Source organism: Rhizobium sp. 01T444, assembly GCF_056398305.1.
This window is the reverse complement of record NZ_JBFTPD010000007.1, coordinates 1-56,093: the sequence shown is the minus strand read 5'-3', so window position 1 is coordinate 56,093 and position 56,093 is coordinate 1. Positions and strand designations below refer to the sequence as shown.

Sequence of the window (56,093 nt, the reverse complement as noted above, 5' to 3'; positions counted from 1 at the left end):
CGGGCTATCGGTCGACCAGGAGCCCATCATGCCCTGTACCGAACCGTCGCCGAAGGGTTGCACGAAGGCGAGGTAATCGGTGACCTTTTCCTGCCGGAGATCCTCAAAGATCGGAAATTCGCTCGGGCCGTCAGGCATGATGCGGCGGCGGATATGCTGCAGATTGTTGTCGAGAAGATGGAAATAAGGGCTCTGCAGGAAACGGTCCGGCTTCTGGCCGGCCGGCATGCGGAAGCCCTCGATGGTCACGCCGCTGGAGCGCTTCCAGGTAAAGCTCAGCGCGTCGTAAAGCGGATGCAGCATCGAGAAGGTCAGGTGCACGCGCGCGAGTGGCAGGCCGGCGGCCGCAAGCCGCTCGCAGAAACCGCGCACGATGTTTTCAAGGTCGTCACCGGCCAGCGAAGAATTCGTCAGCCATTCAGCAACACGGTCCAACAAAATGGAGGATACGCTGGATTCGATCGTGCTCATTCTTGGTATTATCCTCATGGCGCACGTCCATCCCGAAAGGCAAAAACAACCCGGACCTGCCCATTCAGAATGAGCAGATCACAAAGAAATCAGGATGTACGAGCGGTATTATCGTGTCAACGATTGCCGATGACCGGCTATGACACCCGCCGGCTTCCGACCTCCTGGAAACGGGCGAGCAATCTTTGCAAAGTGGTTCATTATCATTTGCCAAAATAGGCACGCTGAAAGTGCGAAACAATGGGATTCTGATTTTTTTTGTGCGTCCCGGTTGCCGGGATGGCGGTCCCGAGTCATTTCGGCCACACCCTGTTGAAGAATCCAAGGCGCGGCACGACCAGACACTGCGAGCGGGCTGGGTTTAATTTGCCGCGATCATGCATTAGATCAGCGTTTGGATTCACTTTTTGCAAAAGGCATGGCCTTGGACGCACGCTCTTCCACCTTCGAGACGCTCTCAAAGAAGATTGAGGCCCGCACGGCGCGCGCCGGCATCATCGGTCTTGGTTATGTCGGCCTGCCGCTGGGGATCGCTGTGGCGCGCAGCGGCTTTGCCGTGACCGGCTTCGATATCGATCCGAAGAAGATCGTCGCGCTGGATGCCCGCCGCTCCTATATCGATGCGGTGACGAGCGAGGCGCTGACGGCCGAGATCGATGCGGGGCGGTTCTCCTCGACGACCGATTTCGCCAGCCTTTCGGATTGCGACGTGATCGTCATCTGCGTGCCGACGCCGCTCACCAAACACCGCGATCCCGATCTTTCCTTCGTGGAGGCGACGTCGCGGTCGATCGCCGCCCATCTGCGGCCGGGCCAGCTCATCGTACTGGAATCGACAACCTATCCCGGCACGACCGATGACATCGTGAAGGTCATTCTCGAAGGGACCGGCCTGAAATCCGGCTCCGACTTCTTCGTCGGTTTCTCGCCGGAGCGCGAAGACCCCGGCAATCAGCATTACCACACCGCGACGATCCCGAAGGTCGTTGCAGGCGACGGCACGCAGGCCCTGTCGCTGATGAAATCTTTCTACGGTGCCGTCGTCTCGACCGTCGTTCCGGTCTCCTCCAATGCAACGGCGGAAGCGGTCAAGCTCACCGAAAACATCTTCCGCTCGGTCAATATCGCACTCGTCAATGAGCTGAAGACCGTCTATGCGGCAATGGGCATCGATGTCTGGGAAGTCATCGATGCTGCCAAGACCAAGCCGTTCGGCTATATGCCTTTCTATCCCGGTCCTGGTCTCGGTGGTCACTGCATTCCGATCGACCCTTTCTACCTAACCTGGAAGTCGCGTGAATACGAGTTGCCGACACGCTTCATCGAGCTTGCCGGCGAAATCAATTCGGCGATGCCGCGCTATGTCGTCGGCAAGCTGGCCGAGGCGCTGGATATTCGTGCCGGCAAGGCGCTCAGCCGCTCACGCGTCCTCGTGCTTGGCCTCGCCTACAAGAAAAACGTTGCCGATATCAGGGAAAGCCCGTCGCTGCGCCTGATTGAAATCATCGAGGAGCGCGGCGGCAAGGCGGACTATCATGATCCCTTCGTCGCGGAGATTCCGTCGACCCGTGAATATCAGGCGCTGAAGGGCCGGAACTCCATCGACCTGACGCCGGAAGCCATTGCGGGATACGACGCGGTTCTCATCGCGACCGATCACGACGTGATCGACTATGCGGCTCTTTCGAAGAGCGCCAAACTGATTGTCGATACCCGAAACGTCTTCAGCCGGCTCGGCCTTGCAGCCGATCACGTCATCAAGGCGTAACGAGCACATCGGAAAGCTGCTTGCCGGTGATCTGGCTGGCGGCGACGGCGTAACCGCCGGCAGCGCCATCGATGAAATGCATGTGGTCGCGCGACAGCGGCGTCGGTACGAAGCAGGTCATCAGTGCCGATGATTGGCGGTGCAAGCCGTAACGCGCCACGCCCTTTTCCCGTGCCTGCTTCAATAGCATCTCGATGCGGGCGAAGTGGGCGGCGTCGACGTCGATGGTCATCTTCAACCCGTCGTCGAATTTGCGGAAATCCGAATTGCCCGAGACGTCCTTCTTGTAGCGGCGCGCGTTGAAATGGGCGAAGGTGATGCCGAATTTGTGCAGGAAAACGATCAGGCCGATCTGCAGGAAAATGAGGAACTTTTGCCGCAGGCGTTTGCCCTCCGGCGCCGTAGCATTCACCTCGCGATTGATGCCCTTCATCGAGAAGCCAAGCTCCGGCCCGTCTTCCGGCACGGGATGCCCGCTGCGGTTCTGTTCGGCTGTGATCGAAACGATACCGGCGACAAGGGCCTGAAATTCCAGGCCGGGACCATCCTCGCCGGGTACGGCGATGATCGAGACGATCTCGCCGTTGCGGGCCTCGATCGGGCTCCAGCGACAGGAGAGGCCGCTCAGATCCGGCCGAGTGCCGGGTCCAGCCTTTTCGACGCCGTACCGGCCCATCTTCATGTTCTTCTCGGCCCAGATCGTGCCACCGCCGGAAAACATCGCATAGGTGACGTAAGCACTTGCCGAATAGCGGGCAACGCGCACATCGAGACCTTCCGCGCGGATATCGGCGATCGGCACGATGGCGATACGAAGATCGAGGTCAAGATCCTCCTTCACCCAGACCTGCGTTGCGGCAAGTGCCACGCGCGCTTCCTTCTCAAGCGAAGCGGGCAAGGCGATCAGCGCGCCGTCACCGGCAAAGACGAAGGGATAGTCGCCTTTGCCGACGGCATTCAGCACTGCGGAAATGACGCTGGCGCCGGCCATGTTGACGTCCTTGTAGCGGCCGCCGGAAATCGCTTTCGTCGAGCCGACGATATCGGCCATCGCCAGCACCCACCCTTCGGGCAGCGGCTGGTAATTGCTCTCATCGGTCACGCCTTCGAAGTCGCTGAAGACCGGCACGTTGGCGAAGAATGCGTCGTTGGACATCTCGTTCATGAGGCCGAGTTTATCACAGACCCGTGTTGCCGCTGCAATGGCAATTTGCGTTTCCGGCAATCGACTTACACTGCATCGATATGGTAGCACCACTGACATATTTTATGACGGACAGGACAAGATGAGCCGCCTCGACAGCTTCATTCGCCGATTGACGGCTCAACGCGATATTCTCAATGCCATCATCGATCTGGTGGAAGAGGTGGAGGGGCCGGTGCTCGAATTCGGACTCGGCAACGGCCGCACCTACGACCATCTGCGCGAGCATTTTCCCGATCGCCGCATCATTGCCTTCGATTGGGAAATACGCTCCTATTCCGCCTCCACGCCGCCGGCCGAAAATATGGTGACGGGCAATATCCGCGATACCGGCCAGGCGTTCCTCGGGATCAATGCCGCGCTCGCCCATGCCGATATCGGCACCGGCCATGACGAGATCGATGCCGTGACGCTGACCTGGCTGCCGCAATTGATGGCTGGCGTGCTTACCCATCACGGCATCGCCGTCAGCGGCCTGCCGCTGGAACATCCCGAGCTTTTGCCCCTGCCTCTGCCCGGCGGCATCAAGGAAGGGCGCTATTTTCTCTACCGCCGGAAATTATGAGGCGCAGGAATAGGATGTAGCTGAAAGCGCGGCAAATTTTGCCTCGAAGTCGGCCGCGATTTTGTCCAGCGTCACGCTGCCCAATCGCCGCAGGAGCAGGGCCTGTGCCTCCTTCATCGCATCCTCGATAGCGGCATTCACGGCCTGTTCCACAAGGCATTTCGGTTGATCGTCGGCTGGGCCGATGGCGAAAAGATGCGGCTCGCCTATGGCGTGGTAGACATCGAGCAGGGTGATTTCCGACAACGGACGCACCAGCGTCCAACCCCCGCCATGCCCCTTTTCGGAACGGACATAGCCCTGTTCGCGAAGGCCGGCCATGGTGCGGCGGACGACGACGGGATTGGTGTTCAGCATCTTTGCAATCATTTCGGAGGTCGCCGAACGCTCGTGCCGATCCATGTGGATCAGCACGTGCAGCATGCGTGAAAGGCGGCTGTCATTGCGCATAAGATTCTATTCCCGTCGGTCGAATGGGTCATTATCGCAAGCAGATCGTAACAAGACAAGTAACATGATGCTTGACCGCGCTGTTTCATGTAACTTATGTTGCTTCGTGATTGGGCCAGCGTCAAAGGAGGGTTTCATGTCATTCGAGGTCATCGTCATCGGCGGAAATTTCGCCGGCTTGTCCGCGGCCATGCAGCTTGCCCGGGCGCGCCGTCGCGTTCTGCTTGTCGATGCAGGCGCGCCGCGCAATCGGTTTTCGCAGGCGTCACATGGCTTCCTGGGCCAGGACGGCCAGACGCCGACAGCGATCATGCGGGAGGGAAAACGGCAGCTTTCGCTTTATCCGACCGTCACCATTCGCGACGGGGAGGTTGTTCAGGCGCGTGCCGATGGCGACGAATTCGTCATCGGCATCACGGGTGGTGACGAAGAAAGGGCAGCGCGCATCGTCCTGGCAACCGGCATAAGCGACACGCTGCCTGAAATCCCCGGGCTGCGGGACCGATGGGGGCGCTCCGTGCTGCACTGCCCCTATTGCCACGGTTATGAGGTGAGCGGTGGTAAGCTCGGCGTTCTCGCAAACCATCCGCATTCGGCACATGCGGCCATGCTAATTCCCGACTGGGGAGAGACAACCTATTTCACCCAAGCGCTGTTCGAGCCGGATGAAGGGCAACTCGCAGGGCTGACCGCTCGCGGTGTACGGATCGAGCGCAGCCCTGTCGTGGAATTATTGGGCGACACTCCCAGGCTTGAGGCCGTTCGCCTCGGCGATGGCCGGGTCGTGCCGCTGGACGCTGTGTTCGTCGCTCCGAAAACGGCAATGGCAAGCCCGGTTGCCGAACAACTCGGCTGTGTTTTCGATGACGGTCCGTTCGGCCCGCTCATCCGGACCGGCGATAACAAGGAAACCTCCGTCAAGGGTGTCTTTGCAGCCGGCGATGCGGCAAGCGCCATGCATAACGCCACGCTCGCTTCCGCCTCAGGCGTCCTCGCCGGTGTGCATTGCCATCAATCGCTGGCGATACAGCCCACCCGATAGCTCTGCTTCGGTCTAAGGCAGGAACAGCACGTCATACTGATCGAATCCGCCCGGCAGATCACGGACTTTCATCTCCTTCTCGCCGTCCTCGAAGACCACGAGGCAATCCTCGTAGAAGCCTGCGAGCGTGCGAATGAAGGCCTTTGTGCCCTCCTGGCCGTAAAAGAGCGGCGTGAATTCCATATAGAGAGGCGCGCGGCGGGCAAGCAACGGCAGCATCGAGCGGCAGACAACCGGCTCGTAACCCTCGATATCCATCCAGACGAGTCCGATGGCAGTCTGGTCGATGCCGAGCTCGTCGAGGATGCCGGTCACGGACCGCACCGGAACACTGATCTTCCGGTCGCTGGCGCTCTGGCGGATGGCGCTGCTCTTGCCGTGATTGGCGCTGTTCAAAAAAAAGTCGATCTCGCCTTCACCTTCGCCCGCGGCGCAGTTGACGAGGCGCACCGTGTCGATAAGACCGTTCTGGCGGATATTTTGTTCCAGAAGGCGGAAATTGCGCGGATCTGGCTCGACGCTGATGATCCCGGCAAATGCGCGGGCGAGCGCAAAATAGACTGTCTGTGTGCCGATATTGCCGCCGATCTCCAGCAGCATGCTGCCCGTCTTCAGAAGGCCGCGCTGGCGCAGGATCACGAGCAGCCGGTCGACTGCCTCGCGCTCGAAATGGCCCTTCCGGAAGACCTTGCGGCCGATATAGTCGGTGGGTGAAAAACTCATCAGATGATCGCCGGCATCGATCGTCATGGAGGTGACACGTGGCCCGATATTCTCGATCAGCAGCCGGCGGCCGGTGCGGGTGTCAAAGAAACGCGTGGCCAGCGCATTGCGCGCCTTACGCAAACGGCGCTTCCAATATTTGCCAGTAAGCCATGCATGGCCGGACATTATTGTCTTTCCTTGAGCGGTTCGGCGGCTTTCTCTCTCGGAATGACGTAGACTTTCAAGGGGAGCGCCCGGCCACGCACATTGATTTCGCAGCTTTCGACCGTTTCCAGATCAATGCCGGCGCCTATCGCGACCGGCTCGGAAATGACGATCGCAGCGTTAAGCTCCTTGGCCGCCGTCTCCAGGCGGCTTGCGACATTGACTGTATCGCCGACGGCCGTCAGGCTGCGTACCCGCCCATAGCCCATCGTGCCGACGACTGCCGGGCCGGTGTGGATGCCGATAACGATCTGCAGCGGCAAAGGCAGTTCGTCGGAAAGTTCGGCGGCAAGCTTTTCCACCTCGGCAACAATCGCGGTCGCGGCAGCTACCGCCTGCCGGCAGGCTTCCTCAGGCGTGGTGTTGAGGCCGAAGAGTGCCATGGCGCCGTCGCCGATGAATTTGTCGAGCCGCCCGCCGGCCTGTTCCACCGCCTTGCCGACGATCCCGAAATAGCGGTTGAGCAGGAAGACGACGTCGAAGGGCAGGCGGGTTTCGGTCAGCGTCGTGAAATGGCGCATGTCGCAGAAGAGCACGGCGATCTCGCGTTCGCGACCGGGGCTGGTTTCCTGGCTGTTGGCGGGAAGGGCAGCCTCTGTCTGCGGCACAAGCAGCGGCGCGACGGTCAAGTCCCTATCCGGGCGGAGCTGACAGGCGAGGCGTACGTCGGGTGCCGCATTGATGCGCTTCAGAGTCGTCTGTTCCAGCTTGTCGGGCGGCGGCAGGGTCCAATAATCGCCGAGGATCTGCACGCGGCAGGTGGAACACTGACCCTTGCCGCCGCAGACCGAATAATGTGGCAGGCCGCCAAGCCTGCTTGCCTCCAGCACTGTGAAGCCGCGTGGCACGCGCACGGTCTCGCCGCCGGGATAGTGAACTGCGACCTGGTTCGCCCGCTCTTTCAGTCTGCGGCGCGCTCGTGCCAGGATGACGAGGGCAAGCGCTGCGGAGAAGCTGCCGTAGAGCCCGGCGCGGATCGTCGCGATTTTCTCGCGCGCCTCAGGATCGTTGTAATAGCGGGTATTAATCGTTTCCAGGTAATGTCCGGATTCGGCCTCGATATAAGAGGGATCGGACAGCGTGCGGCCCATCTCGACGAAACCGAGCAGCGCCAGCACGGGCAGGAGGATGGCGATGGCCAGAAGTAGCGATGAGGAATTGTCGTACCAGGGCCGATAGCGCAGCCAGAAATGTATGCCGATACAGCCGTGGATCCAGACGGCAAGCAGGGCGAAAGTCTGGCGTACGCCGTCCTTCGGCGAGTTGATCCAGAGCGTGCGAACGATCGTCTCATAATTATCGGTATAGCTGTAGAGCGCATGGACGATGCGTGTGCCGATGACATGGTCGATGAGCAGCAGAGGAATCAGAAGGCCGAGAACGATCTGTGCCATTTCGTTCTTCGGCATGACGAGGCTGCGACGCATATAGAGCCCACGCAGCACGAGCGTCATGTGGACGAGGACCGAGCCGTAGAAGAGCAGTGTGCCCAGCGGATTGCGCCAGATCACCAGAAACAGCCGGCGCGCATCGTCGGCTGCCGTCAGCGAAACAAGCCCCAACGCATGGTTTGACATATGCAGGATGATGAAGACGAACATCACAAGGCCGGAACCGAGCCTGGCCTTCCTGATCGTGCGCTCCGAAAAAATCCCTGTGGCCCAGACCGTCGTCATCAATTCCTGTTCTTGAAGCTCAAATCGCAAATGCACTAGAGAAGACGAAAAAGGGCGGAATTATCGTCTCGTCTAATCACGATCGCTTCGGTATGTCTGCCTGTATCGTTCAAGGATAGTGACAATAGCGGAAATTTTCGCTTACGGCGCGAGCGCCGATTGGAAACACACTGTCATACGCGGAGTGTCGCGATGCGGATTGCCTTCTACGCGCCGATGAAGTCGCCGCACCATCCGGTGCCCTCAGGTGACCGGTTGATGGCGCGGCTGTTGATCCGGGCGCTGGAAATGGCCGGGCATTCGGTCGAGGTTGTGTCCGAATTCCGCATCCATGCTGGCACGCCGGAAGCGGCGGCCGAAGCGCTGGCGAGGGCCAAAGAGGAGCTTGAGCGGCTTCGACGCAAATGGCGGGAGGAGCCGAAGCCGGAGCTCTGGTTCTGCTATCATCCCTACTACAAGTCCCCCGATCTCTTCGGACCCGCGATCGCGGCGGAATTCACGGTTCCCTACGTTACGGCGGAAGCCTCCTATTCGCGCAAGCGCGACGGAATGGGGTGGGCCTTGCTTCAGAAATCGGTGGGCGAGGCGATCCGCTGTGCGGCGGTCAATATCGCCTTTACCGAACGCGACCGGAAAGGATTGGAAGACGTCTTTCCCGAAGCGCGTATTGCCCGAATAAAGCCGTTCATCGACACAGCGTTTTTCGAGACGGTAACGCCTGCTCCCGATCCGCAACGCTTGGTGAGCGTGGCCATGATGCGGGCCGGTGACAAGATGGAGAGCTACAAGATGCTCGCTGCGGCACTGCGCATGATCGAGGATCGGCCCTGGACGCTCGGCATCATTGGCGACGGTCCGTTAAGGGCTGAGGTGGAGGCGCTGTTTGCGGGTTTTGCCCCCAGTCGTATCGACTGGCTCGGCCAGAGGGAGCCGGAAGAGATAGCCGAACTGCTTTCGAAGAGTGGCATCTATGTGTGGCCAGGCTGCGGCGAAGCCTATGGACTTGCCTATCTCGAAGCGCAGGCGGCGGGTCTTCCTGTCGTGGCGCAGAAGACCGCCGGCGTGCCTGCCGTGGTGGAGGCCGATATGACCGGGCTACTGACGCCTGATGGCGATATGCAAGCCTATGCGCGAGCCATTGCCGTACTGCTGGATGACCGGGCGCGCCGTGACGTCATGGCATCCGCCGCCCGCCGCTTCGTCCTCGACGAGCGTTCGCTTGCTGGCGCGTCGAAAGAACTGGATTTGATCCTACGCAATCATGCAGGAGCAGCATATGATCGATAGCAGTATCCTCGAGCCGTTGTATCGGGAGCTGGAGCGCTGGCGCGACGCCGGCCGCGTGGCAAGGCTCTGGCTGCGGGATGACGATGCAATCGAGCCGACGGCGGCGCTGGAGCGACTGCTCGCCGAGACGAAAAACTACGGCATCCCGATTACGCTTGCGATCATTCCGGCCCTTACCGGCGCACCGCTCGCTCAGCGGCTTGCGGACGAGGCGCATGTCAGTGTCGCGGTTCACGGCTGGGCGCATCACAATTATGCCGGACCTGACGACAAGAAACAGGAACTCGGTGGATCACGGCTGGAAGAGACCATTCTCGGCGAGCTCTATGAAGGCTTCCTGAAGTTGAAGGATCTCTACCCGACACGCTTTCTGACGATGCTGGTTCCGCCCTGGAACAGAATCGACAAGGGTCTCATTCCTAAGCTGTCGGCGCTCGGCTTCGAATCCCTTTCGACCTACGGACGCGTCAAGGGCGAAAGCCCGCTTGCCGTCGTCAACTCTCATGTCGACCTTATGGACTGGCACGGCACCCGTGGCGGGCGGCCGATGGCAGACCTGATCGGCGCACTGGTCGCCGAGCTGCAGGACAGGTTCGAGGGCAGCAGCGAGCCGATCGGCGTGCTCGGGCATCATCTGGTGCATGATGCGGCCGCCTGGGATTTCCTTGCCGAACTCTTTGAGGCGACCGCAGGCCACCCCGCTGTGGAATGGGTTTCAGCAGGCACGTTGGTGAAGGATCAGATGTCGACGACCTGATTGTCGCGGGCGGCAAAGGCACCGGCAAAGGCGGCCTGCGCCTCGCTTTCCATGACGGCAAGCTGTTCATCGGTGCGCGACGGCGCATGATGGAACAAGGCGAAGCGCTTTGCGCCTGCCATCTTCGCAAGTTCAGTGCCGTGCTGCCACGTAGAGTGGCCGAAACCCTTGAAGCGCTGCATCTCGTCTTCGTTATAGGTGCAGTCGTAGACGACGAGATCGGCGTCCTTCATCATCTCAAGCGCCACCGGATCATGCGTGCCCGGAATGTGCTCGATGTCGTAGATCAGCGCCACGATGCGGCCCTTCCAGTGGATGCGATAACCGATCGCACCGCCCGGATGGTTCAGCATGTATGTCTGCATTTCGACGCCTTCATGCGGGGTCAGCGTCTGGCCCGCATGGAAATCGCGGAAATTCATCGTCGCCTGACAGATATCGGTCTTTACCGGAAACCAGGGCGGGCTGATGAACTGCTCGACCATCTCGCGCGTGCTCATCTTGCCGTCCAGATGGCCGGACCAGATGTTGACGTTGATCGACGGGTAGTAGATCGCCTTGAAAAAGGGCAGGCCGATGATGTGGTCGTAATGGCAGTGACTGAAGAAGAGGTCGACATCATGGACCTCATCCGCAAGAAGCGAAAGGCCAGCCTCGCGCAGTCCCGAGCCTGCGTCGAAGATCATCCGGTGCTCGCCGCAGCGAATTTCTATGCAGGAGGTGTTGCCTCCATATCGGTCGAATTCCGGGCCTGACACGGGAATGCTTCCCCGAACGCCCCAAAATTTTACCTGAAACAGATCGTTACTCATTTTCCTTCAAACCAGCTTTCCCGCTTCGTCATCGTAGTCACCATCGATCCCGATGCGAAGCTGCAGAATTCCACGGGTTTGCCTATATCCCCTCGCACTCTTCTAACGGCTAGCCGAAGAAGAAGTAGATTTTCCTAAGCAATCGGCTTTTGGCTCAGAATGCAAGCCGGTATGGTTCGTTTTCTGTAAACGTTCCGGCGTATGCGAGGTCGCGACATTTCCCGCGGGATCATGCGACTTAAATGGTTGCGCGCGACCGAAAATGCAAATCCCCTGCTTTTGGCGGTGCTGAAGCCGCGGAACGGCCTGAAAAATGCGTCGAAGTTGGACAGCGGCAAAGCGCGGCGGCGTGAAGGCTGCGTGTCTTAGTAGTGGACCCCGGCACGAGACGCCAACGTCCGCTTCTGCAGAAGATATTGTCATAAAACTGAAATAGATCTGTCGCAGAGCTGTCATCCGGAGTGCCTAAATGTCGCCATACTTTCTTTAAAGCGACATTTGGTCTGCCCATGAACGCCCCCTCAATTCGATCGTCCTCTGCCGTTGCCGCGGCGGGCCTGGAATTGAGCTACGGGCGAACGCAGATCCTCAAAGGCATTGATTTTTCTCTGGAAAAGGGCAAGACGCTGGCGTTGCTCGGCCCTTCGGGCTGCGGCAAAACCACGCTTCTTAGGCTGGTTGCAGGCCTGCTTGCGCCGACCAAGGGGGCTGTTTCGATTGCCGGTACCATCGTTGCCGATGATACGACCGGCGCCTTCGTTCCCCCGGAGAGGCGCGGGCTCGGCATGGTCTTCCAGGACTATGCGCTCTGGCCGCATCTAACGGTCGGCGGCAATGTCTCCTTTCCGCTTGAAATGCGCGGCGTCGGCAAGGCGGAGCGCCATACCCGGACGATGCGCGCCCTTGAGCGCGTCGGCCTTTCGGCCTATGCCGACCGGCGGCCAAGCGATCTCTCCGGCGGCCAGCAGCAGCGCGTGGCGATTGCGCGCGCCATCGTCGCCGAGCCGCAGCTTATCCTTTTCGATGAACCGCTTTCCAACCTCGACCGCGAACTGCGCGAAAACATGGTGGGCGAGCTCGCCGAGCTCATCTCCACACTCTGCCTGACGGCGATCTATGTGACGCACGACCATAGCGAGGCGCTGACGCTGGCTGATGAGGTCGCGGTCATGCGCTCCGGCCTTATCGAGCAGCTTGCCTCGCCTGACGACCTGATCGAGCGGCCGGCCACACCCGAGGTTGCCGACTTCCTGCGGCTTGGCTGCCTCGCCGATATCGCGCGGCGCGGACGCGCCTGGTACTTCAAGGACAGCGACATCGTGCTGACCGAAGCCGAAGGAGTTGCCGGCGACGGCGCTCGCGTGCTGATCCCGGTCGCCTGCATCTCGGCCGGTGAAGCCTCTCCCGATCGACTAGCCGCCACCGTGCTGCGTTCGCAGTTCCGCGGCGATGGGCATCTGGCAAGCGTTTCGCTCTCCGGTCTGCCCGGCTTGGAATTGCAGGTTCTGAGCCGCGCCAAGCTGCGTGCCGGCGAGACGGTCGGCCTTTCGATCGACTCAGCGCAAATCCGTTGGTTTCAGCAGAAAATACACCAATCCATAGAGGAGAAACTGGAACATGTTTAAGTCATTGAAGAGCATCACTTTTGGCGTCGTCGTCGCCGCCCTGATGGCCGGTGTCGCCCATGCCGACGTCACCGTTTATACCGCCGGCCCGCAGAGCCTCATCGACAAGCTGTCGGCCGGCTTCACCAAGCAGACAGGCGTCAAGGTCAATGTTTTCCAGGCAACGACCGGCAAGGTCATGGCCCGTATCGAAGCCGAAGCCGCAAACCCCGTTGTCGACGTCGTCATCTCGGCTTCCTGGGATACGGCCAACGACTTTGCCAAGCGCGGCTGGCTCGTCAACTATTCGAGCCCGAACGCAGCCAAGGTTCCGGATTTCCTGAAGTCCGAGGGCGCCGTTGCACAGGGCATCTCGGCTCTCGGCATCGTCTGGAACTCCAAGAGCGGCACGCCGAAGCCGTCCGAATGGGCCGACCTGACGAAGCCGGAATACAAGGACCTCGTCAATATTCCGGATCCGGCGCAGTCCGGTTCATCCTTCGAACTGACCGCTGCTCTCGGCGGCCAGGACGACTGGAAGCTCTTCAAGGCTCTGCAGGCAAACGGCGCCATCATCGCCGGCGCAAATGCTGACGCCCTGAACCCGGTTCTGCAGGGTGCCAAGGCCGTCGTATTCGGCGCTGTCGACTACATTGCTCTCGCTGCCCAGAAGAAGGGCGAGAGCATCGAAGTCGTGTTCCCGAAGTCCGGTACCGTCATCGCGCCGCGCCCGGCCATGATCATGAAGTCGTCCAAGAACCAGGAAGACGCCAAGAAGTTCATCGACTACATGCTCTCTGACGAAGGTCAGGCCCTGGTTGCCGGCGAAATGCTGATGCCGTCGCGCACCGACGTTGCCGCCAGCCGTCCGCTGATCAGCGACCTGACGCTTCTGAAATACGACACGGCTGCTGTTTACGGCAAGCGTAAGGAAACGCTGAAGACCTTCGCCGATCTCTACGGCGCCAAGTAAGGTCCAGACAATGCGAGGAAACGGCATCGGCGGCACGGCTCCGGCCGCCTGGCTGGCAACGGCAGGTCTCATTGTCGTCGTTGCCGTTCCCTTCATCGCAGTGGTACTGCAGGGCATCTTCCCCGAACTCGGACAGGGCTCGTTTGCAAGCCCTTTCTCCTCGCTCTATGCGACGCTCGCCGACAGTTCGCTCATCCGCATGGGCGGCAACACCATCCTGCTCGGCGCTTGCGTGGTGTTTGCTTCGGCGCTCGTCGCTGTGCCGCTCGGCGTCTTCCGGGCCCTCTACAGAATTCCCTTTGCGCCTGTCTGGGACGTGCTGCTGCTCGTGCCCTTCATGATCCCGCCTTATATCGCCACGCTCGGCTGGATCATGACCCTGCAGCCGCGCGGTTATCTGCAGCAGCTTGCCGGTTTCAATCTGGCACCCTTCCTGTTTTCGATCTTCGGCATGACGCTGGTCATGGCCTTCAACACCTTCCCGGTCGTCTATTTCGCGGTGTCGCGCACGGTCGAGGCCGTCGGCGCACGTTATGCCGATGTCGGCCGCGTCTTCGGCGCGTCGCCGGCACGCGCCTTCTGGCGTATCACGTTGCCACTGTCTGCGCCTGGCCTCACGGCGAGCCTCATGCTGGTCTTTGCCGCTGCGATCGAGGAATATGGCACGCCTGCAGCGCTCGGTCGCCGCGCCGGTTTCCAGGTGCTGGTCACCGGCATCGACCTTCGTGTCACCGACTGGCCGATCGATCTGCCGGGTGCAGCGATCCTGTCGCTGGTGCTGGTCGCCATGTCGCTCGTCACCTTCCTCTTGCAGCGCTGGATTCTGGCACGGCGCTCCTACCAGACGGTCGGCGGCAAACCGACGGCAAAGGACAAGCGCCCGCTTGGCACGCTGAAGCTACCCGTCATGATTGCCTTTAGCGTCGTGGCGTTTCTCGCGACCGGCGTACCGCTGCTGGCAATCCTTGCGACCGCGCTAGCGCGAACGATCTCCGGCGGCCTTGCTCTCGACAATGTCAGCCTCGACAATTTCATGGCGGTCTTCGGTAATAGCGCTGGCGCCGTGACGGCGCTGATCAACAGTTTCTCGCTGGGTATCGGCACGGCGCTGATCACGGGACTGATCGGCGTTACGGCCGCCTATACTGTCGTTAAGACGAAAATCTCCGGCGGAATGGCCATCGATGTCATGACAATCCTGCCAAATGCGCTGCCAGGTATCGTCGTAGCCGTTGGTCTCATCCTCGCCTGGAACATGCCGGGCCTGCCGTTTACGCCCTACAATACCGGCCTCATCCTGCTGCTTGCCTATTGCTGCATCCTGCTGCCGCAGCCGGTGCGCTACACGACGGCGGCCTTCCAGCAGATCGGCGACAATCTGGAGGCGGCTGCCCGCGTCTGTGGCGCGAGCGGCATCACGGCCTTCCGGCGTATCCTTCTGCCGCTCGTCTTTCCAAGCCTTGCCTCTTCGATGCTGCTGGTCTTTGCGCTGGCCTCGCGCGAACTCGTTGCCTCGGTCGTCGTCGCACCTGTCGGCATGCAGACGATCGCGACCTTCATCTGGCGGCAGTTCGAACAGGGTTCGATCGGCCTCGGCATGGCCATGGCTTTCATCGCCATCTGTATCACGACGTTGTTGCCGCTGATCTTCATGGGGCTGATGCGACGTGACAATATGGTTGTCGATTGAGGCGTGCTCAAAATTGAGATGTTCTTGTTTCTCGCGGAAATTGCTGAGATAATTTCCTTGGGCAACCTTTGGAGTGAACATGGCTCCAGTCACGGAGATCCTTATAGGCCTCGCGGTCGTTTCCATCCTGATCGTCGCATTTGCCGTATTCTCGTCTTGGAACCCTATCTGGTGGGCGCGCCTTCGTTTTCCACGGCGTTCTGTTCGTAGCCAAGCCGAGGGCGGACTCGAAATGAGTTTTGATTTCGCTGATGGAGATGATGGCGGTGGCGACGGAGGAGGCGATTAAGCTCAGAGCGACGTCGTAATCCCACCGTCGACCATCAGCATATGACCATTGACGAAGGACGACGCGTCCGATGCCAGGAAGACAGCCGCACCCACCAACTCCTTGACATCGCCCCAGCGGCCGGCCGGCGTGCGGGCCTCAAGCCATGCGGAAAATTTCGGATCATCGACAAGCGCCTGGTTGAGCGGCGTCTTGAAATAACCGGGTGCAATGGCATTGACCTGCAAACCGTGTTTTGCCCAGTCCGTTGCCATACCACGGGTGAGATTGCGCACAGCGCCCTTAGTCGCCGTATAGGGCGCGATATTTGGGCGGGCGAGTTCAGCCTGTACCGAGGCGATGTTGATGATCTTGCCGCGGCCGCGGCCGATCATCGCCCGCGCGACCGGCTGACTGACATAGAAGATGCTGGAAACGTTGGTGCGGAAAAGTTCGTCCCACTTTTCGACCGGGAAGTCCTCCAGCGGCGTGCGAAACTGCATGCCGGCATTGTTGACGAGAATATCGATCGGGCCGATTTCCGCTTCGATATAGTCGATCGCCGAACGGCAGGCCTCGGCATCGGTTACATCGAAGGCAGCGCTGACGGCATGGCCTTTGTTTTCACGGATCGCTTTGGCTGCCGCTTCCGCTTTCTGGGCATTGCGCCCGTTGATGATGACTGAGGCCCCGTGCTCGGCAAGCCCGAGCGCCAGCGCATGGCCGATGCCCTGGCTGGAGCCTGTCACGAGCGCTCGGCGGCCGGAAAGATCGAAGAGGGGAAAGGTCACGGGATCACTCCTGAAATCACCATCCCTGCATAGCCGGTTTTACCGACTGAGTGCAAAGGTGATCAGTTCGTCCCTAGACGCTTGATATTACCAACGAGTTCCGTGGCGAGCCGCAATGACGCGGCAGTCGCCATGACCATCTGCGGCAGCACCAGCCATTCGAGCGTCCAGGCGGCGCCCGATCGCTCCTGTTCATGGACGAGCGAGTGGTGGATCGCTGAAAGCTGCGTGGCGTTGAACCGGGCAAGCGCGACCAATGTTTCGGCGGCGACCGGATTCTGCTTGTGGGCCATGGCCGAGGATGTGCCGCCGCCCGCAAGCTCGATCTCGCCTCCGGCTTCGGCGAGCAGCGCCACGTCCTGTCCGAATTTGCCAAGGCTGCCCGAAATCAATGAGTAGAGATTGGCGAGATCGGCAAGGCGGCTCCGCCGGCTCTGCCACTGCGGCTCGTCGGTCAGCCCCAGTTCCAGTGCCAGCGAGGCGCGCACGGCGGATGCCTCGGGTCCGAGTTTTTCGAGCGTGCCGGCAGCACCGCCGAACTGAACGGGGAAGGTCTGCTCCGTCAGCCGGTCTCGATAGGTCTCCAACGGCAGCCGCCAGGCGGCTATGCGATCGGCAGCGGTGATAGGGATCGCGGCCTGCATGCGCGTATGGCCCATCAGGCGGTTGTTGCCGAGTTGGCGCTCGAGTGCGGCAAGTCCCGTGACTACCGAATGCAGGCGTGCGCCAAAGAGGAAGCTCACAGATTTCAGCCGCAGCATGAGGCTGGTGTCGATGACATCTTGGCTGGTCGCCCCAAAATGGACGTGCTTTGCAACCTCTTCCCCTGCTGCTTCCCGAAGCTGCCGAACCAGATCGGGAATGACGACGCCATCTCGGGCGGTCGCGGCTTTTAGGCTTTCCATGTCGGGGGTGAAACCTGCACAGGTCTGGCCAATCTCCCGTGCGGCTTCAGCCGGAATGACGCCGTGTGTGGCCTCGGCACGAGCAAGCGCTGCCTCGAAAGACAGCATTGACCGGATATCCGCCTCGGCGGAAAAATACGGGGCTATTTCACTGTCGCTGAGCAGGCCGGAGAGGAAGGGATGATCGAAAGGGGAAGTGGTCATTCGGAGTCTCGTTTCATAACCGCCCGTCTGGCCTGTCGCGCCATCAAGCTCAGGACAAGTTAGGGCAGCACGAGGCTACTTGCCCGGCACATTGTGGACAAGTAGCGTCAGCGTGCGGGTCAGATGTCGAGAAACACCGTTTCCTTCGGCCCCTGAAGATAGATGTCGAAGGTCAGGTTCGCACCGTCGCGGGTGGCGATCAGCGTGGGCACACGATCACGGTGCTCGATGCGCGCCAGGATCGGATCGGCGGCGTTGGCTTCCCGCTCTTCCGGGAAATACATCCGTGTGTGCAGGCCGATATTGATGCCGCGGGCAACGATCCAGAAGGTGATGTGCGGCGCCATCTTGCGCCCGTCCTTGAACGGCACCTTGCCGGGCTTGATGGTCTCAAAGCTGTAGACACCGTCTTCTGCGCGGGTGGGGCAGCGGCCCCAGCCGGTGAAGTTCGGATCGGCTGTGCCGCGCATTTCCGAGGGACTGTTATAGAGGCCGGCACTGTCGGCCTGCCAGATCTCGATCACAGCGTCGCGCACCAGCGCGCCGGCGCCGTCGAAGATGTGGCCACTGATGGTGATGCGCTCGCCGAGCGTCTTGTCATTGACCATCTGAATACCGAGGTCGGTATCATAGACGCCGGCGATGTCGCAGAAATTCGGCGTCAGGCCGATATGCACATAGGGGCCGGCGGTCTGGGATGGGGTTTCCTTGAGGTAGCCGAGTTCCTGCATGTCAGTTCCCCTCCGGCTTGTTTTCGAACATGGTCGAGCGACGACCGCGCAACACGATATCGAACTTATAGGCGCGGCTGTCCATCGGGATCGTATTGCCCCAATCGAGCGGCGCGATAAGCTGCTCGATCGCCGCCTTGTCCGGGATAGAGCCGACGATCGGACATTTCCAGATCATCGGATCGCCCTCAAAATACATCTGCGTGATCAGGCGCTGCGAGAAACCGTGGCCGAAGATCGAAAAGTGGATATGGGCCGGGCGCCAGTCGTTGACGCCGTTCGGCCAGGGATAGGCGCCGGGCCGCACGGTGCGGAAGAAATACCGGCCTTCCTCATCGGTGATGAAGCGGCCGCAGCCGCCGAAATTCGGGTCGATGGCGGCGAGATAGGTTTCCTTCTTGTGGCGGTAGCGACCGCCGGCATTGGCCTGCCAGAATTCCACGAGAACGCCAGCCTGCGGCCGGCCGCGCTCGTCGAGCACCCGGCCGTGCACGATGATGCGCTCGCCGATGGCGCTCTCGCCGGGCCGGGCGAAATTATGGATCAAGTCGTTATCCATCTCGCCAATCATCGAATGGCCGAAGACCGGGCCGGTGATTTCCGAGATCGTTCCGTCGAGCGATAGCAGCGCGCGCTGGGGCGAGCGCAGGAGCGAGGTCTTGTAGCCTGGCGCATAGGCCGGCGGGTGCCAGGCGCGGTCACGAGCGAAAAAGGCCCCGGTTTCTGGCTTGCGGTTCGGTAAGTCGGACATTCTCTCCCCCTCAGGCCGCCTTGCCAGCGTCCATCTGCTCGAAAACCTGCTTTGCGATCTTGATCGCATGATTGGCCGCCGGCACACCGGCATAGATTGCCACATGCAGCAGCGCCTCGCGAATATCCTCCCGCGAGGCGCCGGTATTGGCGGTGGCGCGCACATGCATTGCCACCTCGTCATCCTGACCGAGCGCGGCAAGCAGGGCGATTGTGATCATCGAGCGCTCGCGTTTCGTCAGCTCCGGCCGGGACCAGACATGGCCCCAGGCAGCCTCGGTGATCAGCTCCTGGAACGGCCTGTCGAATTCGGTTGAGGCCGCCTGCGCGCGGTCAACATGAGCATCGCCGAGAACGGAGCGGCGGGTTACCATGCCCTGGTGATAGCGTTCGGACGCGGTGTCGCTCATGGGCTCTTTTCTCCAATGGATGAGAGGAAGGCGCGGATGATCGCCGTCAGGGCTTCCGGCTGCTCTACAGGCGGAATATGGGCGCAATCCTTGATGACTTCATAGCGCGCGTCAGGGATCAGTTTTGCCGTTGAGAGCACCAGATCCGGCGGCGTCGAGCCGTCCTGATCACCGACCACGCAGATGGTCGGCACTTTGATCTTGCGCGCGGCTTCGGTGAAATCGGCGTCGCGGATCGCCGCGCAGGTGGCGACATAACCTTCTACCGGCTGGCGGATCAGCATGTTGCAGTAGCCGGCATAGGCGATGTTTTCCGGTCGGCGGAAGGCTGGTGTGAACCAGCGCTCCATCACCACGTCGACAATGCTGGCGATGCCATTCTTCTCGACGGCGGCGATGCGGTTGTTCCAGCTTTCGACCGTGCCAATCTTGTGGGCTGTGTCGCAGAGAATCAGCGCCTTCACCAGATCCGGACGGCGCTGGTAGAGCGATTGGGCGATAAGGCCCCCGACCGAGAGACCACAGATGACCGCATCCTTGACCGAGAGAAGGTCGAGCAGGCCGGCAAGGTCGGTGGCATGATCCTCCATGGCGTAGGGCACCTGTCCGACATCGGAGAGGCCGTGGCCGCGTATGTCATAGAGAATGATGGCGAAGTCGCCGGCAAGACGGACGATCACATCCCGCCAGATTCGGAAATCCGTGCCGAGCGAATTGGCAAAGACGATAACCGGCCTGTCAGCTGGAGCCCCGATGAGCTGGTAGTGGATCGTTACATCGTTGATACTGGCAAACTGCACTTTAAATCTCCTCCACACCCAATTTGGTGAGTTGATCCGGTTAAGTAAAATGATATTTTCCAGCTTTCCAATAACTCACGGGTTATGAAGGCGATGATCGATAGCCGCATCAAGTTTCGCCATCTGCAGGCCTTTGTCGAGGTGGCGCGGCAGAAAAGCGTGATGAAGGCGGCCGAGCTTTTGCATGTCAGCCAGCCGGCGGTAACCAAGACGATCCGTGAGCTGGAACAGGCGCTCGGTGTCGGCGTCTTCGAGCGTGATGGGCGTGGCATCCGGATCACACGCTACGGCGAGGTCTTCCTGCGCCATGCGGGTGCTGCGCTGACGGCGCTGCGGCAGGGGCTTGATTCCGTCTCGCAGGAGCAGTTCGGCGATGCTCCGCCGATCCGTATCGGCGCGCTGCCAACGGTCTCGACGCGCATCATGCCACGGGCGATGGACCTGTTTCTGAAGGAAAATACCTGGAGCCGGGTGAAGATCGTAACCGGCGATAATGCCGTGCTTTTGGAGCAACTGCGCATAGGCGATCTCGACCTCGTCGTCGGGCGTCTGGCGGGAGCGGAAAGGATGGCCGGCTTTTCCTTCGAGCATCTTTATTCCGAACAGGTCGTCTTTGCCGTGCGCGCCGGCCATCCGCTGCTTGCCTCCGGCAAATCGCTCTTCGCTGATCTCGGCCGCTATACGCTTCTGATGCCGACCCGCGGTTCGATTATCCGGCCGGTGGTTGAGAATTTTCTGATTGCCAATGGCGTCGCCAGTCTGCCAAGCCAGATCGAAACGGTTTCCGATGCCTTTGGCCGCGCTTTCGTACGCGACAGCGACGCGATCTGGATTATTTCCAATGGTGTAGTCGCACGCGATATTGCCGATGGCGTGCTGGCCGCCCTGCCGGTCGATACCAGCGAGACGAAGGGGCCGGTCGGACTGACGGTGCGTACGGATTCCATTCCTTCGCTGCCGCTGTCGATCCTCACGCAGACGATCCGCGAGGCGGCGCTGGAAGTTTCTGGCCAGCCCGCACCTGCGCACTAACCTTCAAGACAGCAGCCACCTTTGTTCGTAGACTTGTTGCCCCTGGCTATCCAAGGAGGCGGCAGTAATGAAAACAGGCTTCATCGGTCTCGGCGTGATGGGCACGCCGATGGCGCTTAATCTCGCGCGGGCAGGCCGCGACCTCATCGTCTGGAACCGTTCGCCGGAAAGTGTGGAAAGGTTGCGGGCGGCCGGCGCCGAGGTGGCTGCCGATGTGGATGCGGTGTTCGGCAAGGCCAGCACCGTTATCCTGATGCTGGCGACAGAGGTGGTGATTGACACGGTTCTCGGGCGTGGCACGCCTGATTTTGCCGCACGCGTCGCGGGGCATGTCATCATCCATATGGGAACGACGGCGCCGGCCTATTCGAAAGCGCTAGAAGCGGATATCCGCGCAGCCGGCGGCCGGTATGTCGAGGCGCCCGTTTCGGGTTCGCGCCGGCCGGCGGAGGAGGGCGAGCTTGTGGCCATGCTTGCCGGAGGGGCTGACGTGATCGAGGAGGTCCGTTCGCTGCTGACGCCCATGTGCCGCGAGATGGTCGTCTGCGGCGCAGTGCCGAATGCGCTGTTGATGAAGCTCGCCGTCAACATCTTTCTCATCACGTCGGTCACGGGCTTGGCGGAGGCGGCTCATTTTGCCGGCAGGCAGGGGCTGGATATGGGGATTTTCAGGGCCGTCGTCGATGCCGGCCAGATGGCGAGCGGAATATCACGCATCAAGAGTGGCAAGCTGGTGGAGCGGGATTTCTCAGTGCAGGCGGCGATCTTTGACGTGTTGAGGAACAACAGGCTGGTCGCCGAAGCGGCGCGGCAGGCGGGCATCGCCTCGCCGCTGCTCGATGCCTGCCATACGCTCTATGCCGAAACCGAAAGCCTGGGTTTCGGGCGCGAGGATATGGCGGCCGTCATTCGCGCCCTTGAAGCGCGAACCGAGGAAATCAGCCTGCCTTTCGGGGATTGACGCCACACCGCTCTGGCATTTGGCGTCATGCTGACGCAATCTTGCCTGTGCAGAGAGCAGCTTTTGAAGTTGGACGGTTAAATGCGCGTCTTGCTGGCGGAAGATGAACCGGAAATGGCCGCCGTGCTCGTGGCGGCGCTCCGCAACAACAATATCATCACGGACCACGTTTCTACCATCGAGGCGGCCGAGGAGGCCGTGCGGCTGAACAGCTATGATGCCCTGCTGCTTGACCGCAGCCTGCCTGACGGCGACGGGCTGGAGCTGATCGCCGACGCGCGCCGTATCCAGCCGGCTGTCCCGGTTATCATGCTGACGGCGCGCGGCGATCTGAAGGACCGGATAGAAGGCCTCGATCTCGGTGCCGACGACTATCTCGCCAAACCCTTTGCGGTCGAGGAGTTGATGGCGCGTTTGCGGGCCATTCTGCGCCGTCCGGGTAATATCGAGATCGAGAGCTTGTGCCTTGGCCGGCTGCATTTCAACCTGCGCAACCGCGAGGCGCGTGTCGGCGAGATGGCGCTCGAACTGCCTCGCCGCGAATTGCTGGTGCTGGAAGCGCTGATGCGTCGGGCCGGCCGCACGGTTGAGCGCTCCAGCCTCGAGGAAGCGGTCTACGGCATGGACGACGAGATCCAGTCCAATGCCCTCGACGCGCATGTTTCGCGCGTGCGCCGCAAGCTCGATGCGGCGTGCGCGGGGGTCGAGATCCATACGATCCGCGGCGTCGGTTATCTGATCCGGCAGGCCCGGCCATGAAGAAGATGAAGTTCTATTCGCTGAAATGGAGGCTGATCCGCCGGCTGGTGGCGCTGCAGGCAGCGACCCTGGTGCTGATTGCGATCGCCTTTGCCTTCGTCTTCTGGATTTCGGGCATGAGTGGCATCTTCGCACCCGATGAACATGCAATCGATGCGGTCACGGAATCGATTGCCTGGCATGCCGACGGTTCGATGCGTATCACCAACACCGACGATCTGGGCTATCAGCGCGACAAGGCGGCCGACTTCTGGTTTCTGGTGCGCGATCAGCAGGGACGCATGGTCAGCGAAGGCAATGTGCCGGCGCAATATCTCGCCATCGCCGCGTCGGGTACCGATATCGCCGAAGCCCGTTTCAATGGGGACGAGGACAATCCCGCGACGATTGCCGCGCGCCTGCAGAAAATAAAGACGGATCACGGCGATCTGCTCGTCATCGTCGGCCGACAGGGCAGCCTTTCGGCCGGCAAACTTCTGGTCGTCTTCATGGCAATCGCTTCAGGTATCGTGCTGCCGGTCATTTTGCTGACGGGCCTGATCACACTGGCGGTCACACCCTTCGTGGCGCGCGGTATCCACCGCGGATTGAGCGAAGTGGCACAGGCAGCACAGGGCATTGACGGGACGACACGCGGCTACCGGCTGCCGCTCGAGAACGTGCCGGAGGAAGTCGCGCCGCTGGTGATCGCCATGAACGAGACGCTGCAGCGTCTCGACGACGACCACAACAAGCAGCGCCGCTTCATGTTGGCCGCTGCCCATGAGCTGCGCACGCCGATCGCCATCTTGCAAAACCGGCTGGAAACCATGCCGCCGACGGAGGCGACCAACCGGCTGCTGGAAGATGTCGCCCGTCTTTCGACGCTAGCCCAGCAGCTGCTCGACCTGCAGCGGCTTAATCAGGAGCCGGTACTGGATTGCTCCATCGACCTTGCGACCGTTGCGCGGCGGCAGGCCGCCGAGCTTGCACCGCTGATCATTGCCGCCGGCTATCAGGCGAATTTCGAGTTGCGTTCGATGCCGGAGCGCATCCTCGGCGATGAGACGGCGCTGGAACGGGCGATTGCCAATCTGGTGCAGAACGCCATCCAGCATGGCGGCAGGAGCGGTACGATCACGATTGCGGTCGAGCGCCCTGCACAGATTTCCGTCAGCGATGAAGGCCCTGGTATCGCGCCTGAGGACCAGGAGCGGATCTTCGAGCCCTTCCAGCGTGCGAACGGTCGCAGCCAGGGCATCGGGCTTGGCCTCCATCTCGTGCGCGAGATCGTCAAGCTGCACCACGGGCGCGTATGGGTGTCGAATGCGGAGAGCGGTGGGGCAAGCTTCAACATGAGCTTCGAGCCGACGGTCCAGACCGCATGAATCTTTCCGATGGCGCGGGTGCACGTCATGTTCGCATCATTTGAAAGGGGAATACCGTAGACGGACATTCGATGCTGGAGACCCGCATGCAACAGCCGCCGCTGGCCGCCTTCTTTAGCGCGCTTCTCGCCGAGCCCAGGAAAATCGGCGCGATCGTGCCCTCGGGAGGGCGGCTGGCGCGGCTGATGACCAGCGAAATTGAGCCTTCCGCAGGCAAGGTGCTGGAGCTCGGTCCCGGCACAGGGGTTTTCACGGAGGCGCTTCTGAAACGCGGCCTGCCGGCGCGAGACCTCACGCTGGTAGAACTCGAAACCCGCTTCATCGCTCCGCTGCAACAACGGTTTCCTGACGTAACGATACTCCAGCGCGATGCGCGCGAGCTTGCCGCCTGCAAGGCGGAGCTTGGACCGCAGGCGGCAATCGTCAGCGGATTGCCCTTTCGCAATATGCCCTCGGAAATCATCCGCGCCATTGTCGGCGGCAGCTTTGGCCTGCTGGAACATGGCGGCGCATTCTACCAGTTCACCTACGGCCATGCCTGCTCTGTACCGGCAGACGTGCTCGATGACTTCGGGCTGCGGGCAGAGAGGCTCGGCCGGGTGCGCCTGAATATCCCGCCCGCCAGCGTCTTTCGCATTTCGCGCCGGCCGGAGTGACGATATGACCTTGCCGAACTTCGTGACCTTTATCCTTGCAACAGGCCTCTGCGGCGTGATGCTTGTCGCGATGCTGGAAAAACTGGTTCCGGTCGTCCCGTCCGTCGGCATCTACCTGTTCTTCGGGCTGACGGCAGGCTCGGAATTTTCGGCTGTGATCCCGCTGGTCATCATCTCCGCCTTCGGTTCGATGGCCGGGTCGCTTTGCTGGTACTATCTGGCGCGCTTCTCCGGTGCCTCTCCGGGCCTTCGGTCGTTGTCGGCATGGCTTGGGCGCTTCACGGTAGCACGCAGAGCCTCGGGCTGGTACGCGGAAAGCATGACGCGCATGGCGCTGGTGCAGCTCGTGCCGGCCGCACGGGTCTATTCGGGCCTTGCTTCGTCGGTGGTCTCGATCGATGCCATCCGTTTTGCGGTTGCCACATTCATCGGCTGTCTCATCTGGAACGGCGCGCTGATTTCGGCCGGCTGGATGGTCCGGCATTTCTAAAGCGTTGCGCGACATGCGTTAGCGCAGCACGGTACGCAGCGCGGCCTGGGTTTCCTTCAGGAGCGGCAGGTAGCGGGCGACCATCTCAGCCGCCGGCACATGGGCGGCCGGCGCGCCGATATTGATGGCGGCGACCGTCTGGCCGCGATCGTTCTCGACAGGCACGGCGATGGAGCAGAGGCCGAGCTCCAGCTCCTGATCGATGAGGGCATAACCCTCGGCGCGGACCTTCCGGAATTCGGCCATCAATTCCCCGGGATCGGTCTTCGTGTTCGGGGTGTTCGCTTTCAGCTCGCTCCTGGAAAGCACAGCCCGGGCTTCGGCCTCCGGTAGGGCTGCAAGCAAGACACGACCCATCGAAGCACAATAGGCGGGAAGGCGGCTGCCAGGAGTGAGGTTGATCGACATGACACGGCGCTGCGAGGCGCGGGCGACATAGACGATGTCAGTGCCGTCGAGCACTGATGCGGATGCGCTCTGACCGGCTTTCTCGGAGAGCGCGTCAAGATGTGGCTGGATGAGCAACGGCAGCGGGGTTGCCTCCAGATAGGCATGCCCGAGCCGCAGGATCTTCGGCGTCAGAGTGAAGAACTTGCCGTCGTAATCGGCGTAACCCAGCTCGGCGAGCGTCAGTAGCGAGCGACGCACCGTGGCGCGGTCGAGGCCGGTGAGCTTCGCCGCGTCGGTGATTGATAGCCGACGATGCATTTCGCCGAAAGCTTCGATCACCTTGAGACCGCGGGCGAAGCCGCTGACGAAATCACTTTCCCGCATGGATTTGTCTGATTTCCTCGTGATGGGTCAGAAGTTAAGGCTTGCCGGATCTTTGGCCGGATCGAAGATGATACGAGCTTTCGATCCCTGGCTGCCTTCGCCGGTGGCGATCGGTCAGCGCGCTGGAAGCCATTTCTTCGCAACCCGGCAGGCAACCGTATATGCGGGGTCGAAGACGTTGCCGATGTCGTAACGGATCACCTGGCCGAGCAGATGGCTGGCCGCCACCGTGGTCAGGCCGTAGTCTATAACAAGCAGGTTCAACATTTCGGTCGTCGCATGCTGCAGAGCCTGGTCGAGCGGCCTCGCATTGCCGATGGTGATGACGTCATCAGCAGTTTCAGCCCTCGGCCAGGACATTGGCCTTCCCTTTTCAACTGTCAGCCGGACAGTGACTTCGAACGTCGTCTCTACACCGGTGCCGACGATTTCGCCGTCACCCTGGACCGCATGGCCGTCGCCAAGAAAGAACAATGCGCCGGGCGCGAAGACGGGGAACCAGATCGTCGCGCCTGGACCGAGCACGCGATAATCCATATTTCCGCCATACGCACCGCTCGTCGCCGTTGAGATCGCCTGACCAAAGCTCGGCGCCACGCCGAAACATCCGATCATCGGTGACAATGGCAGGACCAGATTTTCGATGCCGGCAACAGGTTCCTTCAGTTTCACAGTCATCGCTTGCCGGTCGATATCCCACAGCGTCTTTTCAGATCTTGGAAGGTCGCGAACGGCCTCGGGATCAATGACATTTGCCGCCAACACGCTGCGCGTGAACCCAGTATCCCTCGTGGGGTTCATGTCCAGGATTTCGACCTTGAGGGCATCTCCGGGTTCGGCACCCTCGACGAAGACCGGCCCGTTCATGGGATTTGGACCGTGTGCCTGCAGGACGTCATTCTCGTCATAACCCCAAGCGTCAAGTGTGCGGGTTACGACTGTGTCGCCGCTCGCGATCTTCAAAGCCGGAGGCATGGTTCCAATAACGTTGTAAAAGGCAGTTGCGACGAAATGGTGGGTCGTCATTCTATGTGTTCCGCTCGGGTGTTGGGAATGGGTGCGCAGGGTGATGTGCTGGTTCGACGAACTTACGCGTCTGTTGGGCAACCGTCGACGTGAAATATTCGGGCTTCCATGGGTGTGTGGTGAAATATGGCGCCGAGACTCCAAGATGCGAGGCAGCAGGAGATTTTGATCTTTTCGTTGCAGGCCATCGTGAGGCTGACGACCTGATAAGGAGTGCGTGAATTGAGTTCTATGCCCGGCCCGCCGCGCAGTTTGTTCCAACGGGCGGTCTTCATTTGCCTTGGCCTGCTGATGGTCGGTCTTGGAATTATCGGTGCCATTCTTCCGCTCATGCCGACGACGATCTTCCTGATCCTGGCTGCGTGGTTTTTCAGCCGGTCATCCCCACGCCTGGAGGCCTATCTGATGCGCAGTCGATTTGGCGGCTCGCTGCGCGACTGGCGTGAAAATGGCGCAATTTCCAGGAAATCCAAGATTCTAGCCTTGATGGGGATGTCGGCCGGATATGCGATATTCTTCGTTACCTCGAAGCCATCGGTTTCTATTGCAATCATCGTCGGTGCATTGATCCTGGCTTGTGCCACCTACGTCGCTTCGCGGCCAAGTTCCAGCCGATGTAGCGAGCCGGATGAAAGCGGCGGCTAATCTACGTTTACGACAAGAGCCACTTTACAACGAACCTAAACTCAAATTATACGGCGCGCTCGCTATTGCTCCCATACCCCAACATTCCCATCTGAGCACCATGCCAAAAACTCATAAGCACAAGTTCCTGCGGGAACAATACCGACGCATGCTTGCGTCTGACCACCATATCGATCCACGCTGGCGCGACAGTTTCGACGCGTTCCTGACGGATATTGATCATCTGGCGCCGAACACCGGAAGCCGTCGAATTATTGGTCGCAGGAACCTCAAGCTCGGTTTCGTACCCGGAAATGTCGAATGGCATTGGGAGAGCACGACACTGCCGGCATCGCGGGAAAACAGAGGACGCTAGGCCCAACGGACGCATGACACGGCTGAATGCAATCCCGCCAAATCGAGCCTCCACGCGGCTTTGGCCGTGTCTTATCCCTTTTTGAGCGTTTTCTCTTCTGCCGATCTTGCCTCGCCTGCTTGCCAACAATCTGACGTCATTGAGAACCGGCTTACTGTCATTGCCAGGATGACCGCCTATCCATTACCAAGCGCCGCCTCTCACACCGAACAACTCTGATATTGGTTGGCGGCTTAGGTTGCAGCTACCAACATCTTTAACGCGAAATCCGTTGACGGAAGCAGTAAATATAAGCATAGTTTGAGTGTTAACTCATACGGAGATGTGGATTTTGCGTATATGATCTCTGTATCTGGGGCTGTGACGCCCGGAGCGTGAATCAAAGAAGTAACGGTCTTTGGTTTGTACTTGACTTAACGCGCTATTGTTTGCCGAAGTGATCAGAGTGTTCAGCGGTGCCCTTTAGGGCGCCTATCGTCGGCCAATGGAACGGAGGGGGCAATGCCAACAGCTCCAACAACGCTTAGACGTGAGCGGCCGGATTCTCTCTTGGGTCTGGTCTATGAGGCGCTTCAAGAAGGTGACGCCGATACCCCTCGTGCTCATTGGCGTCCTTTCGGGGCAGCCGGTCGCCGTGGACCGCGCGTCGACCCTGAACTGTTGAGCAACTGCAAATTTGACGTCTTCTCGCTTGCGCAAGCGCCTGTGATGACCCGAATGCTCGAAACGAACCTGGGACACACTGCTCTCCAGCAAGCAGGCGACGATCCCATACGGGGTCTTCAAACCATTAAGCAATTGGGTTGCGAAGCGATCGCGGAATGTCTGCGCGTGAGCGGCCAGGTGAGTCCAGACGAGAGAACCCTCATCTCAACGCTGCCCGGAGATTCCGCTCCGGTCGTGATGGTGCTAACCGACCGGGATATTGGCAATCGGGGTCGGCTAGCTTCAGATTTACTGGACCTTCCACTCACACTTCTTTTCGAGGTGATCTCATCACCATTCGCCTCCAGGTCCAGGCGAGCGACGGTCGCCGGTACGCCAGAATTTCGGCTGCTCCAGGCTTTAAGCGGCTCTGTCAGCTTGCTTCCCGAACTTTTCGCGATTGGCAGGCCGGAAATCGTATATTTGCCCAATCCGCCGATGGAAGAGATCTGCGCCCTTTCGCCGGCCGTTAGTGTAGGGCGCGGAAATCAGGTTTCAACGATCGGGATCGTATGTAGGGATCGTGCCGGTAATCTTGGTGTAACAGCTTGCTATCATGGTACCGGCCCTACTGGTACAACTGTGATGATCGATCAAAGACCTTACAGTGTTCAAGGCGACGACAAGGTCCAGGATCTTGTTTTCATTCCCGTCGATGATGTCTTTCAACCCATTGCGCCGAGGGCACGAAACGGCTTGCGGCTCCCACAGGACTTGGTACCCGCTCCGAATGAGCCAGTGTCCTTCGATGGATTTACAAATCCAAACTCGCAGACCTGGGTCCAGTCGAGCGATCCGTGGCTCTTCAATCTTGATCCCGCTGTTCAACTACGGATTCAGACAACCAAAGACACCGATCTCGGCGACAGCGGTAGTGCGTTGATTGATAGGAATGACAAGCTGATCGGCTTTGCCTTCCGGATGTCGAAGCATGGGTACCGACCGGAATTCACCGAGTGGATCTGGGCTCCCAACGCACTTGCGGCACTTGATCTCACCCTTGTTTGATGGAGGTTCGGTAATGGGGTGGTTAGGCAACTTTATCGAACAAATAGCGGGTCAGAAGCCGTCGGACTGGGCGTTTGTTGACAGTTTGAGTGCTCCGAACGATGCCGCACAGGTGGTGCCGGACGAAAGCTACATTGAACTATATGTTGACTCAATTCATCTCGGTCGCGTTCGGAAATTCGCGACGACTTTCGATGGAATCGTTTATGCGTTCGCCGAGACGGCTCGGGAAGGTACTGCGCCAACGAAGTTTTCCGCTGTAACGAAGCCGACCGAGATTACCAACATCGGCCAAAGCAGCCTCAACAACGTAATCACATTCGATAAACGTTTGTTCAAGGTGATACCATGGCGAGGAGATCCGTTTCAATTGCAGCTTGGCCTCTTTGCGGTCAAGACTGGAAACATAGCGGGGAAGATCGCTGATTACGTCGTGCGGCTTTCAAATACGGTCAGTCCGGGCATCACGGCTGCCGTTAATCCGTTTCTCCCTTTAGTGACGGAGGGTCTCGACCTTATTGCAGGACAGAAAGACGACGTAGAGCTCGAGCTGGCAATCGACACCTCCTTGAAGGGAGCGTTTGCGAAGCGCTATGCGGTGATCCGTAAACCATCGGCGGAAATCATACCAAGCCAGCTGACAATGAACGAGTCTGGAAAACTTCTCTATAAAGGCGCTGCTCTCGATGCCAGCTACTGCGTCTTCTCCGTCAGATCGCGACGTGACAATCCGGATTGGGGAGAGATCGATAGTCTCCGCGCGGCTTTCGAGGAGCTTAAGAAGGTTATTGTCGCGGGACAGACCAAGCCCGCGGAGGAGGCCCAGGCGTTCTTCAATCGCGTTGTATCGGTTTGCCCGGATCTGATAGATCTGGACAAAGCGCGATTAAAAAGGAAGGCAGACGAAATGATGTCTTCGGCATTCTCTGGTGGGAAGATATCCATGGATGCGCAATTCTCGAAGGGTGTTGAGGCGATGTCTCTGAGTGATTTAAAGCTCTATGATACTTAGTGCCTGCAATCTGCCGTTTGCCAAATGCATCGAACCCTGACCGGCCTTCGCCGCCGACGGCGAAAAATGACCGGCAAACGGTAAACGTCTGCGACTCTTTCGGATAATCAAAGATTTCGATCAGAGAGCGCTGGGCGCGGCTATCAGTCTGCGGAGTCGACATCCCCTAAGTTCTTGGATGCCGATTTTCCTTTGATGTCGAGTGTCGCGCGCAAGTTATTCGTTTATTAATGGGCAAGCTAATTTGAGCGCAGCGTCCGAGTTACAGCGCATGCAACCTAAAAAATACAATAAAAACAATAATATAATGGAAAATAAGTCCTCGGCCACCAAATCTACCGGCTCCAAAGGGACAAAACTAGGGCGATAGAGACTCATCAAACGGCCACGATCATCACGCGTAACAGATCTGCGCGATATACGAACAAATGTCAAATATCGCACAAAATTCTTGCTGCCGGGATGGCTCTCGCTTTATGTCTGTCGTCAGGGAGGCACGAGGAGGCCTCATCCGGCAAGGAGAGATCCCGCATGGACAAGACAATCGGGAGCGCGGCTGACGCCGTCTCCAAAATCGGCGATGGCGCCACCGTCATGATTGGTGGCTTTGGAGGTTCGGGTGCGCCGATCGAGCTCATTCACGCCCTGATCGATAAGGGCCCGAAGAACCTCACGGTCATCAACAACAATGCCGGCAATGGCCGCATCGGTATCGCCGCCATGATCGATGCCGGCATGGTCAGGAAGATGATTTGCTCCTTCCCGCGCTCGTCCGACCCGCGTGCCTTCACCGACAAGTATCTTGCAGGCGAAATCGAGCTGGAGCTCGTGCCGCAGGGAACGCTCGCCGAGCGGATCCGCGCCGGCGGAGCCGGCATTCCTGCTTTCTTTACGCCGACCGGCTATGGGACCGATCTTGCAGAAGGCAAGGTCATCGCCGAGTTCGACGGCCGCCACTATGTGCAGGAACGTTGGCTGAAGGCCGATTTTGCGATCGTCAAGGCGCATGTCGGCGATACCCATGGCAACCTCACCTACAACAAGGCCGGCCGCAACTTTAACCCGCTGATGTGCATGGCGGCTGCCAAGACGATCGCGCAGGTCTCGAGCATCGTGCCGGCCGGCGGCATCGATCCTGAGCATGTCGTCACACCCGGCATCTTCGTCGACCGCCTCGTTGAGATCGCCAATCCGCAACAGGAAGAAGAGCTTATTCGAACCGGGGTGGCCTACGTATGACCGTCGACATTAGAGAAGAGATCAAGCTCTCCAACGCCCAAATCGCCTGGCGGGCGGCGCAGGACATCGCCGACGGCGCCTATGTGAACCTCGGCATCGGCTTTCCGGAAATGGTTGCCCGCTATCAGCCGCCGGGCCGGCAGGCGATCTTCCATACGGAAAACGGCATCCTCAACTTCGGCGAGGCGCCACCGTCAGGCGAAGAGGATTGGGACCTTATTAATGCCGGCAAGAAGGCAGTGACGCTGAAGCCGGGTGCAGCCTTCTTCCATCACGCCGATAGCTTTGCCATGGTACGCGGCGGCCATCTCGATGTCGCGATCCTCGGCGCTTATCAGGTCGCTCAAAACGGCGATCTCGCCAATTGGCGCGTCGGCGCCAAGGGTGTGCCGGCCGTCGGCGGCGCCATGGATCTGGTCCATGGTGCCAAGCAGGTCTGCGTCATCACCGAGCATGTCACCAAGAATGGCGAGCCGAAGCTGGTCGACAAATGCACCTTCCCGCTGACGGGGGTGGCTTGCATCACCCGCATCTATACGAGCCATGCCGTCATCGACATCAAGGACGGACGTTTCGTGCTGCGCGAGAAACTTGCCGCGATGTCGGTCGAGGAACTGCAGGCCATGACCGGTGCGCCGCTCCATATCGAGGGGCGGGTTGCCGATCTCGTTGTTCCCGAACTCTGAGGACAAGTCCATGACCGAAGCCTTTATCTGCGATTATATCCGCACGCCCATTGGCCGTTATGGCGGCTCGCTCTCCTCCGTGCGCGCCGATGATCTCGGCGCCATTCCGCTGAAGGCGCTGATGGCGAAGAACGCTTCCGTCGACTGGGAAGCGGTCGATGACGTCGTCTTCGGCTGCGCCAATCAGGCGGGCGAGGACAACCGTAATGTCGCCCGCATGTCGCTGCTTCTCGCCGGCCTTCCGGTTTCTGTGCCGGGCACAACGATCAACCGGCTCTGCGGCTCGGGCATGGATGCGGTCATCACCGCGGCGCGCGCCATCCGATCAGGCGAGGCCGAAATGATGATTGCCGGCGGCGCGGAAAGCATGTCGCGAGCCCCCTTCGTGATGCCGAAGGCCGATACGGCCTTTTCGCGTGCGGCGGAAATCCACGATACGACGATCGGCTGGCGTTTCGTCAACCCACTGATGAAGAAGCAGTATGGCGTCGATTCCATGCCGGAGACCGGCGAAAATGTTGCCGAGGATTACAAAGTGAGCCGCGAGGATCAGGACGCCTTTGCCGTACGCTCACAGGCCAAGGCTGCGGCTTCCCAGGCAAGCGGCAGGCTGGCCAAGGAAATCACCTCGGTGACCATCCCGCAGCGCAAGGGCGATCCGATCATCGTCGAGAAGGATGAACATCCGCGCGCAACCAGCATGGAAGCGCTCGCCAAGTTGCCGACGCCTTTCCGTCAGGGCGGTACGGTAACGGCCGGCAATGCCTCCGGCGTCAATGACGGAGCGGCTGCCCTCATCATCGCTTCGGAAGCTGCGGCCAGGAAATATGGCCTGACGCCGATTGCCCGTATTCTCGGAGGTGCGGCCGGGGCTGTCCCGCCGCGCGTCATGGGCATCGGCCCCGTCCCGGCTTCGCGAAAGCTGATGACGCGGCTTGGCATGAGGCAGGAACAGTTTGATGTGATCGAGCTCAACGAAGCCTTTGCCAGCCAGGGGCTTGCCGTTCTACGCGAGCTCGGCATTGCCGATGACGATCAGCGCGTAAACCGCAATGGCGGTGCGATTGCGCTCGGCCATCCGCTCGGCATGTCGGGTGCCCGCATCACCGGCACCGCGGCACTGGAGCTTGGTGAAACCGGCGGTCGTTATTCGCTGTCGACCATGTGCATCGGGGTCGGCCAAGGCATCGCCGTGGCGCTCGAACGGGTCTGAGAGCGGCCTATTCGGGGATCGACTGCATCATGATTTCGCTGCGCAGGGCCGGTGCGTCGGCGCCGAAAAAGGTCTTGAGCAGCTTTGGGAAATCGTTCGAGGTGTAGAGGCCCGTCAACGTGCGGTCGACGAGAAGCCGGAAGTCGGAATCGTCGCGCCGCATCGCGATGCCATAAGGCTCGTGGGTGAAAAGGCGGCTGCCGAGCTCGAGTTTGGAAGGGTTGCCCGCCCGGTCGGCAAGGCCGATGAGAAGGGACCGGTCGGCAAAATAGGCATCGATCTTGTGCTCCTCAAGCGCCTTCAAACCGTCCTCATGCGTCGGGAAATCGACGATGCGGGTCTGCGGCACGTCGGGACCAATGGCGTCGCGCAGCGTTGCACCGGTCGTCGTGCCGGCGCGCACGCCGATCGAGCTCTGAGCGGGCGACTTCAGGTCGACAGCGCTGACGGGGCGCTTGTCGAGAAAGAGAATCTGCAGGTAATCGGGTGAATCCTTGCGCAGGAGCGCACTGGCACCCGTCAGGAAGATAGGCTGGGAGAAGTCGACGTTTTCGCGTCGTGCAAGATTGATCGTGGTCGCACCGCAGAGCAGATCGATCTTGCCGTCCTTCACCGCGCCGAAACCATCAGACAGCGTCGTCTCGATATAGTTCTTCTTGAGGCCGGAAACGTTAAGGCCGATCTCATCGGCGATGCGGCGGCAGAGATCGATCGCATAGCCGGCAGGGCTGCCGTCCGCCTTCTTGAAGGAGAAGGGCTTCTCGTCGGCGATATAGCCGAGACGGATGATCTTGCTCTGCCTGATCGTGTCGAGTGTCTGGGCATCTGCAGGCCCGTATGCAGAAGGACCGAGGGCAAGGCCCAGAAAAAGCAGCCATCTCACGCGCTTGAACATGTCTTCCCCTCAAAGAGCCGCAACCCTCACCGCGGACCGAAGGCTGAGACTATGGCCTGCCGGTCATTTGTCAACGGAAGCACCCGTTGCCGCAGGCTTGCCCATCTCGCTCTTTCGTGCATTGCCCTTCCACGATCTCGCCTGCTAAGACTGGCACATATCGTTTCATCACCTATGTCCTTGGTTTTTCGGGAGGCTATCGTCGCCATGGCAGATCTTGCTCAATTGCTTGCATCCATCAGAATTCCAGACCTCGCCGGCAAGGCCGTGCTGATCACCGGCGCCTCGACAGGCATCGGCGCTGCCGTCGCCCGCGCTCTGGCCGCCCAGGGCGTCAAGGTCGGCGTGCACTACAATGCCAGCCGTGAACCGGCCGAAAAGCTTGCCGAGGAGATCAGGGCAGCTGGGGGTACGGTGCATCTGGTGCATGGCGACGTCTCGCGGGAAGGTGAGACGGAGCGTGTCGTCGAAGAGACGGCCAAGACCTTCGGCCATCTCGACGGCCTGATCAACAATGCCGGCGGCATGCTCGGCCGCAAGCCGACTTCGGAATATACCGATGAGCATTATGAGAAGGTCATGAACCTCAATGCCCGCTCGGTGCTGGCGGCAACGCGCGCTGCCCATCCCTGGCTGAAGAAGCAGGGCGGTTTCATCATCAACACGACCTCGATTGCGGCGCGCAATGGCGGCGGCAATGGTGCAATTCTCTATGCGGCTTCGAAGGGTTTCGTCTCGACGATTACTCACGGCCACGCCAAGGAATTTGTCGCCGACAAGATCCGTGTCAATGCGGTCGCGCCGGGCGTCATCGCCACGCCCTTCCACGAGCGCTATACGAATGACGAGCAGATGGAACTGCAACGCAAGTCAATCCCGATGGGCTTCGTTGGCACGTCGGAAGATTGCGTCGGCGCTTATCTCTTCCTCGCCTCGCCGACCTTGTCAGGTTACATCACCGGCCAGATCATCGAGGTCAATGGCGGCCAGCTGATGCCCTGATCTGGGCCAAAACGACGCAAACTGAGGGAACTTTCGCACTGCAATGACGTTTCCCGCTTGGCCATTCAGCAAACGGGGGCGTCATGAGCTTTTCCTTTTCCGAACTCGACTTCCTGAAACCGGAGCTGGGGGCGGAATATATCGGTTCAGGCACGCATTTTGCGGTTTTCTCCGCACACGCAGAACAGGTGGAGCTCTGCCTGTTCTCTCCCGATGGCAAGAAAGAGATTGCCCGGTTGCCGCTGCCGAAGCGCGAGGGTGATATCTGGTCGGGCTACATTGCCGGCGTCGGCCCTGGCACGGTCTATGGCTACCGCGCGCACGGTCCTTACGACCCGAAGAACGGCCATCGCTTCAATGCCAACAAGCTGCTGCTCGATCCCTATGCCAAGCAGGTGCTCGGTGATCTCAAATGGGACGACGCGCTCTATGGTTATACGATCGGCAAGGACGATCTTTCCTTCGACGAGCGCGATAGCGCGCCTTACATGGTCAAGGGTGTCGTTCAGGATCCGGATTTCGACTGGGCCGGTGAGGAAGCGATCCGGCGGCCATGGCCGGAAACAATCATCTATGAGGCGCATGTCCGGGGACTGACGATGCTGCATCCGAAAGTGCCGGACAGATTGCGTGGCACCTTTCTCGGCATGTGCAGCGATCCGATCATCGATCATCTCGTGAAGCTCGGCATTTCCGCGATCGAGCTGCTGCCGATCCAGTTCTTCCCGAACGACCGCTATCTCGAAGAGAAGAAGCTCACGAATTACTGGGGCTACCAGACGCTCGGTTTCTTCGCACCGCAGGCACGCTATCTCTCGGGTGACAAGATCATTGAGATCAAGACCATGGTGAGGAAGTTCCATGCCGCCGGCATCGAAGTCATCATGGATGTCGTCTATAACCACACGGCCGAGGGCAGCGAGAAGGGGCCGACGATGTCTTTCCGCGGTCTCGACAACGCAAGCTACTACATCCTCTCGCCCGACGATCCGCGCCATACTTTCGATACGACAGGCACCGGCAATACGCTGAACGTTGCTCATCCGATGGTCATGCGCATGGTGCTGGACAGTCTGCGTTACTGGGTCGGCGCCATGCATATCGATGGTTTCCGCTTCGATCTTGCCAGCACGCTCGGCCGCCAGGATATGGAATTCGACCGGCAGGGCCTGTTCTTCGGCGCGATCCGCCAGGATCCGATCCTTGCCGGGGTCAAGCTGATCGCCGAACCTTGGGATGTCGGAGCCGGCGGCTATCAGGTCGGCGGCTTCCCGCATCCTTTCCGCGAGTGGAACGATAAGTTCCGTGACGATGTACGCCGCTTCTGGAAGGGAGACGGCGGAATGGTGTCGGAGATCTCGCAGCGCATCACCGGCTCGGCGGTGCAGTTCAATCACTCGGCTCGCGGGGCGACGTCATCAATTAATCTGCTGTCGGCGCATGACGGCTTCACGCTGATGGATACGGTTTCCTTCGACGACAAGCACAATGAGGCAAATGGTGAGGACAACAGGGACGGTCATTCAGACAATCATTCGGACAATATGGGTGTCGAGGGGGTGACCGATGACGAGGACATCAACAGGCTGCGAGTACGCCGGCGCCGTAACATGATGGCGACCTTGATGCTCTCCCAGGGCGTGCCGATGATCCTTGCCGGCGATGAGGTCGGCAACAGTCAGGGTGGCAACAACAATGCCTATTGTCAGGACAATGAGATTGGCTGGACGAAATGGGACGGCCTCGATGATCCGTTCCTTTCTTTCTGCCGCAAGGTCGTCGCGTTCCGCAAGGCGCATCCGGTGCTGAGGCAGGAGCGCTTTCTGACAGGCGACAGTACCGAGGACGGGCGGATCGAAATCGCCTGGTACAAGCCGGACGCCAGTTTCATGGATGACGGCGCCTGGAACGACGACGGACTTCAAGTGCTCGGCGTCTATCTCTCGACGAGTGCGCATTCCCCCGATACCGAGGAGATGGATGATCTCTATCTGGTCTTCAACGCCGGCGGTGATTGCGAGGTGCATTTGCCCGAGGTCAACGGGCTGAAGCACTGGGCGCGTGTACTCGATACCGGCGCTGAGGAGGATGCTTTCAAGCTCCATGAGCAGGAAGGTCCCGTCATGGTTTATGCCCAAAGCATTGCAGTCTTTGCGCCGAAGGGGCAGACCCGGCCGCCAAAGGATGCAAGCAAGGCCGAACGGCGCAGGTGGTTCCACTTCGGTCGGCGGAGCAGGTGACGGATCAGTAGCAAGCAATGAATGCCGACGTCATCACTGAGCTTGGTCTGATTTATGTCAGCGATACCGAACCGGGTATCCGCAGACGACGAAAAGGCAAGGGCTTCAGCTATACGCTGCCGGATGGGAAAACGCTGGCCGACGAGATCCAGCGGGCCCGTATCCATGCGCTCGGACTGCCGCCGGCCTATGAAAATGTGTGGATTTGCATTGACGAGAACGGTCATCTGCAGGCCACCGGCTTCGATGTCCGTGGCCGCAAACAATACCGCTATCACAAGGATTGGCAGGCCTTCCGCAGCACCGGCAAATTCCATCAACTCATCGAGTTCGGCAATGCACTGCCAAAGATCCGGCGAACGGTGCTGCGCCATCTCAATACCGGCGCAGAGGACATCAACGGTGTGCTTGCAGCGCTGACGATATTGCTCGACGAAGCGCATCTGCGCGTCGGCAACCAGGCCTATGTGAAGGAGAACGATACCTATGGTGCAACAACATTGCTGAAGCGCCATCTGAAGATCGTTGACGGTCGCATCGAATTGAAATTCCGCGCCAAGGGCGGCAAGCGCGTGCAGCGCAGTCTCAAGCATCCACGCCTGCAGAAGATGTTGGAAGAGATCGCCGATCTGCCGGGCAGGCAGCTCTTCGTCTGGAAAGACGAGACAGGTGCGCTGAAACCGATCGATTCCGGCCGGCTGAATGCCTATCTCGCTGACATCTCGGGCATTGCCATTTCCGCCAAGACCTTCCGCACATGGGCAGGTTCGCTTGCCGCTTTCGGCGCGGCGCGCAACGCCATATCGGAAGGACGACGGCCGACCGTCAAGGAGATGTCGGAAGCTGCGGCCGACGTCCTGCATAATACGCCGGCGATCTCGCGCTCCAGCTACATCCACCCGGCAATCATTGCGCTTTCAGCCAAGGATGAGACGCTGGAGGAGGGCTGTAGCGAACCCCTGCGGGGGCTTCGGGCGGATGAGAACCGCATGCTGGATTTCCTGACGCGTCACACCATTGCCAAGTGAATAAAAAGAACCCGCGGCGAAGCCGCAGATTACGCGTTCAACAGGCGAGTATGGCGACACGTTCTCGTGGCGGCCCTCCTCGACCTCTCGACATTTCAAATTCTGGATCGAAGGTAAAACCGATGGCAAAGACATCGATCCCGAAAAATTGAAAGCAATGCCTGATCAGGGCGCATCCATGTCGAGTTCCGGATAGTGGCGGAAAATGCCTTCCGTGCTGAAAGGCAGGCGGCGGTCGGATTTCAGATAGCGGGCGATGTTGGGGCGATGCTCGACGCTGTCATGGAGGGCGGCTAGCAGCGGATATTTGCTGCGGTAGCTGCCCATCGCCTTTGGAAAGGCATAAGCGAGACCCTCGACGATCTGGAAGAGCGACAGGTCCACATAAGTCAGTGCATTGCCGGCTACATGTTTGGAGCCATGGGGATTCTGCCGCAGCACGCGCTCGAAATAGCCGAGGAATTTTGGGATGCGCTCCTTGATGAAATCGGCCGAGCGGGCCTTGGCTTCTTCCTTCTGGTCCTCGTAGTAGAGCGAGGTGGCAATCGGGTGATGTGTGTCATGCACCTCGGCGACGAAATCGGTGATCGTGAGCTGCAACCCGTTTACGACATAGCGCAGCCCTTCGTCATCAGGCGCCAGGCCGAGTTTGGGGCCGAGGTACAGCAGAATGTTGGCGACATGCGGAACGATGAGATCGCCTTCCTTGAGGAAGGGTGGGGCGAAGGGAATATGCGCTTCGCTATTGCTCTGCATGATGCTCAGCATCGCGCCGGTGCCGCGCCCGCGACCGGACTGGCGGGTAATGTCGATATAGTCGGCACCCGCTTCCTCAAGTGCCAGCCGCACAAATTCTCCACGGCCTTGGATGCCGTCCCAATAATAAAGCTCGTAAGTCATTTGCCCTCGTAATGTCTTTAACGCCTTGTTTCGCGGCCGAATCCTTGCGAAGTTCGTCCTTCGTCTTTTCAAGTGTGCCCTTCTGCTTCTTCGTCAACTGGTCTCCGGCACGGTTGATGTAGAAATTCAGCATCGACATAGCCGACCGGAAGGGGCTCGATTTGCGCCGGTCGCTGTTTTCGGCCGAGTGTTTCAGGGAAGCGGCGATCTTCTTCGGATCGTTGGATGTAAAGACACCTTCCTTGAGGTCCATGGCGTCACTGTTTTCGGTGACACCCTGTGACCATTTCTGCTTGCTCTTCGCCATTGCGAGTGTCCTTTAGAGCAGCGGCATGCGGCGCGAGGCCACACCGTGTTGCTGGTGTCTGATGGTGCCGTCAGTGATGGGTGGGGTGTTCGTTGCGCTTGCGGGTGGCGGCTGCCTTCTTGGCGGAAGCGGAACGTTCTTCCTTCGAGCGGGATGCGGAGGCGTGGCCGCCGATCCGTCCGCCCTTTTCGGAGGATTCGTTCGTATCCTTCTTGCCGCGCCCGGAGCCTGATTTGTTGCCGCCGCCGCTTTCCTTGTTGACGGTTGCCCATGCACGGCGTTCAGCCTCCCCTTGGGAGACGCCGCGGTCCTCATAGCCTTCCTCGATATGCTCGGCCTTTCTCTTCTGCTTATCGGTATAAGCGGATTTGTCACCTCTCGGCATGGCTGCCTCCTCTGGTTCGAAAGAGGCTCAACCGCTGGCCATCTAAAAAGTTCCGAGGCCGTCCCGGCCGCCGCCCGTTTGGGAAATATCCGCAACTTGAAGGTCCTGACGCAGTCAGGGCCTAGGCAATGGGGCGCTGGCGGGCAGCGGTCTTCACAGCGCGGTCGAGTGCTGCGGTGGTAAACGGCTTTGGTAGCAGCACGGAACCGGAAAAGCGGTTCGCATCCGGCAGATTGCTGTTGCCAGTCGCAAAGACGAGGCCGACCGACGGGAAAGCTTTGCGCGCCAGCGCTGCGAAGGCCGGGCCGGACATGCCCGGCAAGCCGACATCGGCAACGATAATATCTGTATTCGTATCTGCGCTGCGCAGGAGTTCGATGCCCTGTTCTCCGCTGTCGGCTTCGATCACGTCATAGCCGAGATCCCGCAGGATTTCGGCAGTATCCATGCGGATGAAGGCATCGTCCTCGACCAGCAGAAGCTTCAGCCTGGCCTGGACGATGTCGCCCGGTTGCTCGCTGCCCGGCAGCGGTGCCGGGTTGGTATGGCGGCGTTGCGCCTGGTTGACGAGGACGTGGCGGACTTTCCGCGCCAAGGCCTCCCGTGTGTATGGCTTGGACAGGAGCTCCAGGCCAGGATCGAGCCGGCCGCCATGGACGATCGAGTTTTCGGTATAACCTGACGTATAAAGCACGGCGACGTTGGGCAGGCGCTCGCGGGYCATGCGGGCGAGCTCCGGGCTCTTCAGCGGACCAGGCATGACGACGTCGGTAAAAAGCAGGTCGATATGCGCGCCGCTTTCGATCACGGTCAACGCGCTTTGCGCGTCCTTGGCCTTCAGTACGTAATAGCCGAGATCGGTCAGCATCTCGACGACGGTTGCGCGCACGCCCTCATCATCCTCGGCGACCAGAATCGTCTCAGTGCCGCCGGTTGCGGGAACGTTGTCGCCAGTTGTGATCCGGTCCTCGCTTTGGAAGGAGCGGGGAAGATAGAGCTTCACCGTCGTACCTTCGCYGATCTCGCTGTAAATCTTCACGTGACCACCGGACTGCTTGACGAAACCGTAGACCATGGAAAGGCCGAGACCGGTGCCCTTGCCCTCCGGTTTGGTGGAGAAGAACGGTTCGAAAGCCTGCGCAATGATCTCCGGTGGCATGCCTGAGCCAGTGTCGGTCACAGCGAGCACCACATATTGGCCGGCTGCGACCTCCGGATGAGTGCGGCTATAGGAATCGTCGAGAAAGGCATTTCCCACTTCGATCGTCAGTTTGCCTGCTCCATCCATTGCATCGCGGGAGTTGATCGCAAGGTTCAGCAGTGCGTTCTCGATTTGGATCGGGTCGGCAAAACTGTTCCAGAGCCCGCCGGAGAGCATGGTCTCCACTTCGATTTCCTCACCGAGCGTGCGGCGCAGCATGTCATCCATGGCAGAGACGAGGCGGCCGATATTGATCACCTTCGGCTCCAGCGGCTGGCGGCGGCCGAAGGCGAGAAGCTGGCTGGCGAGCCGCGATCCGCGCTCGACGGCGGATAGCGCGTTGGAGATGCGCTCCTTGGCCCGGCCATTATTCGTCACATCCTTGCCGAGAAGCTGGAGATTGCCTGAAATGACCTGCAGCAGGTTGTTGAAATCGTGCGCGACGCCGCCGGTGAGCTTGCCGATCGATTCCATCTTCTGCGCCTGCTGCAGGGCTGCTTCCGCCTGCTGGCGTTCGAGGATTTCGGCGGCGACACGGACCTCAAGCGTTTCGTTCAGTTTGCGAAGCTGGGCCTCGGCCCCGCGGCGCTGGACGATCTCAAGTTCGGCAGCGCGGATGAGCCGGGCGTTGTCGATTGCGACGGCAGACTGGCCAGCCAGGCTGACGAGGCTTGCCTCTGCCGCATCCGAAAAGCGGGCGGGCTGGCTGTGACCGAAGAACAGCCCGCCAATGACGTTGCCGTCGCGTGACTTGACCGGCACGGCGAGATAGCTGCGCACAGGCAGGTGGCCGCTCGGCATACCGGAATGTGGCGCATTCTGCCCGTAGCGTGGATCAAGCAGGATATCGTCGGAGCGCACGACGCCCTCGCCGCTGAAAGTCGGTGCAAAAACCTTGGTGTTGCGCGGCATCGGAAACTTGTCGAAATGTTTCCGGTCGACACCCGACAGCGCGTAAAGCATGTAACTGCCGCCTTCACCATCATCGACATTGTAGAAGAAGGCGCCGAATTCGGCGCCCGTCAACGCTACCCCTGCATCAACCGCGATCTGTGTCAGGCGATCGACATTGAGTTCGGCGGTAATCGCCGAGCCGGCCCTATTAACGACGGCGAGTGTTGCGGATTTTTCCCGCGCCTCATCCAAAGCGATGCGCTCTCGGTGCTTGGCAAGCACCTGGTCCGTCACTTCCATCGTCGCGCAGAGAATGCCGGCGACCTTGCCGTCATCGTCCCGTAGCGGCGTATAGGAAAAGGTGAACCAGGTGTCTTCCGTCTGTCCCTCGCGCCGCATGGGAACGTGCAGCTCCTTGTAGAGCTGTGACTGACCGTTAAGCGTGGCTTCCACGATCGGCTCGAACTGCGGCCAGATATCCGACCACACCTGCTGAAATGGCTTTCCGAGGGCGGCAGGATGCCGTTCGGGAAAGATCGCGACATAGGCGTCGTTATAGATGAAGGCGAGTTCGGGACCCCAGGCGACGAATTTCGGCTGGCGTGAATTGACAACCATTTCCGCGATATGCCGGAGTGAACTCGGCCATGCTTCGACTGACCCGATCCCGGCAGCATCCAAACCATTCCGGCGCAACAAATTCCCGATTTCGCTATCGCCTTCCGGCCAGCGACCCCCAACCCGTGCCATCAAAAATCGCTTTCAATCTTACTATGGCATCACCCGAGCCGGGTCTGCCGGTCCACCGTCGACAAAATAGAGGCGTCGGGCAGGAGGGAAAGAGCGAGCTGCAAATATCGTTAACCGAGCAAAGCGTCCGATTACTCGCAAAAAAGCTGTTTATGTTTGTTATTCTTGGTCCAGCTTCTGCGAGGCGATGAAGGCGCGGCTCAGAGCAAAAGAACGAATCTGGATCGGCTTGCGCGGATCGCGAAAAAATACGCCGACTATATTATCAACCAGAAGGATGAGCCCCAGCGCGAAACCGACATAGAGCAAAGCGGCGATCAGAAGAAGCGACATCTCCATCCCTCACACCTGTGCTGGAAAACCCCGGCCGGAGGCCGCAGGAACTGGGATGGCAAGGGCATGGGCGAAATGGTTGTTCACGGCAACTTCCCCTGTTTGCCCATAAACAGCCGGAGGATACTCTTGTTCCCCGTTTCGAGGGGTGGACGCAGCCTTTTTAAAAAGCTGTCCAGACGGACGTTTCATTCGGCTTGTGGTCACCCCCGCATAGAAGCTGGCGCTTCATGAGTTTCTTAGCGCGCAACTAATTCAAACTTATGACAAAAAAAGCTAAGGGGCGCCGCGAAGGCGCCCTTTTCATTGCAATTTGAATATTTTTCTTCAGGAAGCCGACTTGCGTACGGCTGTCCGCTTCGGGGCCGGTTTGACGATGCCGTTGGTCTTTGTGTTTGTTGCCGCCTTCTTGGCAGGTTTCTTGGCTTCGCCGCCATTCGTGACCTCAGCCGCTACTGCCGGTGCCGCCGTCTTGGCTGCCGCCGCCCGCTTCGCTCGAGGTTTCACTTCCTTGCCGTTTGGAGATTTTGAAGCCCCCTTGAGCGTGTCATGCTCGGCCCTTGCTTGTTCCCAATGGATGGAATCCCGTCCCGTCGGGTGTCCCTCTTCTTCCCAGAGGGCATATGCACGTTTCTTTATCCACTCTTCCCGAGTTTCTGCCATCGCTGATCTCCAGTCACAACATGCCGTCGTTCGAACGCGATACCGTTGAAAAGGTTCCAGACTATGGGGCCGGTTTCAAGTGGATTTGCCAAGTAAATCGGGAATATTTTTGCGTTGCAGTATTTATAGGCAATAACTCGTTCTAGTTGCCTTGATATTGGACACCGCTCGATGTCTGAGCTGATCGAGGCTGGCAGCGTCGGCGCTTTCAAGCGTGAAGGCGGGGCCGAGTTTCTGTGCGACGTTCATGGCGGCAATCCGTTGGCTTTCACCCTCAACCGATCGCGCTACGGATTGTTCCTGCCCGTTCGGAACAACCCGCAGCCTCAGGAATTTGATGCTGATGGAAATCACACGGGGTGAGGGATGAACCAGATTTCACAGACAGGCGCGATCACGGAAGGCACGGGACGTTGGGGCGCAGAGCTGCTCGCGGGTGGGGGGGCGCGTTTTCGTCTCTGGACGCAGGGTGAGAATGCGATCTCGCTGCGGCACCGCGACCAGGATATCCCGATGCAGGACGTCGGTGGCGGCTGGTTCGAAGCCACTGTTGCGGAAGCATCCGCCGGCGATCAGTACATGTTCGTCCTCCCTGATGGAAAAGCAGTGCCGGATCCGGCGTCGCGGGCGCAGGCCGGCAACGTGCATGGGCCGTCTCTGATCGTCGATCCAAGCTACCAATGGCAGAATCCGCGCTGGCGCGGCCGTCCCTTGCAAGAGGCCGTCATCAGCGAAATCCATATCGGTGCCTTTACGCCCGAGGGTACGTTCCGGGCTGCGGCGGAGAAGCTGAAGCATCTTGCGGAAACCGGCATCACCGCTGTCGAAGTGATGCCGGTTGCGCAATTTGCCGGCAATCGCGGCTGGGGTTACGATGGTGTGCTGCAGTATGCGCCGCATTCCGCTTATGGCACGCCGGCCGATTTCAAGGCCTTCATCGATACGGCGCATGGCCTCGGCATCATGGTGCTGCTCGACGTCGTCTACAATCATTTCGGACCCGAGGGCAATTATCTTCACAGCTATGCGCCCGGCTTCTTCCGCAAAGACCGGGAAACGCCCTGGGGAGCGGCGATCGATTTCGGGCGGGAGCCGGTGCGGCGCTTCTTCATCGAGAACGCGCTCTACTGGATCGGTGAATTCCGGCTGGATGGGCTCAGGCTCGATGCCGTGGAGCAAATCCATGATACCTCTGAAAAGCATGTGCTTTCGGCCATGGCCGAAGAGGTGAAAGCCACCTTCGCCGACAGGCAGGTTCATCTCGTCGTCGAAGACCAGCGCAATCTCGTGGAACTGCTGGTCCGTGACGAGAACGGCGCTCCCAAAGCTTACGAGGCCGAATGGAACGATGATTTCCATCATGTGGCGCACATCATCGCGACCGGCGAAACCATTGGCCACTACAAGCCTTTCGCCGATCAGCTCTGGCGTAAGCTTCGCCTGGCGCTTCAGCATGGCTTCATCTATCCGGATCGAACCGATCCGCCGGAACTCCCTGTCGGCGATCGTCGCTACCTGCCGCCGACCGCCTTTGTCGATTTCCTGCAGAACCACGACCAGATCGGCAACCGCGCTTTCGGCGAGCGGCTGGTGAGCCTTTCCGATCCCGATATGCTGGACGCGCTGACAGCGATACTCCTGCTCTCACCGCACATTCCCTTTCTCTTCATGGGGGAGGAGTATGGGGAGAGGCAGCCCTTCTATTTCTTCACCGATTACGCGGGTGAGCTCGCCAAAATAGTCCGCGAGGGTCGTATGGCGGAAGCCGAGGGTTTCGGCGGATTGAAAGCCGGTAGGATCGCGGCCGATCTGCCCGATCCGAACGCCCTTTCGACTTTCGAGAATTCGAAACTCGGCTGGCAATGGCGGGAGAACGAAGAAGGGCGGAAAAGCCTGGCTTTCGTCGCTGAGCTCCTGAAGCTGCGCAAGACCTATATCGTGCCGCTGCTGCGGCAGAGCTGGGCCATCGAGAGCGGCGCGCTTGAGGCGTCCGAAGGGACGGTCGCCATCTGGTGGAAGTTTGCGAATTTGACCTTGGCGTTGCGCGCCAATTTGTCGGGGCAGGGGGTGGTCTTGCCGTCGGTCGCCGGGACGGTAATCTACGAGCGCTACGGCAAGGAAGCAAAGCCTGCCGAGAATGGCGCGCTGCCGCCGCATTCCGTCGTCTTTGCCATCGATATTGAGCCGGCAAATTAAGCATCTGAAAATTTCGCGCTGGGAGCGGGCCGCGTACTGATTGAACGCAGACGATTCGCGGCTATATCCTGTGGCGATGTTCCAACTGCTGTCGACCTACTGGCCGCATATCCTCTTCGTCATCTCCATTGCCATGGGGGCAGCGGCGGCGATCCACGCCACCATGACCAAGGAAGAGGTCCGGGCCGCGACCGGCTGGGTGGGTGTGATCCTCCTCTCGCCGATCATCGGTGCGCTGCTTTACATGATTGCCGGCATTAACCGTATCCGCCGCAAGTCGCTGAGCCTTCGCCGCGACGCGTTGCTGCCTGCCGCCGATCTGGACGAGCTCGAAAAGTTTGACGCAGAGACCGATGCCGTCATCAGCCAGTTCGGCCGGCGTTTTGCTGCCCTGCAGACGCTCGGCGATCGCGTCACGCGCTATCCGTTGACGACGGGCAATACGATCGACATGCTGGAAAATGGCGACGAAGCCTATGCGGCGATGAAGACCGCAATCGAGGGCGCCGAGCGCAGTATCCTGCTGGAAACCTATATTTTCGACCGTGACAGGATCGGGCTGCGCATCGCCGATGCGCTGATTGCAGCCGTCAAGCGCGGCGTGGAAGTGCGCGTGCTGATCGATGCGGTTGGTGCACGCTATTCGGTGCCGAGCATTCTCGGATACCTGAAGGACGGCGGCGTGACCGTCGATGTCTTCAATGGCAATGTCATCATGGGCCTGAGGTTGCCCTACGCAAACCTGCGCACACACCGCAAGATCCTGATCGCGGATGGAAAGATCGCACTGACGGGTGGCATGAATATCCGCGAAGGCTTCAGCGAGGAGGCGGTCGGCGGAAGTTTTGCCCATGACACGCATTTCAGCGTCAGCGGCCCGGCGGTTGCCGATCTCTTCGACGTCGCGGCCGAGGACTGGCGTTTCACGACAGGCGAAGTTCTGAACAGTGAAGTCTGGCGCGGCGACCGACTGGAGCGCAAGCGTGGCGATCCGGTCTTCTTGCGCGTCGTCGCTTCCGGACCGGACCGGAGCGTGGAAACGAACCACAAGATGCTGATAGGTGCCTTTTCCGTAGCGCGCCAGTCGATCCGGATCATGTCGCCTTACTTTCTGCCGGACCGGGAGCTGATCAGTGCGCTGACGACGGCGGCCCGGCGTGGCGTGGAGGTTGATATCGTTGTGCCTGCTGCCAACAATCTCGTTCTGGTCGACCGGGCGATGACGGCGCAGTTCGACCAGATCGTCAAGAACTACTGCCGCATTTGGCGTTCGACCGGCAGCTTCAGCCATTCCAAGCTTCTCTCTATCGACGGAACCTGGGGCTATGTCGGTTCCTCCAATCTCGATCCGCGCTCGCTGCGGCTGAATTTCGAAGTCGATCTCGAAGTGCTGAATGCCGGCTTTGCTGCCGAAATCGATGAGCGCATCGACGATGCCATCAAGTCCGCCACGCCGGTTACGCTCGAGGGGCTGTGGTCGCGGCCCTTCCTGGTGCGGCTCCTCGAAAAGGTGCTGTGGCTGGGTTCCCCATATCTTTGACAGAGTTTTCGTGATTGCGGCATGGCAAGTTTTGCTGCGCTGCCTATAATCCTGAAAAAGAGCTTTTCGAGCAATGGAGCCGGCGTTCCTTCCGATGCAAGTCAAGAAGAAAGACAGTCTGCCCGCCAGTATCATCGCTTCCATCAAGAACAGGAAGAAGCGCGTTGAGACCTGGCGTGCGGGGCCGAAACCGCGCAATGACGGTACGCTGATCGCCTCCTACAATGTCCATAAATGCGTCGGCACTGACCGACGCTTCGATCCGGAACGCACGAGCCGTGTCATCCATGAGATCGATGCCGATGTGATCGCGCTGCAGGAAGCCGATACACGCTTTGGCGAACGGACCGGCATTCTCGATCTCGCCCGGCTGGAGCGCGAGACCGGGCTGGTGCCGGTTCCGATCCCGGGTGTGACGAAGGCGCATGGCTGGCACGGCAATGTCGTGCTTGTCCGCAAAGGTCTGGTGCATGATGTGCATCAGGTGAAGCTGCCGGGGCTGGAACCACGCGGCGCGCTGGTTGCGGAAATAGAGCTCGAAGCTGGCGGGACGCTGCGCATCATCGCCGCCCATTTCGGCCTGCTGCGGCATTCGCGGGCGCAACAGGCAAAGACGCTGGTTGATCTCATCAGCGACCGTCACGAAATGCCGACCATCCTGCTTGGCGATCTCAACGAATGGCGGCTCGGCGACCGCTCGTCCCTCAATACCTTCCAGATGGCATTCGGTCCGCTGCCGCCCGCCGTTCCGAGCTTTCCTGCCGGCTTGCCGGTCCTGGCGCTCGACCGCATCATTGCCAACCGGAAAGGTATCATCTCCGCCGTGGAGGTGCATGACACTCCACTTGCCCGCATGGCGTCCGACCACCTGCCGATCAAGGCGGTGGTCGATCTGCAGCAGGAAGTGGCGAGGGTTTAGCGCTGTGCAGGCTCTCAGGCCCGGACGGGAGCGGGAAGAAGCTTGCCTCTCACCAGCAGCCAGAGCGTTCCGACTGCAATGATCGCAAGCGCGATGTTGACCAGCACGAAGATAACGGGCGCAAGCTCGCTGATCGCGCCGGTGTCGCCGCGTGCCGTCATGCGCAGTGCTGCTGTCGAAAGCGCTGTAAGGCCGAAGGTGAAGGCCCAATAGGAGCCGGCGAAGGGTTGTTGCATGATCCAGGGCAGCTGGCGGCCAATGATCAGGACCTGCAGGATGGCGTAGCCGAACATGGCATGCACGAGAATATCGGGCGTGCCGGTCGTCACACTCAGATAGGCGGCGCTGCCGACGGCGGGCGGGGCAAGCTGGATACCCAGAGTCGGGCGCAGCGGTGCGGCTAGCTCCGGCGCCATCAGCAGCCGGTGCAACAAGACGGATTCGATCGCCAGCCAGGAAAAGAGACCGGCGCCGAAGGCGAGCTGGCCCCAGTCGGCATAACCAAGCGTGCCTGCAGCGATGGCGGTGACGAAAGAACCGGCAACAGTCGGCAGATAAAGAACCGGCGTGTTGGTCACCGGATCACGCCCACCACGCCAGAGCAGACCGGTTCGCCACAGCAGGAAAAACAGGGTGATGGCGAATCCCGCCAGAGCCAGAACTTCAGTTGCGATGCGCGAATAAGGAAGGATCGCAAGTCCCGCCAGCATGGTCGCGACGCCGATCAGACCGACGAAGCAGCACTGGATGGGATGTTCAAGTTCCGCCGTCACCTCCTTCGGCGCGACAAACCATTTCGCGGCGTAGAGGAGGATGAGGACGAGCCAGATGGCAAAGCCAAGAAGGCTGATGGCTTCGCCCACGCTGGCCGGAACCGGCCAGATGGCTGCGGCGGCGCGCCAGCTGTTGCCGAGCCCGACAACGCCAAGAACAATGCCAAAGAATGCAGCGGGTATGCGGGGGAGCGACATGTTCGTTTCTCCGGATTGGTCCGGCAGGGTCATGCCCTGCCGGTGCGGCAAGCGGTTCACTTTGGATGTTTTACTTTGCAATGGCGTCGGCAGCGTCCATCACGCGGGCCGAATAGACAAGAGCCGCACCGGCATTAACAGAGATCGCGACACCGAGGGCCTCAGCAATTTCCTCCTTGGTGGCGCCGACTTTCTGGGCTTCGGTCGTATGTACGGCAATACAGCCATCGCAACGGACGGTGACGGCGACGGCAAGGGCGATCAGCTCGCGCTGCTTGGCGTCGAGATGGTTGGTCTTCTGTCCGGCGGTCGAAAGGGTTTGATAGCCTTTGATCGTCTCTGGCACGATCCTGGCGATTTCGCCGATCCGGCCCAGGAGTTCGCCGCGATATTCCTTCCAATCCAACATGAAAATCATTCCTTCTCATATCAGCGACGGCGTGATTGCCTCGGCTGTTGGAAGTGACTATGACCTTCAAAGATGATAGTTTGAATGCTCAAAAAAATCATTTTCTAGCGCGATCGTCTCATGGATGTTTTAAGCCGCCTTATCGAACTCGCCCGCCTGCAGCCGACGCTCGACATTCGCTGCCGGCTGCAGGGCGCGTTTCATATCGACCACGAACCCGTCGCAGCAGGGATGTTGCCGTTTCATCTGATCCTCGGCGGCGATTGTCTCATTCGCCTCGGCTCCGGTCGTGAAATCACCTTGGGCTCCGGCGATTTCCTGCTGCTGCCGCGCGGGGATGCGCATACGATCGTTGGCTTGCGGCCACGCGGCGAAGCACAGCCCCTGCGCATCGCCGCGGGTGGCATGCTGCCTTTGCGCGAAAACGGCGAAGGCGAGGCCGATGTCGACCTGCTCTGTGGTCATTTCGATTGCGCGCCGGGATCGGCTGCCTTGCTGCTCGATAGCCTGCCTGACGTCTTTCACGTATCGCTCACCGAAGAGTCGGAGGAGCTGCTGAAGACGCTGGTCGCCATGCTCTATAGGGAGACAGCTGAAGAGAGGCCGGGAGCTTTGGCGATCATCACCGCGACCTGTCTCTCGCTTTTCATCATGGCGGTGAGGGCGGGCAAGGTCTCGCCCGTCGCGTCCACGGGGCTGCTGCAATTGCTTGGGGATGCCAGGCTCGGCAAATCCGTCGTGGCAATGATGTCCTCGCCGGCCTTTGGCTGGACGATCGATGATCTTGCCCGTCATTCGGCCATGTCGCGGGCTACCTATGCCCGGCAATTTCGCGAGCGCGCGGGAATGACGGTCGGCGCGTTCCTGACCGATATCAGGATGATGCTGGCGAGTGACCTGCTGCTCAGGACGCGCCGAACGGTTGCAGATATCGCTGCAGAGGTCGGTTATGAATCGGAAGCCGCCTTCGGCAAGGCTTTCAAGGCAAGACGCGGCATAACGCCGGCCCGCTTCCGCTCTGCGGAGCAGACAAGACAGAGTGGGCAGGGGTGATGCGCGCGGGGAGGCTAAGCACCTTGTCGCTCGACTTCGGTCAGCACGGATATGAAAGCCCTGAGGCTTTGCGGCACATGCCTGTGACCGGGATAATAGAGGCAGAGTCCGGGGATCGACGGACACCAGTCGTCAAGCACAGAGATAATCTCACCGCTGGCAAGATAGGGCCCCGCGACCCTTTCCGGCACATAGGCGATGCCGAGCCCTTTGGCCGCCGCTTCTGCCATCAGTTCTACGTGATCGAGCGTGAGCGCACCCGATACCTCGACAGTCACTTCTTGGCCGTGTTTCTCAAATTCCCAGCGGTAGAGTTTGCCGCTCGGCATACGCAGGCGGATGCAGCGGTGGCGCTTGAGGTCTTCAGGCGTCTTCGGTCGCTTGTGGTTTTTCAAGTAGGCTGATGAGGCAACCGCGAGGAAACGTGCCTCGCCGCCGAATTCGACCGCTATCATATCAAGCGGCACGGATTCCCGCAGGCGGATGCCAGCATCGAAGCCGTCGCCGACAATATCGACCAGTCGGTTTTCGGTGACGATATCGAGCGATATCCCCGGATAGCGTTCGAGAAACAGAGGAATGGTGGCATTCAACAGCACGCGGGCGGCAATTTCGCTGGCGTTGATGCGTAGCGTACCGCTCGGCTGCCCGCCGAATTCGCCGACCGCATCGAGCGCCAGATCGAGATCGCGCAAGACCGGTTTCAGCCTGTCGAGAAGCATTTCGCCGGCTTCGGTGGCCGCGACGCTGCGTGTCGTGCGATGCAGCAGGCGCACGCCCATGCGCCTGCTGCCATGTTGCGCATCATGTGGCTCAGCGTCGAAGGCGACAGGCCGAGTTCACCGGCCGCCTTGCGAAAGCTGCTGTGGGTGACGATTGCCGAGAAGGCATTGAGGTCATCAAGTGTCGGYCGATAACTCATGGGTATTTTTCAACAGCTCATGCAGATTTGAACGGATTATCACATCAATAAACGTCTCTATCTTTGCTGTCATCAAGCCGCGATCCAGCGGCGTCAGAAAGGCAGAGACGATGACAAAGACATGGTTCATCACAGGCACATCCTCCGGTTTCGGCCGGATCATGACCGAGAAGCTGCTGGCGCGCGGCGACCGCGTCGCCGCAACCTTGCGCAAGCGCGAAGCCCTGGCTGAGCTTGAAGCGCAGTATGGCGAGCGGCTCTGGGTCGCGACCCTCGATGTCACCGATGACCGGGCCGTTCATGCAGTCGTCGACGCCGCCTTCGAACAGATGGGACGCATCGATGTCGTTGTCAGCAATGCCGGCTATGGCCTGTTCGGCGCCTCCGAAGAGGTGAGCGATGCACAGATCCGCCATCAGATTGATACCAACCTGATCGGCTCCATCCAGGTGATCCGGGCGGCCTTGCCGCATCTGCGTCAGCAGGGCGGTGGTCGCATCCTGCAGGTCGCTTCGGAAGGCGGGCAGATCGCCTATCCGAATTTCAGTCTCTACCACGCGAGCAAATGGGGGATCGAAGGCTTCATCGAGGCTGTGGCGCAAGAGGTCGCCCCCTTCGGCATCGACATCATCATTGCTGAACCGGGGCCGGCGGGCACGGATTTTGGCGCCGGCCTCGTCAGGCCGCCGCAGATGGATATCTATGAGGACACGCCGGCCGGCCAGGTACGCAGGGCAATTGCTGACGGCTCGTTCAAGATCCTGGGCGACCCTGTGAAGATGACCGACGCGATGATCGCAGCGGCCGAAAAACAACCGGCGCCCAAAAGGCTCGCGCTCGGCAGCACGACCTATCAGTCGATCCACAAGGCCCTGAACGAGCGGCTTGCCGAGCTGGAAGCGCAGAAGGACATCACGCTGTCGACCGACATCGACGCGTGAACACCCTCAGCGATCGATGGTCGACATGATCGTGTCGTTGTAGCGCTTGCCCGAGACCTTGCCGGGGGCAAGCGCTTCATCGAGCGCCTTCACCTGTTCGGCGTTGAGCGCAATGTCGGCAGCGGCGATATTGTCTTCCAGATAGGTGCGACGCTTGGTACCGGGGATCGGTACGAAGTCGCTGCTCTTGTGCAGGATCCAGGCGATCGCCACTTGGCCGGGCTTGACGCCGAGCGCGGATGCGACCGAACGCACCGCCTCGGCTGCGCGGACGTTCGCATCGTAGTTCTCGCCCTGATAGCGTGGGTCGCCGCGGCGGAAATCGCCTTCCGGATACTCTTCGGCGCGCTTGACCTCGCCGGTCAGGAAGCCGCGGCCGAGCGGGCTGAAGGGCACGAGGCCGATGCCAAGCTCCTTCAGTGCCGGGATCACGTCGGCTTCGAGATTGCGCTCCCACAGCGAATATTCGCTTTGCACGGCCGACACTGGATAGACGGCGTGGGCGCGGCGGATATTGGCGACACCGGCTTCGGAGAGGCCGAAGTAGCGAACCTTGCCCTCCTTGACGAGTTCGCCGACGGTACCGGCGACATCTTCCATCGGGACAGCCGGATCGACGCGGTGCTGGTAGATAAGATCAACATGGTCGGTGGCAAGACGCTTGAGCGAGCCTTCGACGGCGCTGCGAATGGTTTCCGGCCGGCTGTCGCGCTCGGTGCCTACCTGCTTGCCATCCTCCAGGCGGAAGCCGAATTTGGTGGCCAGCGTCACCTCATTGCGGCGGCCCTTGAGAGCTCGACCGAGCAGTTCCTCATTCTTATAGGGGCCATAAACCTCGGCCGTATCGAGGAAAGTGCAGCCGAGCTCGATCGCGCGGTGGAGGGTTGCGATGGATTCCGTCTCATCAGCCGGGCCGTAGGACTGGCTCATGCCCATGCATCCGAGGCCGATGGCCGATACTTCAAGTCCCTGGCTGCCGAGTTTGCGCTTCTGCATCGTGATGCTCCTGCTTCTCAAGTAAGGAGAGGTCTATATAGACCCCGGTGCAGTATTATGAATGCGCGAAAATCCCGATAAGCTGCGTGAGCGTTCAGCAGTCCCGGCGCCGCCGGTTGTCTTTGCCGTCCGATGCGAAGGTGACGAGGCGAAGGGCGTCCATCAGGATGGAGACGATCTGTTTCCACATGTCTTCTCTCCTTTCCCAAATGTTCTCCTCCTCTTGCGCCCGGCCTTCAAACGAGCTTATCGTTGGCTTCGAATGACCTGAGGTTATGGGATGAAGCGTGGTCGGCTGCCTCTGACGGCGTTGCGAAGCTTCGAGGTCGCGGGGCGGCTCGAGAGCTTCACGCTTGCGGCCGAGGAACTGTTCATCTCGCAGGCCGCCGTCAGCCGGCAGATCCGCGAGCTGGAACAGCTTTTGGACGAGCCGCTCTTTGAGCGGCGCCACCGAAGCGTCGTCCTGACCGCCAGCGGCCGGAAGCTGCTTGCCGTGCTCACGCCTTCCTTCGACCGGATCGACGAGTGCCTGGAGGATATCCGCAGAGCTTCAGTGTCTGCGGATCTGAAAGTCAGCGTCGAACCTTCCTTTGCCGCTTGCTGGCTCGTGCCGCGGCTGCCGGAATTTCGCAAACTTCATCCTGACGTCGAGATATCGCTCGATGCCGATCCGCGGACGATCGAATTCCGTACGGGCCAGGCGCAGATCGCGATCAGGCACAGCGCCACCGTCACCGCATGGCCACGGACAGAAAGCCGGCACCTGATCGATGTGCGGATGGTGCCGGTGATCGCCTCCGATCTTCTGGAGCGTGGCCCACCGATCTCCTCTCCGCATGACATTTTTACTTACGGGCTTTTGCATGAGGAAACCCGCGGCGCCTGGAGCCGGTGGTTCGAGGCGGCCGGCATCGCCCTGCCTGAGGCGGCGAGGGGGCCAGTCTATGCTGATGACGGGCTCGTGCTGCAGGCGGCCCTGCGCGGCCAGGGCGTTGCACTCCTGGATGAGGCCTTTGCCGAGGAGGAAATCCGGGCTGGCCGCTTGCGTCAGCTCTTCGACCTCACCGTTCCGAATGGCGCCTACTGGCTGGTCGCCCGCAGCTTCGACCGTCTTGCGCCCCCGGCTGCGGATTTTTCGCGCTGGGTGACCGACAGCTTTCACAAACGCTGACCTCTACCCGCCTGTCGCCATCCGCTTCTTGGCCGCCTCGCGGACAAGCTTCCATCGGGTAAGCTCAAGCGTGGCGTCCGCCAATGCGCGATGCGCCGGGATTGCCGCTTTGCTTTCCTCGACGATGCCGTCGATGAGCTTCGATAGCTCTGTTTCCGTGATGGTCGCTCCCGTTAATTCACGCGCCGCGGCCATAAAGGCGTCACGTGATTTACCAAGCCGGAGGGCATGCCGAGGAAAGCCGGCGGCGCGCAGGAGAACGCTCAGCCATTTCCCATCCCACGAAGGGGCGCTCGCATAGAGATCGTGCCCGGTCAAAACCTCGACCATTTCACTGGCGACCTGCTCTACCGGCACGCCC

At 60.1% G+C, this 56,093-nt stretch carries 54 protein-coding genes and 3 pseudogenes (1 of these 57 running past the window's edge); 31 read left to right on the top strand and 26 right to left on the bottom strand.

What is annotated here, in order from left to right:
- On the bottom strand, positions 1-471 hold the start of the coding sequence (locus AC1DTN_RS12995; RefSeq protein WP_477921276.1) for an adenylate/guanylate cyclase domain-containing protein. It extends 870 nt beyond the left edge of the window; 471 of the gene's 1,341 nt are visible here — the first part of the coding sequence; its start codon is at positions 469-471; the stop codon falls past the left edge of the window.
- A gap of 418 nt (positions 472-889) precedes the next feature.
- On the opposite strand from AC1DTN_RS12995, the gene AC1DTN_RS12990 reads away from it, so the two are divergent.
- A complete protein-coding gene (locus AC1DTN_RS12990; protein ID WP_477921275.1) occupies positions 890-2,239 on the top strand; it encodes a nucleotide sugar dehydrogenase in 1,350 nt (449 codons plus the stop codon).
- Here AC1DTN_RS12990 and AC1DTN_RS12985 read toward each other — a convergent pair.
- A complete protein-coding gene (locus AC1DTN_RS12985) occupies positions 2,229-3,404 on the bottom strand; it encodes a DUF3095 domain-containing protein (RefSeq protein WP_477921274.1) in 1,176 nt (391 codons plus the stop codon). The genes AC1DTN_RS12990 and AC1DTN_RS12985 overlap by 11 nt on opposite strands.
- Positions 3,405-3,525: 121 nt before the next feature.
- Here AC1DTN_RS12985 and AC1DTN_RS12980 point away from each other — a divergent pair, with 121 nt between their 5' ends.
- Positions 3,526-4,008 carry a class I SAM-dependent methyltransferase gene (locus tag AC1DTN_RS12980; protein ID WP_477921273.1) on the top strand — a complete coding sequence of 161 codons (483 nt, stop codon included), beginning with the start codon at positions 3,526-3,528 and terminating at the stop codon, positions 4,006-4,008.
- Here AC1DTN_RS12980 and AC1DTN_RS12975 read toward each other — a convergent pair.
- Positions 4,003-4,458, bottom strand: coding sequence for an Rrf2 family transcriptional regulator (locus tag AC1DTN_RS12975; RefSeq protein ID WP_477921272.1), 456 nt, complete (start codon positions 4,456-4,458; stop codon positions 4,003-4,005). The two genes, AC1DTN_RS12980 and AC1DTN_RS12975, sit on opposite strands and share 6 nt — an antisense overlap.
- A 136-nt stretch (positions 4,459-4,594) precedes the next feature.
- Here AC1DTN_RS12975 and AC1DTN_RS12970 point away from each other — a divergent pair, with 136 nt between their 5' ends.
- Positions 4,595-5,500, top strand: coding sequence for an NAD(P)/FAD-dependent oxidoreductase (locus tag AC1DTN_RS12970; protein ID WP_477921270.1), 906 nt, complete (start codon positions 4,595-4,597; stop codon positions 5,498-5,500).
- Between the two features lie 12 nt (positions 5,501-5,512).
- Here AC1DTN_RS12970 and AC1DTN_RS12965 read toward each other — a convergent pair whose 3' ends face one another.
- Positions 5,513-6,391 carry an FkbM family methyltransferase gene (locus tag AC1DTN_RS12965; RefSeq protein ID WP_477921269.1) on the bottom strand — a complete coding sequence of 293 codons (879 nt, stop codon included), beginning with the start codon at positions 6,389-6,391 and terminating at the stop codon, positions 5,513-5,515.
- On the bottom strand, positions 6,391-8,106 hold the full coding sequence (locus tag AC1DTN_RS12960) for an adenylate/guanylate cyclase domain-containing protein (RefSeq protein ID WP_477921268.1): 1,716 nt from the start codon (positions 8,104-8,106) through the stop codon (positions 6,391-6,393). The genes AC1DTN_RS12965 and AC1DTN_RS12960 overlap by 1 nt, the downstream gene beginning before the upstream one ends.
- Positions 8,107-8,298: 192 nt before the next feature.
- Here AC1DTN_RS12960 and AC1DTN_RS12955 point away from each other — a divergent pair, with 192 nt between their 5' ends.
- Together AC1DTN_RS12955 and AC1DTN_RS12950 are read left to right on the top strand one after the other, a co-directional pair.
- Positions 8,299-9,393 (top strand): glycosyltransferase family 4 protein, encoded by a 1,095-nt coding sequence (locus AC1DTN_RS12955; protein WP_439017641.1) that lies wholly within the window; start codon positions 8,299-8,301, stop codon positions 9,391-9,393.
- Positions 9,383-10,150 (top strand): polysaccharide deacetylase family protein, encoded by a 768-nt coding sequence (locus tag AC1DTN_RS12950; RefSeq protein ID WP_113323672.1) that lies wholly within the window; start codon positions 9,383-9,385, stop codon positions 10,148-10,150. Before AC1DTN_RS12955 ends, AC1DTN_RS12950 begins: the two co-directional genes overlap by 11 nt.
- Here AC1DTN_RS12950 and AC1DTN_RS12945 read toward each other — a convergent pair.
- The gene (locus AC1DTN_RS12945) at positions 10,132-10,962 is read right to left on the bottom strand and encodes an MBL fold metallo-hydrolase (protein ID WP_113323673.1); all 831 of its coding nucleotides are present in this window, start codon (positions 10,960-10,962) and stop codon (positions 10,132-10,134) included. The genes AC1DTN_RS12950 and AC1DTN_RS12945 overlap by 19 nt on opposite strands.
- A 509-nt stretch (positions 10,963-11,471) precedes the next feature.
- On the opposite strand from AC1DTN_RS12945, the gene AC1DTN_RS12940 reads away from it, so the two are divergent.
- Genes AC1DTN_RS12940 through AC1DTN_RS12930 form a run of 3 tightly spaced genes read left to right on the top strand, consistent with a single transcriptional unit; the run spans position 11,472 to position 15,229 of the window.
- Entirely contained in the window at positions 11,472-12,587 is a 1,116-nt protein-coding gene (locus tag AC1DTN_RS12940) for an ABC transporter ATP-binding protein (protein WP_439017642.1), read from the top strand.
- Positions 12,580-13,539, top strand: coding sequence for an ABC transporter substrate-binding protein (locus AC1DTN_RS12935; protein ID WP_439017643.1), 960 nt, complete (start codon positions 12,580-12,582; stop codon positions 13,537-13,539). The genes AC1DTN_RS12940 and AC1DTN_RS12935 overlap by 8 nt, the downstream gene beginning before the upstream one ends.
- 10 nt (positions 13,540-13,549) lie before the next feature.
- Positions 13,550-15,229: an ABC transporter permease gene (locus tag AC1DTN_RS12930; RefSeq protein WP_477921266.1), complete on the top strand. Its 1,680-nt coding sequence runs from the start codon at positions 13,550-13,552 to the stop codon at positions 15,227-15,229.
- 291 nt (positions 15,230-15,520) lie between these two features.
- Here the strand turns inward: AC1DTN_RS12930 and AC1DTN_RS12925 are convergent, their stop codons facing one another.
- The 6 genes from AC1DTN_RS12925 to pcaD all read right to left on the bottom strand — a co-directional run bounded on the left by AC1DTN_RS12925 (position 15,521) and on the right by pcaD (position 20,088).
- A complete protein-coding gene (locus tag AC1DTN_RS12925; RefSeq protein ID WP_310382440.1) occupies positions 15,521-16,288 on the bottom strand; it encodes an SDR family oxidoreductase in 768 nt (255 codons plus the stop codon).
- Positions 16,289-16,350: 62 nt separating this feature from the next.
- Positions 16,351-17,397, bottom strand: a complete 1,047-nt coding sequence (locus tag AC1DTN_RS12920) for a 3-carboxy-cis,cis-muconate cycloisomerase (RefSeq protein ID WP_477921265.1) — start codon at positions 17,395-17,397, stop codon at positions 16,351-16,353.
- Between the two features lie 119 nt (positions 17,398-17,516).
- Complete coding sequence (gene pcaG, locus AC1DTN_RS12915) at positions 17,517-18,128, bottom strand: protocatechuate 3,4-dioxygenase subunit alpha (protein WP_477921264.1); 612 nt, start codon at positions 18,126-18,128, stop codon at positions 17,517-17,519.
- 1 nt (position 18,129) lies between these two features.
- Positions 18,130-18,879: a protocatechuate 3,4-dioxygenase subunit beta gene (gene pcaH / locus AC1DTN_RS12910; RefSeq protein WP_477921262.1), complete on the bottom strand. Its 750-nt coding sequence runs from the start codon at positions 18,877-18,879 to the stop codon at positions 18,130-18,132.
- Positions 18,880-18,889: 10 nt separating this feature from the next.
- A complete protein-coding gene (pcaC, locus tag AC1DTN_RS12905; RefSeq protein ID WP_007821046.1) occupies positions 18,890-19,288 on the bottom strand; it encodes a 4-carboxymuconolactone decarboxylase in 399 nt (132 codons plus the stop codon).
- Complete coding sequence (pcaD, locus tag AC1DTN_RS12900; protein ID WP_477921261.1) at positions 19,285-20,088, bottom strand: 3-oxoadipate enol-lactonase; 804 nt, start codon at positions 20,086-20,088, stop codon at positions 19,285-19,287. The genes pcaC and pcaD overlap by 4 nt, the downstream gene beginning before the upstream one ends.
- Before the next feature lie 93 nt (positions 20,089-20,181).
- Between pcaD and pcaQ the strand changes: the two genes are divergently transcribed.
- From pcaQ to AC1DTN_RS12870, 6 genes are all read left to right on the top strand, one after another.
- Positions 20,182-21,120 carry a pca operon transcription factor PcaQ gene (pcaQ, locus tag AC1DTN_RS12895; protein WP_477921260.1) on the top strand — a complete coding sequence of 313 codons (939 nt, stop codon included), beginning with the start codon at positions 20,182-20,184 and terminating at the stop codon, positions 21,118-21,120.
- Between the two features lie 67 nt (positions 21,121-21,187).
- The gene (locus AC1DTN_RS12890) at positions 21,188-22,081 is read left to right on the top strand and encodes an NAD(P)-dependent oxidoreductase (RefSeq protein WP_477921259.1); all 894 of its coding nucleotides are present in this window, start codon (positions 21,188-21,190) and stop codon (positions 22,079-22,081) included.
- A gap of 81 nt (positions 22,082-22,162) precedes the next feature.
- A complete protein-coding gene (locus tag AC1DTN_RS12885; RefSeq protein WP_477921257.1) occupies positions 22,163-22,840 on the top strand; it encodes a response regulator transcription factor in 678 nt (225 codons plus the stop codon).
- Positions 22,837-24,207, top strand: a complete 1,371-nt coding sequence (locus AC1DTN_RS12880) for a sensor histidine kinase (RefSeq protein ID WP_477921256.1) — start codon at positions 22,837-22,839, stop codon at positions 24,205-24,207. Before AC1DTN_RS12885 ends, AC1DTN_RS12880 begins: the two co-directional genes overlap by 4 nt.
- Positions 24,208-24,293: 86 nt before the next feature.
- Positions 24,294-24,863, top strand: a complete 570-nt coding sequence (locus AC1DTN_RS12875) for a class I SAM-dependent methyltransferase (protein WP_477921255.1) — start codon at positions 24,294-24,296, stop codon at positions 24,861-24,863.
- Between the two features lie 4 nt (positions 24,864-24,867).
- On the top strand, positions 24,868-25,353 hold the full coding sequence (locus tag AC1DTN_RS12870) for a DedA family protein (RefSeq protein ID WP_477921253.1): 486 nt from the start codon (positions 24,868-24,870) through the stop codon (positions 25,351-25,353).
- An 18-nt stretch (positions 25,354-25,371) separates the two neighbouring features.
- On the opposite strand, the gene AC1DTN_RS12865 is transcribed toward AC1DTN_RS12870, so the two are convergent.
- A complete protein-coding gene (locus AC1DTN_RS12865) occupies positions 25,372-26,127 on the bottom strand; it encodes an IclR family transcriptional regulator (protein ID WP_477921252.1) in 756 nt (251 codons plus the stop codon).
- 114 nt (positions 26,128-26,241) lie between these two features.
- On the bottom strand, positions 26,242-27,153 hold the full coding sequence (locus tag AC1DTN_RS12860; RefSeq protein ID WP_477921251.1) for an acetamidase/formamidase family protein: 912 nt from the start codon (positions 27,151-27,153) through the stop codon (positions 26,242-26,244).
- A 213-nt stretch (positions 27,154-27,366) separates the two neighbouring features.
- On the opposite strand from AC1DTN_RS12860, the gene AC1DTN_RS12855 reads away from it, so the two are divergent.
- The 7 genes from AC1DTN_RS12855 (at position 27,367) to pcaF (ending at position 34,016) form a co-directional block, all read left to right on the top strand.
- Positions 27,367-27,798, top strand: a complete 432-nt coding sequence (locus tag AC1DTN_RS12855) for a YbaN family protein (protein WP_477921250.1) — start codon at positions 27,367-27,369, stop codon at positions 27,796-27,798.
- Positions 27,782-28,153, top strand: coding sequence for a hypothetical protein (locus tag AC1DTN_RS12850; protein ID WP_477921408.1), 372 nt, complete (start codon positions 27,782-27,784; stop codon positions 28,151-28,153). Before AC1DTN_RS12855 ends, AC1DTN_RS12850 begins: the two co-directional genes overlap by 17 nt.
- Positions 28,154-28,702: 549 nt before the next feature.
- Positions 28,703-29,866: a hypothetical protein gene (locus tag AC1DTN_RS12845; protein WP_477921249.1), complete on the top strand. Its 1,164-nt coding sequence runs from the start codon at positions 28,703-28,705 to the stop codon at positions 29,864-29,866.
- A 13-nt stretch (positions 29,867-29,879) separates the two neighbouring features.
- Positions 29,880-30,878, top strand: coding sequence for a hypothetical protein (locus tag AC1DTN_RS12840; RefSeq protein WP_477921248.1), 999 nt, complete (start codon positions 29,880-29,882; stop codon positions 30,876-30,878).
- A 531-nt stretch (positions 30,879-31,409) separates the two neighbouring features.
- Positions 31,410-32,117, top strand: a complete 708-nt coding sequence (locus tag AC1DTN_RS12835) for a 3-oxoacid CoA-transferase subunit A (RefSeq protein WP_477921247.1) — start codon at positions 31,410-31,412, stop codon at positions 32,115-32,117.
- Positions 32,114-32,803 (top strand): CoA transferase subunit B, encoded by a 690-nt coding sequence (locus AC1DTN_RS12830; RefSeq protein WP_477921245.1) that lies wholly within the window; start codon positions 32,114-32,116, stop codon positions 32,801-32,803. The genes AC1DTN_RS12835 and AC1DTN_RS12830 overlap by 4 nt, the downstream gene beginning before the upstream one ends.
- A 10-nt stretch (positions 32,804-32,813) precedes the next feature.
- Positions 32,814-34,016 carry a 3-oxoadipyl-CoA thiolase gene (pcaF, locus tag AC1DTN_RS12825; RefSeq protein WP_477921243.1) on the top strand — a complete coding sequence of 401 codons (1,203 nt, stop codon included), beginning with the start codon at positions 32,814-32,816 and terminating at the stop codon, positions 34,014-34,016.
- Positions 34,017-34,023: 7 nt separating this feature from the next.
- On the opposite strand, the gene AC1DTN_RS12820 is transcribed toward pcaF, so the two are convergent.
- Entirely contained in the window at positions 34,024-34,911 is an 888-nt protein-coding gene (locus tag AC1DTN_RS12820) for an amino acid ABC transporter substrate-binding protein (protein ID WP_477921241.1), read from the bottom strand.
- Positions 34,912-35,118: 207 nt separating this feature from the next.
- Between AC1DTN_RS12820 and AC1DTN_RS12815 the strand changes: the two genes are divergently transcribed.
- The 3 genes from AC1DTN_RS12815 to AC1DTN_RS12805 all read left to right on the top strand — a co-directional run bounded on the left by AC1DTN_RS12815 (position 35,119) and on the right by AC1DTN_RS12805 (position 39,181).
- Positions 35,119-35,913, top strand: coding sequence for an SDR family NAD(P)-dependent oxidoreductase (locus AC1DTN_RS12815; protein WP_113323697.1), 795 nt, complete (start codon positions 35,119-35,121; stop codon positions 35,911-35,913).
- Positions 35,914-35,996: 83 nt separating this feature from the next.
- Positions 35,997-38,153 carry a glycogen debranching protein GlgX gene (gene glgX / locus AC1DTN_RS12810; RefSeq protein WP_113323698.1) on the top strand — a complete coding sequence of 719 codons (2,157 nt, stop codon included), beginning with the start codon at positions 35,997-35,999 and terminating at the stop codon, positions 38,151-38,153.
- 17 nt (positions 38,154-38,170) lie between these two features.
- Positions 38,171-39,181 (top strand): DNA topoisomerase IB, encoded by a 1,011-nt coding sequence (locus AC1DTN_RS12805; RefSeq protein WP_477921238.1) that lies wholly within the window; start codon positions 38,171-38,173, stop codon positions 39,179-39,181.
- A gap of 165 nt (positions 39,182-39,346) precedes the next feature.
- Here the strand turns inward: AC1DTN_RS12805 and AC1DTN_RS12800 are convergent, their stop codons facing one another.
- From AC1DTN_RS12800 to AC1DTN_RS12775, 6 genes and pseudogenes are all read right to left on the bottom strand, one after another.
- Entirely contained in the window at positions 39,347-40,081 is a 735-nt protein-coding gene (locus AC1DTN_RS12800) for a glutathione S-transferase (protein WP_439017673.1), read from the bottom strand.
- Positions 40,082-40,121: 40 nt separating this feature from the next.
- Positions 40,122-40,388: pseudogene (locus AC1DTN_RS12795) on the bottom strand (DUF3175 domain-containing protein); the annotation flags it as partial.
- Between the two features lie 70 nt (positions 40,389-40,458).
- The gene (locus AC1DTN_RS12790) at positions 40,459-40,773 is read right to left on the bottom strand and encodes a plasmid stabilization protein (RefSeq protein WP_113323702.1); all 315 of its coding nucleotides are present in this window, start codon (positions 40,771-40,773) and stop codon (positions 40,459-40,461) included.
- 121 nt (positions 40,774-40,894) lie between these two features.
- Positions 40,895-43,618, bottom strand: coding sequence for a hybrid sensor histidine kinase/response regulator (locus AC1DTN_RS12785; protein ID WP_477921235.1), 2,724 nt, complete (start codon positions 43,616-43,618; stop codon positions 40,895-40,897).
- Between the two features lie 159 nt (positions 43,619-43,777).
- On the bottom strand, positions 43,778-43,957 hold the full coding sequence (locus tag AC1DTN_RS12780) for a hypothetical protein (protein WP_439017676.1): 180 nt from the start codon (positions 43,955-43,957) through the stop codon (positions 43,778-43,780).
- A 321-nt stretch (positions 43,958-44,278) separates the two neighbouring features.
- Positions 44,279-44,614: a DUF2934 domain-containing protein gene (locus AC1DTN_RS12775; RefSeq protein WP_439017677.1), complete on the bottom strand. Its 336-nt coding sequence runs from the start codon at positions 44,612-44,614 to the stop codon at positions 44,279-44,281.
- Between the two features lie 171 nt (positions 44,615-44,785).
- Between AC1DTN_RS12775 and AC1DTN_RS12770 the strand changes: the two genes are divergently transcribed.
- From AC1DTN_RS12770 to AC1DTN_RS12755, 4 genes are all read left to right on the top strand, one after another.
- Positions 44,786-44,977, top strand: coding sequence for a hypothetical protein (locus AC1DTN_RS12770; RefSeq protein ID WP_439017678.1), 192 nt, complete (start codon positions 44,786-44,788; stop codon positions 44,975-44,977).
- A gap of 3 nt (positions 44,978-44,980) precedes the next feature.
- Complete coding sequence (treZ, locus tag AC1DTN_RS12765) at positions 44,981-46,810, top strand: malto-oligosyltrehalose trehalohydrolase (protein WP_477921232.1); 1,830 nt, start codon at positions 44,981-44,983, stop codon at positions 46,808-46,810.
- Positions 46,811-46,886: 76 nt separating this feature from the next.
- Positions 46,887-48,350: a phospholipase D-like domain-containing protein gene (locus tag AC1DTN_RS12760; RefSeq protein WP_477921396.1), complete on the top strand. Its 1,464-nt coding sequence runs from the start codon at positions 46,887-46,889 to the stop codon at positions 48,348-48,350.
- Positions 48,351-48,444: 94 nt separating this feature from the next.
- A complete protein-coding gene (locus AC1DTN_RS12755) occupies positions 48,445-49,269 on the top strand; it encodes an endonuclease/exonuclease/phosphatase family protein (RefSeq protein ID WP_439017680.1) in 825 nt (274 codons plus the stop codon).
- A gap of 14 nt (positions 49,270-49,283) precedes the next feature.
- Here AC1DTN_RS12755 and tehA read toward each other — a convergent pair whose 3' ends face one another.
- Entirely contained in the window at positions 49,284-50,240 is a 957-nt protein-coding gene (gene tehA / locus AC1DTN_RS12750) for a dicarboxylate transporter/tellurite-resistance protein TehA (RefSeq protein WP_477921230.1), read from the bottom strand.
- Between the two features lie 70 nt (positions 50,241-50,310).
- Complete coding sequence (locus AC1DTN_RS12745; RefSeq protein WP_113323707.1) at positions 50,311-50,649, bottom strand: carboxymuconolactone decarboxylase family protein; 339 nt, start codon at positions 50,647-50,649, stop codon at positions 50,311-50,313.
- A gap of 120 nt (positions 50,650-50,769) precedes the next feature.
- Here AC1DTN_RS12745 and AC1DTN_RS12740 point away from each other — a divergent pair, with 120 nt between their 5' ends.
- Positions 50,770-51,702, top strand: a complete 933-nt coding sequence (locus AC1DTN_RS12740; RefSeq protein ID WP_477921227.1) for an AraC family transcriptional regulator — start codon at positions 50,770-50,772, stop codon at positions 51,700-51,702.
- Positions 51,703-51,716: 14 nt separating this feature from the next.
- Here the strand turns inward: AC1DTN_RS12740 and AC1DTN_RS12735 are convergent.
- A pseudogene (locus tag AC1DTN_RS12735) lies at positions 51,717-52,624 on the bottom strand (LysR family transcriptional regulator).
- A 110-nt stretch (positions 52,625-52,734) separates the two neighbouring features.
- On the opposite strand from AC1DTN_RS12735, the gene AC1DTN_RS12730 reads away from it, so the two are divergent.
- Positions 52,735-53,565 (top strand): SDR family oxidoreductase, encoded by an 831-nt coding sequence (locus AC1DTN_RS12730; protein WP_477921225.1) that lies wholly within the window; start codon positions 52,735-52,737, stop codon positions 53,563-53,565.
- 6 nt (positions 53,566-53,571) lie between these two features.
- Here AC1DTN_RS12730 and AC1DTN_RS12725 read toward each other — a convergent pair whose 3' ends face one another.
- On the bottom strand, positions 53,572-54,561 hold the full coding sequence (locus AC1DTN_RS12725; protein ID WP_477921223.1) for an aldo/keto reductase: 990 nt from the start codon (positions 54,559-54,561) through the stop codon (positions 53,572-53,574).
- A gap of 280 nt (positions 54,562-54,841) precedes the next feature.
- Here AC1DTN_RS12725 and AC1DTN_RS12720 point away from each other — a divergent pair, with 280 nt between their 5' ends.
- Positions 54,842-55,732 carry a LysR substrate-binding domain-containing protein gene (locus AC1DTN_RS12720; RefSeq protein WP_477921221.1) on the top strand — a complete coding sequence of 297 codons (891 nt, stop codon included), beginning with the start codon at positions 54,842-54,844 and terminating at the stop codon, positions 55,730-55,732.
- 3 nt (positions 55,733-55,735) lie between these two features.
- Here AC1DTN_RS12720 and AC1DTN_RS12715 read toward each other — a convergent pair.
- Positions 55,736-56,093, bottom strand: a pseudogene (locus AC1DTN_RS12715) (transcriptional regulator); the annotation flags it as partial.

Coding starts and splice junctions, on each gene's coding strand:
- AC1DTN_RS12835 (WP_477921247.1), top strand. CDS start 31,410: ATGGACAAGACAATCGGGAGCGCGGCTGACGCCGTCTCCAAAATCGGC.
- AC1DTN_RS12805 (WP_477921238.1), top strand. CDS start 38,171: ATGAATGCCGACGTCATCACTGAGCTTGGTCTGATTTATGTCAGCGAT.
- pcaG (WP_477921264.1), bottom strand. CDS start 18,128: ATGCAGGAACTCGGCTACCTCAAGGAAACCCCATCCCAGACCGCCGGC.
- AC1DTN_RS12815 (WP_113323697.1), top strand. CDS start 35,119: ATGGCAGATCTTGCTCAATTGCTTGCATCCATCAGAATTCCAGACCTC.
- AC1DTN_RS12755 (WP_439017680.1), top strand. CDS start 48,445: ATGCAAGTCAAGAAGAAAGACAGTCTGCCCGCCAGTATCATCGCTTCC.
- tehA (WP_477921230.1), bottom strand. CDS start 50,240: ATGTCGCTCCCCCGCATACCCGCTGCATTCTTTGGCATTGTTCTTGGC.
- AC1DTN_RS12940 (WP_439017642.1), top strand. CDS start 11,472: ATGAACGCCCCCTCAATTCGATCGTCCTCTGCCGTTGCCGCGGCGGGC.
- AC1DTN_RS12725 (WP_477921223.1), bottom strand. CDS start 54,561: ATGCAGAAGCGCAAACTCGGCAGCCAGGGACTTGAAGTATCGGCCATC.
- AC1DTN_RS12890 (WP_477921259.1), top strand. CDS start 21,188: ATGAAAACAGGCTTCATCGGTCTCGGCGTGATGGGCACGCCGATGGCG.
- AC1DTN_RS12850 (WP_477921408.1), top strand. CDS start 27,782: ATGAAAGCGGCGGCTAATCTACGTTTACGACAAGAGCCACTTTACAAC.
- AC1DTN_RS12760 (WP_477921396.1), top strand. CDS start 46,887: ATGTTCCAACTGCTGTCGACCTACTGGCCGCATATCCTCTTCGTCATC.
- pcaQ (WP_477921260.1), top strand. CDS start 20,182: ATGATCGATAGCCGCATCAAGTTTCGCCATCTGCAGGCCTTTGTCGAG.
- AC1DTN_RS12970 (WP_477921270.1), top strand. CDS start 4,595: ATGTCATTCGAGGTCATCGTCATCGGCGGAAATTTCGCCGGCTTGTCC.
- AC1DTN_RS12780 (WP_439017676.1), bottom strand. CDS start 43,957: ATGGAGATGTCGCTTCTTCTGATCGCCGCTTTGCTCTATGTCGGTTTC.
- AC1DTN_RS12980 (WP_477921273.1), top strand. CDS start 3,526: ATGAGCCGCCTCGACAGCTTCATTCGCCGATTGACGGCTCAACGCGAT.
- AC1DTN_RS12860 (WP_477921251.1), bottom strand. CDS start 27,153: ATGACGACCCACCATTTCGTCGCAACTGCCTTTTACAACGTTATTGGA.
- AC1DTN_RS12865 (WP_477921252.1), bottom strand. CDS start 26,127: ATGCGGGAAAGTGATTTCGTCAGCGGCTTCGCCCGCGGTCTCAAGGTG.
- treZ (WP_477921232.1), top strand. CDS start 44,981: ATGAACCAGATTTCACAGACAGGCGCGATCACGGAAGGCACGGGACGT.
- AC1DTN_RS12875 (WP_477921255.1), top strand. CDS start 24,294: ATGCAACAGCCGCCGCTGGCCGCCTTCTTTAGCGCGCTTCTCGCCGAG.
- AC1DTN_RS12950 (WP_113323672.1), top strand. CDS start 9,383: ATGATCGATAGCAGTATCCTCGAGCCGTTGTATCGGGAGCTGGAGCGC.
- AC1DTN_RS12965 (WP_477921269.1), bottom strand. CDS start 6,391: ATGTCCGGCCATGCATGGCTTACTGGCAAATATTGGAAGCGCCGTTTG.
- pcaH (WP_477921262.1), bottom strand. CDS start 18,879: ATGTCCGACTTACCGAACCGCAAGCCAGAAACCGGGGCCTTTTTCGCT.
- AC1DTN_RS12960 (WP_477921268.1), bottom strand. CDS start 8,106: ATGACGACGGTCTGGGCCACAGGGATTTTTTCGGAGCGCACGATCAGG.
- AC1DTN_RS12820 (WP_477921241.1), bottom strand. CDS start 34,911: ATGTTCAAGCGCGTGAGATGGCTGCTTTTTCTGGGCCTTGCCCTCGGT.
- AC1DTN_RS12740 (WP_477921227.1), top strand. CDS start 50,770: ATGGATGTTTTAAGCCGCCTTATCGAACTCGCCCGCCTGCAGCCGACG.
- AC1DTN_RS12775 (WP_439017677.1), bottom strand. CDS start 44,614: ATGGCAGAAACTCGGGAAGAGTGGATAAAGAAACGTGCATATGCCCTC.
- AC1DTN_RS12770 (WP_439017678.1), top strand. CDS start 44,786: ATGTCTGAGCTGATCGAGGCTGGCAGCGTCGGCGCTTTCAAGCGTGAA.
- AC1DTN_RS12985 (WP_477921274.1), bottom strand. CDS start 3,404: ATGAACGAGATGTCCAACGACGCATTCTTCGCCAACGTGCCGGTCTTC.
- AC1DTN_RS12840 (WP_477921248.1), top strand. CDS start 29,880: ATGGGGTGGTTAGGCAACTTTATCGAACAAATAGCGGGTCAGAAGCCG.
- AC1DTN_RS12745 (WP_113323707.1), bottom strand. CDS start 50,649: ATGTTGGATTGGAAGGAATATCGCGGCGAACTCCTGGGCCGGATCGGC.
- AC1DTN_RS12870 (WP_477921253.1), top strand. CDS start 24,868: ATGACCTTGCCGAACTTCGTGACCTTTATCCTTGCAACAGGCCTCTGC.
- AC1DTN_RS12880 (WP_477921256.1), top strand. CDS start 22,837: ATGAAGAAGATGAAGTTCTATTCGCTGAAATGGAGGCTGATCCGCCGG.
- AC1DTN_RS12790 (WP_113323702.1), bottom strand. CDS start 40,773: ATGCCGAGAGGTGACAAATCCGCTTATACCGATAAGCAGAAGAGAAAG.
- AC1DTN_RS12955 (WP_439017641.1), top strand. CDS start 8,299: ATGCGGATTGCCTTCTACGCGCCGATGAAGTCGCCGCACCATCCGGTG.
- AC1DTN_RS12975 (WP_477921272.1), bottom strand. CDS start 4,458: ATGCGCAATGACAGCCGCCTTTCACGCATGCTGCACGTGCTGATCCAC.
- AC1DTN_RS12830 (WP_477921245.1), top strand. CDS start 32,114: ATGACCGTCGACATTAGAGAAGAGATCAAGCTCTCCAACGCCCAAATC.
- AC1DTN_RS12730 (WP_477921225.1), top strand. CDS start 52,735: ATGACAAAGACATGGTTCATCACAGGCACATCCTCCGGTTTCGGCCGG.
- pcaF (WP_477921243.1), top strand. CDS start 32,814: ATGACCGAAGCCTTTATCTGCGATTATATCCGCACGCCCATTGGCCGT.
- AC1DTN_RS12885 (WP_477921257.1), top strand. CDS start 22,163: ATGCGCGTCTTGCTGGCGGAAGATGAACCGGAAATGGCCGCCGTGCTC.
- AC1DTN_RS12800 (WP_439017673.1), bottom strand. CDS start 40,081: ATGACTTACGAGCTTTATTATTGGGACGGCATCCAAGGCCGTGGAGAA.
- AC1DTN_RS12990 (WP_477921275.1), top strand. CDS start 890: ATGGCCTTGGACGCACGCTCTTCCACCTTCGAGACGCTCTCAAAGAAG.
- glgX (WP_113323698.1), top strand. CDS start 35,997: ATGAGCTTTTCCTTTTCCGAACTCGACTTCCTGAAACCGGAGCTGGGG.
- AC1DTN_RS12930 (WP_477921266.1), top strand. CDS start 13,550: ATGCGAGGAAACGGCATCGGCGGCACGGCTCCGGCCGCCTGGCTGGCA.
- AC1DTN_RS12945 (WP_113323673.1), bottom strand. CDS start 10,962: ATGAGTAACGATCTGTTTCAGGTAAAATTTTGGGGCGTTCGGGGAAGC.
- AC1DTN_RS12720 (WP_477921221.1), top strand. CDS start 54,842: ATGAAGCGTGGTCGGCTGCCTCTGACGGCGTTGCGAAGCTTCGAGGTC.
- AC1DTN_RS12920 (WP_477921265.1), bottom strand. CDS start 17,397: ATGACCACTTCCCCTTTCGATCATCCCTTCCTCTCCGGCCTGCTCAGC.
- AC1DTN_RS12935 (WP_439017643.1), top strand. CDS start 12,580: ATGTTTAAGTCATTGAAGAGCATCACTTTTGGCGTCGTCGTCGCCGCC.
- pcaC (WP_007821046.1), bottom strand. CDS start 19,288: ATGAGCGACACCGCGTCCGAACGCTATCACCAGGGCATGGTAACCCGC.